General features: G+C 70.5%; 55 protein-coding genes and 1 tRNA gene (2 of these 56 cut by a window edge). 37 read left to right on the forward strand and 19 right to left on the reverse strand.

What is annotated here, in order from left to right; all coding sequences use genetic code 11:
* A protein-coding gene (aspS, locus tag ACVFI9_RS01645) for an aspartate--tRNA(Asn) ligase (RefSeq protein ID WP_474764308.1) crosses the window boundary here: on the reverse strand, window positions 1–801 show its 5' portion. 543 nt of this gene lie to the left of the window's left edge; only the first 801 of its 1,344 coding nucleotides appear in the window; its start codon is at window positions 799–801; its stop codon lies off the left edge, out of view.
* A 97-nt stretch (window positions 802–898) separates the two neighbouring features.
* Between aspS and ACVFI9_RS01650 the strand changes: the two genes are divergently transcribed.
* The 7 genes from ACVFI9_RS01650 to ACVFI9_RS01680 all read left to right on the forward strand — a co-directional run bounded on the left by ACVFI9_RS01650 (window position 899) and on the right by ACVFI9_RS01680 (window position 8,650).
* The gene (locus ACVFI9_RS01650; protein ID WP_474764309.1) at window positions 899–1,543 is read left to right on the forward strand and encodes a histidine phosphatase family protein; all 645 of its coding nucleotides are present in this window, start codon (window positions 899–901) and stop codon (window positions 1,541–1,543) included.
* Entirely contained in the window at window positions 1,543–2,130 is a 588-nt protein-coding gene (locus ACVFI9_RS01655) for a TlpA family protein disulfide reductase (RefSeq protein WP_474764310.1), read from the forward strand. The genes ACVFI9_RS01650 and ACVFI9_RS01655 overlap by 1 nt, the downstream gene beginning before the upstream one ends.
* Window positions 2,131–2,167: 37 nt before the next feature.
* On the forward strand, window positions 2,168–2,923 hold the full coding sequence (locus ACVFI9_RS01660; protein WP_474764311.1) for a cytochrome c biogenesis CcdA family protein: 756 nt from the start codon (window positions 2,168–2,170) through the stop codon (window positions 2,921–2,923).
* Between the two features lie 10 nt (window positions 2,924–2,933).
* Window positions 2,934–4,655 (forward strand): cytochrome c biogenesis protein ResB, encoded by a 1,722-nt coding sequence (gene resB, locus ACVFI9_RS01665; RefSeq protein WP_474766350.1) that lies wholly within the window; start codon window positions 2,934–2,936, stop codon window positions 4,653–4,655.
* A 51-nt stretch (window positions 4,656–4,706) separates the two neighbouring features.
* Window positions 4,707–5,699 (forward strand): c-type cytochrome biogenesis protein CcsB, encoded by a 993-nt coding sequence (ccsB, locus tag ACVFI9_RS01670; protein WP_474766352.1) that lies wholly within the window; start codon window positions 4,707–4,709, stop codon window positions 5,697–5,699.
* A gap of 42 nt (window positions 5,700–5,741) precedes the next feature.
* On the forward strand, window positions 5,742–8,303 hold the full coding sequence (locus tag ACVFI9_RS01675) for an ATP-binding protein (protein ID WP_474764312.1): 2,562 nt from the start codon (window positions 5,742–5,744) through the stop codon (window positions 8,301–8,303).
* Between the two features lie 116 nt (window positions 8,304–8,419).
* Entirely contained in the window at window positions 8,420–8,650 is a 231-nt protein-coding gene (locus ACVFI9_RS01680) for a hypothetical protein (RefSeq protein WP_474764313.1), read from the forward strand.
* A 47-nt stretch (window positions 8,651–8,697) separates the two neighbouring features.
* Here ACVFI9_RS01680 and ACVFI9_RS01685 read toward each other — a convergent pair whose 3' ends face one another.
* Complete coding sequence (locus ACVFI9_RS01685) at window positions 8,698–9,219, reverse strand: glycine cleavage system transcriptional repressor (protein ID WP_474764314.1); 522 nt, start codon at window positions 9,217–9,219, stop codon at window positions 8,698–8,700.
* Window positions 9,220–9,279: 60 nt separating this feature from the next.
* Entirely contained in the window at window positions 9,280–10,419 is a 1,140-nt protein-coding gene (locus ACVFI9_RS01690; protein ID WP_474764315.1) for an epoxide hydrolase family protein, read from the reverse strand.
* A 171-nt stretch (window positions 10,420–10,590) separates the two neighbouring features.
* Between ACVFI9_RS01690 and pulA the strand changes: the two genes are divergently transcribed.
* Window positions 10,591–16,632, forward strand: coding sequence for a pullulanase-type alpha-1,6-glucosidase (gene pulA / locus ACVFI9_RS01695; protein WP_474764316.1), 6,042 nt, complete (start codon window positions 10,591–10,593; stop codon window positions 16,630–16,632).
* Between the two features lie 32 nt (window positions 16,633–16,664).
* Here pulA and ACVFI9_RS01700 read toward each other — a convergent pair whose 3' ends face one another.
* The 4 genes from ACVFI9_RS01700 to ACVFI9_RS01715 form a co-directional block, all read right to left on the reverse strand.
* Window positions 16,665–19,658 carry an ATP-binding protein gene (locus ACVFI9_RS01700; protein ID WP_474764317.1) on the reverse strand — a complete coding sequence of 998 codons (2,994 nt, stop codon included), beginning with the start codon at window positions 19,656–19,658 and terminating at the stop codon, window positions 16,665–16,667.
* Between the two features lie 63 nt (window positions 19,659–19,721).
* Entirely contained in the window at window positions 19,722–19,970 is a 249-nt protein-coding gene (locus tag ACVFI9_RS01705; RefSeq protein WP_474764318.1) for a DUF4242 domain-containing protein, read from the reverse strand.
* A 131-nt stretch (window positions 19,971–20,101) separates the two neighbouring features.
* Window positions 20,102–20,515 (reverse strand): hypothetical protein, encoded by a 414-nt coding sequence (locus ACVFI9_RS01710; RefSeq protein WP_474764319.1) that lies wholly within the window; start codon window positions 20,513–20,515, stop codon window positions 20,102–20,104.
* A 139-nt stretch (window positions 20,516–20,654) separates the two neighbouring features.
* Entirely contained in the window at window positions 20,655–21,659 is a 1,005-nt protein-coding gene (locus tag ACVFI9_RS01715) for an o-succinylbenzoate synthase (RefSeq protein WP_474764320.1), read from the reverse strand.
* A gap of 183 nt (window positions 21,660–21,842) precedes the next feature.
* On the opposite strand from ACVFI9_RS01715, the gene ACVFI9_RS01720 reads away from it, so the two are divergent.
* The 3 genes from ACVFI9_RS01720 (at window position 21,843) to ACVFI9_RS01730 (ending at window position 24,381) form a co-directional block, all read left to right on the forward strand.
* The gene (locus ACVFI9_RS01720) at window positions 21,843–22,067 is read left to right on the forward strand and encodes a hypothetical protein (RefSeq protein ID WP_474764321.1); all 225 of its coding nucleotides are present in this window, start codon (window positions 21,843–21,845) and stop codon (window positions 22,065–22,067) included.
* A 57-nt stretch (window positions 22,068–22,124) separates the two neighbouring features.
* Entirely contained in the window at window positions 22,125–23,081 is a 957-nt protein-coding gene (locus ACVFI9_RS01725; RefSeq protein ID WP_474764322.1) for a 1,4-dihydroxy-2-naphthoyl-CoA synthase, read from the forward strand.
* Between the two features lie 244 nt (window positions 23,082–23,325).
* The gene (locus ACVFI9_RS01730; RefSeq protein ID WP_474764323.1) at window positions 23,326–24,381 is read left to right on the forward strand and encodes an AMP-binding protein; all 1,056 of its coding nucleotides are present in this window, start codon (window positions 23,326–23,328) and stop codon (window positions 24,379–24,381) included.
* Here ACVFI9_RS01730 and ACVFI9_RS01735 read toward each other — a convergent pair.
* From ACVFI9_RS01735 to ACVFI9_RS01745, 3 genes are all read right to left on the reverse strand, one after another.
* Window positions 24,378–24,815, reverse strand: a complete 438-nt coding sequence (locus ACVFI9_RS01735) for a type II toxin-antitoxin system VapC family toxin (protein WP_474764324.1) — start codon at window positions 24,813–24,815, stop codon at window positions 24,378–24,380. The genes ACVFI9_RS01730 and ACVFI9_RS01735 overlap by 4 nt on opposite strands.
* Window positions 24,812–25,084 carry a type II toxin-antitoxin system Phd/YefM family antitoxin gene (locus tag ACVFI9_RS01740; protein ID WP_474764325.1) on the reverse strand — a complete coding sequence of 91 codons (273 nt, stop codon included), beginning with the start codon at window positions 25,082–25,084 and terminating at the stop codon, window positions 24,812–24,814. The genes ACVFI9_RS01735 and ACVFI9_RS01740 overlap by 4 nt, the downstream gene beginning before the upstream one ends.
* 79 nt (window positions 25,085–25,163) lie before the next feature.
* Window positions 25,164–26,663 (reverse strand): MFS transporter, encoded by a 1,500-nt coding sequence (locus ACVFI9_RS01745; RefSeq protein ID WP_474764326.1) that lies wholly within the window; start codon window positions 26,661–26,663, stop codon window positions 25,164–25,166.
* A 96-nt stretch (window positions 26,664–26,759) separates the two neighbouring features.
* Between ACVFI9_RS01745 and ACVFI9_RS01750 the strand changes: the two genes are divergently transcribed.
* Together ACVFI9_RS01750 and ACVFI9_RS01755 are read left to right on the forward strand one after the other, a co-directional pair.
* Window positions 26,760–27,206 (forward strand): MarR family winged helix-turn-helix transcriptional regulator, encoded by a 447-nt coding sequence (locus ACVFI9_RS01750; RefSeq protein ID WP_474764327.1) that lies wholly within the window; start codon window positions 26,760–26,762, stop codon window positions 27,204–27,206.
* Window positions 27,207–27,273: 67 nt separating this feature from the next.
* Window positions 27,274–28,263, forward strand: coding sequence for a 1,4-dihydroxy-2-naphthoate polyprenyltransferase (locus tag ACVFI9_RS01755; protein WP_474764328.1), 990 nt, complete (start codon window positions 27,274–27,276; stop codon window positions 28,261–28,263).
* 13 nt (window positions 28,264–28,276) lie between these two features.
* Here the strand turns inward: ACVFI9_RS01755 and ACVFI9_RS01760 are convergent, their stop codons facing one another.
* Window positions 28,277–28,567, reverse strand: coding sequence for a DUF4229 domain-containing protein (locus ACVFI9_RS01760; RefSeq protein WP_474764329.1), 291 nt, complete (start codon window positions 28,565–28,567; stop codon window positions 28,277–28,279).
* A gap of 74 nt (window positions 28,568–28,641) precedes the next feature.
* On the opposite strand from ACVFI9_RS01760, the gene ACVFI9_RS01765 reads away from it, so the two are divergent.
* The 3 genes from ACVFI9_RS01765 (at window position 28,642) to ACVFI9_RS01775 (ending at window position 31,883) form a co-directional block, all read left to right on the forward strand.
* Window positions 28,642–29,079, forward strand: a complete 438-nt coding sequence (locus ACVFI9_RS01765; protein ID WP_474764330.1) for a PLD nuclease N-terminal domain-containing protein — start codon at window positions 28,642–28,644, stop codon at window positions 29,077–29,079.
* Window positions 29,072–30,907 (forward strand): 2-succinyl-5-enolpyruvyl-6-hydroxy-3-cyclohexene-1-carboxylic-acid synthase, encoded by a 1,836-nt coding sequence (gene menD, locus ACVFI9_RS01770; protein ID WP_474764331.1) that lies wholly within the window; start codon window positions 29,072–29,074, stop codon window positions 30,905–30,907. The genes ACVFI9_RS01765 and menD overlap by 8 nt, the downstream gene beginning before the upstream one ends.
* 112 nt (window positions 30,908–31,019) lie before the next feature.
* Complete coding sequence (locus tag ACVFI9_RS01775; protein WP_474764332.1) at window positions 31,020–31,883, forward strand: polyphosphate kinase 2 family protein; 864 nt, start codon at window positions 31,020–31,022, stop codon at window positions 31,881–31,883.
* Between the two features lie 11 nt (window positions 31,884–31,894).
* Here the strand turns inward: ACVFI9_RS01775 and ACVFI9_RS01780 are convergent, their stop codons facing one another.
* Both ACVFI9_RS01780 and ACVFI9_RS01785 read right to left on the reverse strand, forming a co-directional pair.
* Entirely contained in the window at window positions 31,895–33,250 is a 1,356-nt protein-coding gene (locus tag ACVFI9_RS01780) for an isochorismate synthase (RefSeq protein ID WP_474764333.1), read from the reverse strand.
* Between the two features lie 23 nt (window positions 33,251–33,273).
* Window positions 33,274–33,567, reverse strand: a complete 294-nt coding sequence (locus ACVFI9_RS01785; RefSeq protein ID WP_474764334.1) for a DUF427 domain-containing protein — start codon at window positions 33,565–33,567, stop codon at window positions 33,274–33,276.
* Window positions 33,568–33,718: 151 nt separating this feature from the next.
* Between ACVFI9_RS01785 and ACVFI9_RS01790 the strand changes: the two genes are divergently transcribed.
* From ACVFI9_RS01790 to ACVFI9_RS01800, 3 genes are read left to right on the forward strand one after another with little or no spacing between them, the layout of a single operon-like run.
* Window positions 33,719–34,444, forward strand: coding sequence for a class I SAM-dependent methyltransferase (locus ACVFI9_RS01790; protein WP_474764335.1), 726 nt, complete (start codon window positions 33,719–33,721; stop codon window positions 34,442–34,444).
* A 10-nt stretch (window positions 34,445–34,454) separates the two neighbouring features.
* Entirely contained in the window at window positions 34,455–35,579 is a 1,125-nt protein-coding gene (locus tag ACVFI9_RS01795) for a polyprenyl synthetase family protein (protein ID WP_474764336.1), read from the forward strand.
* Window positions 35,579–36,982: an FAD-dependent oxidoreductase gene (locus tag ACVFI9_RS01800; protein ID WP_474764337.1), complete on the forward strand. Its 1,404-nt coding sequence runs from the start codon at window positions 35,579–35,581 to the stop codon at window positions 36,980–36,982. Before ACVFI9_RS01795 ends, ACVFI9_RS01800 begins: the two co-directional genes overlap by 1 nt.
* Before the next feature lie 66 nt (window positions 36,983–37,048).
* On the opposite strand, the gene ACVFI9_RS01805 is transcribed toward ACVFI9_RS01800, so the two are convergent.
* Both ACVFI9_RS01805 and ACVFI9_RS01810 read right to left on the reverse strand, forming a co-directional pair.
* Window positions 37,049–37,735: a DUF998 domain-containing protein gene (locus tag ACVFI9_RS01805; protein ID WP_474764338.1), complete on the reverse strand. Its 687-nt coding sequence runs from the start codon at window positions 37,733–37,735 to the stop codon at window positions 37,049–37,051.
* Between the two features lie 36 nt (window positions 37,736–37,771).
* Complete coding sequence (locus ACVFI9_RS01810; protein WP_474764339.1) at window positions 37,772–38,065, reverse strand: DUF4287 domain-containing protein; 294 nt, start codon at window positions 38,063–38,065, stop codon at window positions 37,772–37,774.
* 197 nt (window positions 38,066–38,262) lie between these two features.
* Here ACVFI9_RS01810 and ACVFI9_RS01815 point away from each other — a divergent pair, with 197 nt between their 5' ends.
* From ACVFI9_RS01815 to ACVFI9_RS01880, 14 genes are all read left to right on the forward strand, one after another.
* Window positions 38,263–38,814 (forward strand): dihydrofolate reductase family protein, encoded by a 552-nt coding sequence (locus tag ACVFI9_RS01815; RefSeq protein ID WP_474764340.1) that lies wholly within the window; start codon window positions 38,263–38,265, stop codon window positions 38,812–38,814.
* 14 nt (window positions 38,815–38,828) lie between these two features.
* Entirely contained in the window at window positions 38,829–39,650 is an 822-nt protein-coding gene (locus ACVFI9_RS01820) for an alpha/beta fold hydrolase (RefSeq protein WP_474764341.1), read from the forward strand.
* Window positions 39,651–39,675: 25 nt separating this feature from the next.
* Window positions 39,676–40,356 (forward strand): DUF998 domain-containing protein, encoded by a 681-nt coding sequence (locus tag ACVFI9_RS01825; protein ID WP_474764342.1) that lies wholly within the window; start codon window positions 39,676–39,678, stop codon window positions 40,354–40,356.
* A gap of 45 nt (window positions 40,357–40,401) precedes the next feature.
* On the forward strand, window positions 40,402–41,052 hold the full coding sequence (locus ACVFI9_RS01830) for a prepilin peptidase (protein ID WP_474764343.1): 651 nt from the start codon (window positions 40,402–40,404) through the stop codon (window positions 41,050–41,052).
* Window positions 41,053–41,182: 130 nt separating this feature from the next.
* A complete protein-coding gene (locus ACVFI9_RS01835) occupies window positions 41,183–42,739 on the forward strand; it encodes a hypothetical protein (RefSeq protein ID WP_474764344.1) in 1,557 nt (518 codons plus the stop codon).
* A gap of 260 nt (window positions 42,740–42,999) precedes the next feature.
* Window positions 43,000–43,194 carry a Flp family type IVb pilin gene (locus ACVFI9_RS01840; protein ID WP_474764345.1) on the forward strand — a complete coding sequence of 65 codons (195 nt, stop codon included), beginning with the start codon at window positions 43,000–43,002 and terminating at the stop codon, window positions 43,192–43,194.
* A gap of 75 nt (window positions 43,195–43,269) precedes the next feature.
* Entirely contained in the window at window positions 43,270–43,668 is a 399-nt protein-coding gene (locus ACVFI9_RS01845; protein ID WP_474764346.1) for a TadE/TadG family type IV pilus assembly protein, read from the forward strand.
* Entirely contained in the window at window positions 43,656–44,690 is a 1,035-nt protein-coding gene (locus tag ACVFI9_RS01850; RefSeq protein ID WP_474764347.1) for a TadE/TadG family type IV pilus assembly protein, read from the forward strand. Before ACVFI9_RS01845 ends, ACVFI9_RS01850 begins: the two co-directional genes overlap by 13 nt.
* 72 nt (window positions 44,691–44,762) lie before the next feature.
* Window positions 44,763–45,518 carry a Flp pilus assembly protein CpaB gene (cpaB, locus tag ACVFI9_RS01855; protein WP_474764348.1) on the forward strand — a complete coding sequence of 252 codons (756 nt, stop codon included), beginning with the start codon at window positions 44,763–44,765 and terminating at the stop codon, window positions 45,516–45,518.
* Window positions 45,515–46,873 carry a CpaE/TadZ family protein gene (locus tag ACVFI9_RS01860; RefSeq protein WP_474764349.1) on the forward strand — a complete coding sequence of 453 codons (1,359 nt, stop codon included), beginning with the start codon at window positions 45,515–45,517 and terminating at the stop codon, window positions 46,871–46,873. The genes cpaB and ACVFI9_RS01860 overlap by 4 nt, the downstream gene beginning before the upstream one ends.
* Window positions 46,860–48,455 carry a CpaF family protein gene (locus tag ACVFI9_RS01865; protein ID WP_474764350.1) on the forward strand — a complete coding sequence of 532 codons (1,596 nt, stop codon included), beginning with the start codon at window positions 46,860–46,862 and terminating at the stop codon, window positions 48,453–48,455. Before ACVFI9_RS01860 ends, ACVFI9_RS01865 begins: the two co-directional genes overlap by 14 nt.
* Window positions 48,452–49,402, forward strand: a complete 951-nt coding sequence (locus ACVFI9_RS01870) for a type II secretion system F family protein (RefSeq protein WP_474764351.1) — start codon at window positions 48,452–48,454, stop codon at window positions 49,400–49,402. The genes ACVFI9_RS01865 and ACVFI9_RS01870 overlap by 4 nt, the downstream gene beginning before the upstream one ends.
* A gap of 9 nt (window positions 49,403–49,411) precedes the next feature.
* Window positions 49,412–50,281 carry a type II secretion system F family protein gene (locus ACVFI9_RS01875; RefSeq protein ID WP_474764352.1) on the forward strand — a complete coding sequence of 290 codons (870 nt, stop codon included), beginning with the start codon at window positions 49,412–49,414 and terminating at the stop codon, window positions 50,279–50,281.
* Between the two features lie 69 nt (window positions 50,282–50,350).
* Window positions 50,351–51,391 carry an alpha/beta hydrolase gene (locus tag ACVFI9_RS01880; protein ID WP_474764353.1) on the forward strand — a complete coding sequence of 347 codons (1,041 nt, stop codon included), beginning with the start codon at window positions 50,351–50,353 and terminating at the stop codon, window positions 51,389–51,391.
* A gap of 60 nt (window positions 51,392–51,451) precedes the next feature.
* Here ACVFI9_RS01880 and ACVFI9_RS01885 read toward each other — a convergent pair whose 3' ends face one another.
* The 4 genes from ACVFI9_RS01885 to ACVFI9_RS01900 all read right to left on the reverse strand — a co-directional run bounded on the left by ACVFI9_RS01885 (window position 51,452) and on the right by ACVFI9_RS01900 (window position 54,497).
* The gene (locus ACVFI9_RS01885; RefSeq protein ID WP_474764354.1) at window positions 51,452–51,841 is read right to left on the reverse strand and encodes a hypothetical protein; all 390 of its coding nucleotides are present in this window, start codon (window positions 51,839–51,841) and stop codon (window positions 51,452–51,454) included.
* 83 nt (window positions 51,842–51,924) lie between these two features.
* Entirely contained in the window at window positions 51,925–52,602 is a 678-nt protein-coding gene (locus ACVFI9_RS01890; protein ID WP_474766353.1) for an NUDIX domain-containing protein, read from the reverse strand.
* 53 nt (window positions 52,603–52,655) lie between these two features.
* On the reverse strand, window positions 52,656–53,144 hold the full coding sequence (locus ACVFI9_RS01895) for a YajQ family cyclic di-GMP-binding protein (RefSeq protein ID WP_448002653.1): 489 nt from the start codon (window positions 53,142–53,144) through the stop codon (window positions 52,656–52,658).
* 330 nt (window positions 53,145–53,474) lie between these two features.
* Window positions 53,475–54,497, reverse strand: coding sequence for a LacI family DNA-binding transcriptional regulator (locus ACVFI9_RS01900; protein WP_474764355.1), 1,023 nt, complete (start codon window positions 54,495–54,497; stop codon window positions 53,475–53,477).
* Between the two features lie 210 nt (window positions 54,498–54,707).
* Here ACVFI9_RS01900 and ACVFI9_RS01905 point away from each other — a divergent pair, with 210 nt between their 5' ends.
* The 4 genes from ACVFI9_RS01905 to ACVFI9_RS01920 all read left to right on the forward strand — a co-directional run.
* Window positions 54,708–54,875 (forward strand): hypothetical protein, encoded by a 168-nt coding sequence (locus ACVFI9_RS01905; protein ID WP_474764356.1) that lies wholly within the window; start codon window positions 54,708–54,710, stop codon window positions 54,873–54,875.
* Between the two features lie 2 nt (window positions 54,876–54,877).
* On the forward strand, window positions 54,878–55,693 hold the full coding sequence (locus ACVFI9_RS01910; RefSeq protein WP_474764357.1) for a PH domain-containing protein: 816 nt from the start codon (window positions 54,878–54,880) through the stop codon (window positions 55,691–55,693).
* A 152-nt stretch (window positions 55,694–55,845) separates the two neighbouring features.
* Window positions 55,846–55,927, forward strand: a tRNA-Tyr gene (locus ACVFI9_RS01915).
* A gap of 146 nt (window positions 55,928–56,073) precedes the next feature.
* Window positions 56,074–56,150 carry the 5' portion of an inositol monophosphatase family protein gene (locus ACVFI9_RS01920; protein WP_474764358.1) on the forward strand. It continues 763 nt past the right edge of the window, so only the first 77 of its 840 coding nucleotides appear in the window; it begins with the start codon at window positions 56,074–56,076; the stop codon falls past the right edge of the window.

Here is a 56,150-nt window from a genome sequence, read left to right on the forward strand (position 1 = left end):
CTCCTTGACCGCGGTGAACGCGGCGACGAGGAGCTCCTCGTGCATGCGCATGACGTCGTCGTGCGAGTCGATCCAGCTGATCTCGGCGTCGATCGAGGTGAACTCGGTCGCGTGCCGTGACGTGAAGGACGGGTCGGCGCGGAACGCCGGCCCGATCTCGAACACCTTGCCGAATCCGGCCGGTTGGGCCATCTGCTTGAAGAACTGCGGGCTCTGCGCGAGGTACGCCGTGGTGTCGAAGTACCCGACCTCGAAGAGCTCGGCGCGCGACTCGGAGGCGCTGGCCATGAGCTTCGGGGTGTGGATCTCGATGAAGTCGTTGTCGATCCAGTACTGGCGGAGCGCGTGCTCGAACGTCGTCTGGATGCGGAAGATGAGGTGCTGCTTCGGGTGGCGCAGGTCGAGGAAGCGCCAGTCCATGCGCTTGTCGAGGCTGGAGTCGGCTGCGATCGGGGTCTCGAGGGCCGCGGACACCACGTCGAGCGAGCCGATCTTCACCTCGAGGCCGCCGAGCTTCACGCGCTCGTCGTGCTTCAGCTCGCCCGTGACGGTCACGAACGTGCCATGCGAGAGGGCCGAGATCTGCTCGGTGAGGGCGAGCGCCTCGGCTGCGCCGACGCTCACGCCCTCTGGGTCGAGCTCGCGCACGGCCGGGTTCACGAGCTGCACGGCGGCGGTCTCGTCGCGCAGGATGACGAACTGCACCTTCTTCTGATCGCGCACGGTCTCGACCCACCCGGCGACGGTCACGGGGCCGTCGGGCAGTGCGGCGAGGTTCTTGATCAGGGTGCGTGAGGTCACGATCGACCATCCTACCCGCGGGGGTCCCGTCATCCGGTGGCCCGGACGACCGCACCCTCGGCGGATTCAAAGGGAACGCCTCTCTAGACTGGACACCGTGCCGGCCGAGCAGATCCATCTCGTGCGCCATGGCGAGGTCTTCAACCCGCAGGGCGTGCTCTACGGGCGCCTGCCGGGCTACGGTCTCTCCGACCTCGGCCGGCAGATGGCGCAGGCCGCGGCCGACGACCTGCTCGCCCGAAAGCGTCCCGTGGGGCTCCTCGTCTCCTCCCCGTTGCAGCGCACGCAGCAGTCGGCCGAGCCGATCGCCGAGGCCTTCGAACTCGAGGCCCGGCTCGACGAGCGCGTCATCGAACCCGAGAACCGCTTCGAGGGCCTGAAGATGCACGGGCGCGAGTCCGCGCTCCGCGACGTGCGCAACTGGACGTTCCTCGTGAACCCGTGGGAGCCGAGCTGGGGCGAGCCGTTCCGCTCGATCTCGCGCCGCATGCTGCACGCGATGCACGACGCGTGGGATGCCACCGAGTCCGGCGACGCCGTCATCGTCAGCCACCAGCTGCCGATCTGGATGGTGCACCGCCGGGTCGCCGGCAAGTCGCTCGCGCACGACCCGCGTCGGCGCCGGTGCGCCCTGTCGAGCATCACGTCGTTCGAGCTCCGCGGCGGCCGGTTCGCGGAGGTCGGATACCGCGACCCCGCCGCCGGCCTCGCCGCTCAGGCCACCGACGTGGGGGCGGTGTGATGCGCGTTCGCCTCGTCGCGCTCGTCGCGGCATCCGCGCTCCTGCTCACCGGATGCACGAGCGACCCGCTCGCCGAGCAGTACCGCGAGGGCAGCGGCAAGAACTACATCGCCGGCGACGGCACCATCTCCGAGTTCGCGGAGGCGCAGCGCGGTGAGTCCATCGAGTTCTCGGGCGAGACGGTGCAGGGCGGCACGTTCGACTCTGCCGACATCCGCGGTGACGTCACCGTCGTGAACTTCTGGTACGCGGGCTGCGCTCCGTGCCGGGTCGAGGCGCCCATCCTCGAGGAGGTGTCGCAGTCCTTCGCGGGCGACGCGGTGAGCTTCGTCGGCGTGAACGTGCGCGACCAGGCCGGCACCGCGGCCTCCTTCGAGGAGACCTACGGCGTCACCTACCCCTCGATCCTCGACGTCGAGTCGGGCACTGCGCAGCTCGCCTTCGCGGGCGACGTTCCTCCCGCCGCCGTGCCGACGACGATCGTGCTCGACCAGGAGGGCCGCGTCGCGGCACGCGTGCTCGGCCAGCTCACCGAGGCCTCGATCCTCGAGTCGATCATCGACACGCTCCTCGCCGAGCAGGCGTAGGCGCGGGGCGCGAGCGAAGGGCGGAGACGGCGACGGCATGGGCGGCATCGGCGACATCGTGCTCAACGGGCAACTGCTCGCGGCCGTGCCCATCGCGCTCGCGGCGGGTCTCGTCTCGTTCCTCTCCCCGTGCGTGCTGCCCCTCGTGCCGGGCTACCTCGGCTACCTCGGCGGGTTCACGGATGCCTCCGCCATCGCCGCGGAGGAACGACGCAACCGTCGCAGGCTGGTGCTCGGCGTGCTCCTGTTCATCGCGGGGTTCACGGTCGTGTTCGTCACCTTCAACCTGCTCGCGGGTGTCGCGGGCGCGTGGTTCAACGCGTACGGCGAGGTCATCACCCGGATCCTGGGCGTCGTGCTCATCGTCATGGGCCTCGTGTTCATCGGCCAGTTCACGTTCCTGCAGCGCACGGTGAAGCCGTCGTGGCGGCCGGCGACCGGGCTCGCGGGCGCGCCGCTGCTCGGCGTCGTGTTCGGCCTCGGATGGACCCCGTGCATCGGCCCGACGCTCGCCGTCGTCCTCACCCTCAGCGCCGACTCCGCCTCGGCGGGCCGTGCGGTGCTGCTCGGCCTCGCCTATTGCATCGGACTCGGCATCCCGTTCCTGCTGGTCGCCCTCGGGTTCGGCTGGGTGACGGGCTCGATGGCCTTCTTCCGCCGCCACATCCGCACCATCAACATCATCGGCGGCGCGCTCCTCATCGCGATCGGCCTGCTCATGGTGTCGGGCCTCTGGAACATCTGGATGTACGAACTGCAGGCGGTGATCCAAGGCTTTGTCCCCGCGATCTGACCCCGACGCGCTGTCGCGCCCCGACGACCACATCGACGCCGCCCGGCGGCCCTCCGATGCGGCACCGGCGACCCAGCCGAAGCTCGGTCTCGTCGGCTGGCTCCGGTTCGCCTGGCGGCAGCTCACGAGCATGCGCACCGCGCTCCTCCTGCTGCTGCTGCTCGCCATCGCCGCCGTTCCGGGCTCCCTCGTTCCGCAGCGCTCGAGCGACCCGAACGGCGTCTCGCAGTACTTCGCCGACAACCCCGACCTCGCGCCGGTGCTGGACTCGTTCCAGATGTTCGACGTCTACACGTCGGTGTGGTTCTCGTCGGTGTACCTGCTGCTCTTCGTCTCGCTCATCGGCTGCGTCATCCCGCGCACGAAGCACCACTTCGAGGCGCTGCGGGCGCGGCCGCCGCGCACCCCGGCGCGGTTGTCGCGACTGGCCGGGTACACCGAGCGGCCGCTGGCGGTCCCTGAGCCTGTCGAAGGGGCGACCGCTTCGATCTCGGTCCCTGAGCCTGTCGAAGGAACGAACGCAGCGGCGGATGCCGCGATCGACGCCGCGGCGGCACAGCTCAAGCAGGCCGGGTACCGGATCGAGCGCTACGAGCTGCGCGGCGAGGCATCCGTCTCGGCCGAGCGCGGCTACCTGCGCGAAACCGGCAACCTCGTGTTCCACACGGCACTCCTCGGCGTGCTCGTCGCGGTCGGCATCGGCGGCGGCTTCGGGTTCTCGGGCCAACGGGTCGTGGTCGAGGGCCAGTCGTTCGTGAACACGCTCGCCGCCTACGATTCGTTCAACCCGGGCCGTTTCTTCGACGACGCGAACCTCGATCCGTACCGGCTCTCGCTCGAGGAGCTCGATGCGGTGTACGAGACGCAGAACCAGGACGCCATCGGCCAGCCGATCGATTTCACGGCGCGCGTGTCCGTGCAGGCGCAGGGCGGCGAGGCGGAGTCGGGAGTGGTCAAGGTCAACGAGCCGCTGCGCGTGCACGGCACCGACGTGTACCTGCTCGGCAACGGGTACGCGCCCACCATCACGGTGCGCAACCCCGACGGCGACGTCGTGTTCACCGACTCGGTGCCGTTCCTGCCGCAGGACGCCAACCTCACGTCGATCGGCGTCGTGAAGGTGCCCGACGGCCTCGACGACCAGCTCGGCATGGTCGGCTTCCTCTATCCGACCCAGACGACACTGCCCTCCGGCGCCTACACGTCGAGCTACCCCGACCTCGTGTACCCGGTGCTGACGCTCAACGTCTACCAGGGGGACCTCGGCATCGACGAGGGCACTCCCACCTCGGTGTACACGCTCGACCCGTCGAGCATGGAGCAGCTCACCGGCGGCTCCACCGGGGTCGACTCGATCGAGCTCATGCCCGGCGACACGGTCGACCTGCCGAACGCGCTCGGCTCCATCACGTTCGAGAATGCGGACCCGGATGCCGCGGCCGACGACTACTCGCAGAGCGTTTCGCGCTTCGCCAGCTTCGACATCCACAACGACCCGTCGCAGGGCTGGGTGCTCGTGTTCGCGATCCTGATCCTCGCGGGGCTCCTCGTCTCGCTCTTCGTGCCGCGTCGCCGGATGTGGGTGAAGGCCGCACGCCGGCCCGACGGGTCGGTCGTGCTCGAGTACGCCGGCCTGGCGCGCGGCGAGGACCCGGGTCTCGAGGACGCCGTCGCGGCGTTCGCCGACAAGCACGCGGGAACCGCCGATGATCGCACGAATCCTTCGACGTAAGGTAGAACAGTGACGCTCGACCAGATCTCCATCACCCTCGTGTACTCGGCCATGGCCGTGTACGCGATCGCGTTCATCGCGTACGCGATCGACCTGGCGCGACGGTCGGCTGCGGCGACCGCGTCGGTCGCCCGGAGCGTCGAAACGGCACCGGTCGCTGAGCCGGTCGAAGCGGCCGTGAGGGGCGGGCTCACTTCGACGAGCTCAGCGAACGCCGGGCCGGGTGCCGCGGGCGGACCGGCTTCGACGGGCTCGGCGAACGGTGCCGTCGCCTACGGCCGTTCGCCGTCGCTGCGGGTCGCCGTCGCGATGTCGGTCGTCGCGTGGCTCTTGCACCTCGCCGCCGACGTCACGCGCGGCATCGCCGCCGAGCGCGTGCCGTGGGCCAACATGTACGAGTTCGCGCTCACCGGCACCCTCGTCATCACGACGGTGTACCTGCTCGTGCTCGTCGTCTCGAAACACGACCTGCGCTTCCTCGGCACCTTCGTGACGGGCCTCGTGCTCGTGCTCCTCGGTGTCGCCACCGTGAACTTCTACGTGAGCGTGGTGCCGCTGCCTCCGGCGCTGCAGTCGGCGTGGCTCGTCATCCACGTGTTCGTCGCCACCGCCTCGGTCGGCTTCTTCGCGCTCGGGTTCGCGCTGTCGGTCGTGCAGCTCCTGCAGTCGCGACGCGAGACGCTCGTGGCGTCGGCCGAGGCCGTGAAGCAGTCGTTCCTCGCGACGCTGCCCGACTCGGCGACGCTCGAGAACCTCGCGTACCGGGTCACGATCATCGGATTCATCCTCTGGACGTTCACGCTCATGGCCGGCGCGATCTGGGCCGAGGCCGCGTGGGGCCGGTACTGGGGCTGGGACACCAAGGAGGTGTGGACCTTCATCATCTGGGTGGTCTACGCCGGGTACATCCACGCGCGGGCGACCCGCGGGTGGCGCGGGTCGCGGTCGGCGTGGCTCGCGATCATCGGCTTCTCGACGGTGCTCTTCAACTTCACCGTGGTCAACCTGTTCTTCAAGGGACTGCACGCCTACTCCGGGCTCTGATCACTCGTTGCGCTCGCGCGCGCGACCGACCACCATCGCACTATGAGGCTGCTCGAGCGGGAGCCGGAGCTCGCCGCACTCGGCGAAGCGGCGAAGGCCGCGGCGGCGGGCCACGGATCCGTGGTGCTGGTGCACGGCGAGGCGGGCATCGGCAAGTCGAGCCTCGTGAGCGCGCTGCGCGACCAGCCGCCGCCGGGATGCCGCGTGCTGGTGGGCGCATGCGACGCATTGTCGACCCCGCGCACGCTCGGACCGTTGCGCGACCTCATCCCCGTGGTCGGGGTCCGTCTCCGTGCCGCGCTCCGAGGCGGTGACCGGGAGGAGGTCTTCGACGCCCTCCACGAGGAGCTGACCTCCGTGCCCGGCACCGTGCTCGTCGTCGAGGACGTGCACTGGTCCGACGAGGCGACGCTCGACGCGCTGCGGTTCCTCGCGCGGCGCATCGACGGCATTCCGGGGGTGCTCGTCCTGACGTATCGCGACGACGAACTCGACCGCGGACATCCGCTCGCGGGAGTGCTCGGCGACCTCCGCGGCCACGTGCGACATCTTGCGTTGAGTCGGCTGTCGACGGACGCGGTCGGCACGCTCACGGCGCCGCTCGGGCTGGACCCCGGGCGCGTGTACGACCTGACGGGCGGCAACCCGTACTTCGTGAGCGAACTCGTGGCGACCGCGGATGCGGCACGCGTGCCGCCGACCGTGGTCGACGCGGTCTCCGCACGGCTGCGACGCCTCGACCCCGTGACCCAGGGACTCGTCGAACAGCTCGCTGTCATTCCCTCGGTCGTCGGCCCGGCCGAGCTGGCCCGCCTCGTGCCCGGCGGACCGGGTGCGCTCAGCGCGGCGGAGGAGGCGGGACTGGTCATCGTGCGCCCCGACGCCGTGCAGTTCCGGCATGAGTTGACGCGGCGTGCCGTGGTCGACGCCCTGCCCGCCTCGCGCCGCATCGAGCTCAACGCGAGCGTGCTGACGGTGCTGGTCGAGCTGGGCGCCGACCCGGGCCGCATCGCGTCGCATGCCGCCGAGGCCGGTGACGTCGACGCGATCGTGCGGTGGGCGCCGCGTGCCGCTCGCGACGCGGCAGGGAGCGGGGCGCACCGGCAGGCGGCGGCGCACTACCTCGCCGCGCTCGCTCAAGCGGACCGATACGACGATGCCGAGCGCGCCGACCTGCTTCAGGCCGCGGCGATCGAGGTGTACACGATCGGGAACGGGCCCGAGGCGGTCGAGTCGCAGCTCGCGGCTGTACGCCTGCGGCGGGAGCAGGGCGATCCCGCCGCACTCGGCGAGAGTCTGCGGTGGCTCTCGAGATTCCAGTGGCTGTCGGGCCACCGTGCGGAGGCCGAGCAGGCCGCCGCCGAGGCATCCGCCGTGCTCGCGACCTCGCAGGACCGGGGACTCCTGGCGCTGGCCGTGAGCAATGAGGCGCAACTCGCCATGCTCGCGCACGACCTGCCCCGCACGATCGAGCTCGCCACGCGCGCGGTCTCGCTCGCCCGCGAGGCCGGCGAGCGCCGTGCACTCTCGCATGCGCTCACGAACCTGGGCACCGCGCACCTGTTCCAGAACCGCGATGTGGGAATCGGCGAACTCCTCGAGGCGGCCGACATCGCGGCCGCCGGCAACTTCACCGACGACGCCGCCCGCGCGCACGTGAACCTGGTCTGGTCCCTGCTCGACCAGTACCGACTCGAGCTCGCGGAGGAGTACCTCGCTCCCGCCCTCGAATTCTCCGAACGCACGGAGGTCGTGGGCCTGTGGATCTACCAGCAGGTCGAGCGCGCGCGACTGCACCTCGCGCGGGCGCAGTGGGAGGCCGCCCTCGCCGCCATCAGGTTCCCGGGCGACGCACTGCCGCACTCGCAGGTGGCCGCCCTGGTGGTCAGCGGGCTGGTCGGGATCCGTCGAGGAGACGCGGGTGCCGAGGCGATGCTCGAGGACGCACGCCGGATCGCGGATCGACTCGGCGACCTGCAGCGCACCGGGCCCGTCGCCGCAGGCCTGACCGAGGTCGCGCTGCTCCGCGGCGACCTCGCCGAGGCCCGCGCGATCGCCCGTCCGGTGTACGACGAGGCGGTTCGGCGTCGGGCGTCGAGCCTGCAGGCCGAGCTCGCGTCGCTGCTCCGGCGCGCGGGGGAGCCGGTCGAGGCGCCCGTCGGCGATCACCCGTTCGCGGTGCAGGCCCGCGGCGACTGGGAGCGTGCGGCCGAGCTGTGGCGGTCGATCGGATGCCCCTACCACGAGGCATCCGCCCTGGCCGAGAGTCCGCACGAGGCGGACCTGCTGGCCGCGCTCGCCATCCTCGATCGCATCGGCGCGGCGCCGCTCGCCCGCCGCGTGCGGGGCGAGCTGCGCGATCGCGGAACGCGGAGCATCCCACGCGGGCCCTCCATGCCGACCCGCAGCAACCCTGCCGGACTCACGGGCAGACAGGTCGACGTACTGCGGCTCCTGGCCGAGGGACGCACCAACGCCGAGATCGCCGAGCGGCTGGTGCTCTCGGTGCGCACGGTGGACACCCACGTCGCCGCGATCCTCGCGAAGTTGGGGGTGTCGTCACGGCATGAGGCCGCCCGACGTGCGGGCGACGTGCTCGCGTGATCTCAGTAGTCCGACGATGAGATCTGCGTAGTACCGCGGATGTCCGGCGACGGTGGTTCGCCGTAGAACAGATTCAGGCCCCGAAACGGGTCAGGAAACGAACCCCAGGAGTCATCATGGCCACCCCGCTCTTCGCCACCGGCTCGGTGCCGGTCGCACCGCACCGCGACGCCACGCTGGTCGAGCGCCTCTCTCGCCGCGTGGGACTCGCGCTCCTCGAGTGGAGCCGCGCCGCCGAGCTCCGGCGCAGCCGTGAGCACCTCGCCGAACTGCACGAGCGCAGGCGCGAGGCCGAGCGTCTCCGCACCGAGCGTCAGCGCGACATGATGCTCGCGCGCCTCATCTGACGTCGGCCTCCGACTTCGGCTGCCGGACGCCTGCCACCGGCATCGGCTCAGGCCTCGCCGACGGTGAGGTCGACGAACAGCTCGCCGGCGGTGCGATCGAGGTCGTCGCGAACGTCGTGCGGATCGACCCCCGGCGGCACGCGCACCACCAGGTGCGCCTCGAACAGCCGTCCGCCGGCCATCGGGGCATCCCGCCGTTCGGTCGACATCGTCTCGATGCTGAGCCCATGACGGGCGAGGGCCGCCGAGATGTCGCGCACGATGCCCGGGTGATCGCTACCGATGAGGTCGATGCGCAGGTGCGACCATGTCTCGCTCGGCGTGGACGGCTCGTCGGATCCGGGGTGCGTCGTCACCTCCATGAGGCCCTCGAGGGCGTCGAGCGCGGCGCGGAGCTCGTCGGCTCGCTCGTTCGGCACGGTGACCACGACGATCCCGGCGAACTGTCCGGCGAGCTCGGCCATCTGGCTCTGCTCCCAGTTGCCGTCGTGGGCGGTGATCGTCTGGGCGAGTGTCTCGACGAATCCGGCGCGGTCGTCGCCGATGACGGTGAGCACGAGTCTGGACATGGGGGCATCAAATCACGGCGCGTGGGCCGCGGTCGAGCCATCCGGCGTCCGCGACGACGTTCAGCGCGTGAGCACGGCGAAGAACTCGCCCACATCGCTCGCGTAGAGCTCGGGTTGCTCGAGCGCCGCGAAGTGCCCGCCGCGCGGCATGTCGGTGTAGCGCGCCAGGCGGTAGTTCGGCTCGACCCACCGCCTCGTGGCGGGATTGATCTCGGCGGGGAAGGCGGCTGCGGCGGTCGGCACCTCGGGCACGGGGTGCACGCGCCCCTCGGGGTCGAGCCGAGACTCGTAGTAGATCATGGCGGATGACGCGACCGAGCGCGGGACCCAGTAGAACATGAGGTTCGTCAGCAGGTCGTCGGGCGTGAAGGCGTCGAGGCCGCCGTCGCTCCATCCGTGGAACTTCTCGAGGATCCAGCCCGCGAGCCCGGCGGGCGAGTCGGTCTGCGCGATCGCGAGCGACTGCGGCTTGGTCGACTGGAGCTGGGCGTACGCCCGGCCCGTGGCATCCGTCTGAGCCCATCGGGCGAGGAGGTCGCGCTCGTGCTCGTCGGCGTCGTCGGCCCACGCGGGCGTGCGGTGCACGCTGACCAGGGGCAGGTTGGTGTGGTAGCCGATCACGGAATCGGCATGCAGTTGCGAGAGTCGCGACCCGATGATCGCACCCCAGTCGCCGCCGGCGACGCCGTACCGCACGTGACCGAGCTCGGCGGTCATGAGCGTGTGCATGGCCTCGGCGATGCGGGTGACGCCCCACCCGGGCTCCGCGGGCTTGCCGCCGAAGCCGAAGCCGGGAAGCGACGGCATGACGAGGTCGAACGCGGCCTCGCCGCGGCCCGGGTTCGTCAGCGGCTCGATGACGTGCCGGAACTCGACGATCGACCCGGGCCACCCGTGCATGAGCAGCAGCGGGATCGCGTCGGCCCTGCCCGCCGAGGCCCGGAACACGTGCAGGTCGACGCCGTCGACGGGCACCGCGATGGGGTCGAGGCTGTTCAGCCACGCCTCATGCGGGCGCCAGTCGTAGTCATCGGCCCAGCTCCGGCAGAGCTCGCGCAGTGCGGTGAGGTCGGTGCCGGCCTCCCAAGGCGCGGCGGGGAGTGGTTCGGGCCAGCGGGTGCGATGCAGGCGATCGCGCAGGTCGACGAGCTCCTCCTCGTCGACGTGAATGGGTGCTGGGCGATGCGCGCTGGCGGCCATGCTCGATTATCGCCGGTGAGAGCGTTTTCAGAACTGGAGCCCTTGGAGCTGCCGCTGCGCGACGCTCCAAGGAAGGAACTCTGTAAGCGCTTGCATTAACGCGAGCCGCGCTGCTACCGTCGCGAGCAACGTCGGTGGCACGGGGTCGTGCCGGAATTCGGGGAGTCAAGGATGACGCAACGCGCTCGTGTCCGAAACTGGGTCGCCCTGCTGTTGTCGGGGGTGTTGGCGGCGTCCGCCGCGGTCGTCGGCACGGTGATGCCGGCGGCCGCCGAGGAGCCGCGAACGTTCGCGCTCGTGGGCGACCTGCAGTCGGAACTCGGATGCCCCGGCGACTGGCAGCCCGACTGCGCCGCGACCGAGCTCATCGCCACGGCGACGCCCGGCGTGTTCGCGGCGGAGTTCACGATCCCGGCGGGCTCCTGGCAGTACAAGGTCGCCGTCAACGACACGTGGGACGAGTCCTACGGACTGAACGGCGGCGGCGACAACATCCCGCTCACCGTCGCGGGCGACACGCCCGTGCGCATCGTGTTCGACGACGCCCAGCACCGCGTCGGCCTCGAGGCGACCGCCCTGCGCGGCGCGTACGACGATGCATCCGACGCGGCCCTCGTGGCCGATCCCGTGCGCCAGCTCGGCAGCGACGAGGTGTTCTACTTCGTCATGACCGACCGGTTCGAGAACGGCGACCCCACGAACGACGAGGGCGGCCTCACGGGCGACCGTCTCGCGACGGGGTACGACCCCACCGACAAGGGCTTCTACAACGGCGGCGACCTCGCGGGCCTGCGCTCGCAGCTCGACTACATCGACGGTCTCGGCACCACGGCGATCTGGCTCACGCCGAGCTTCAAGAACCGCGCCGTGCAGGGCACGGGGGCGAACGCGAGCGCCGGCTACCACGGCTACTGGATCACCGACTTCACGCAGATCGACCCGCACCTCGGCACGAACGCCGAGCTCGAGGCGCTCATCGCCGATGCCCACTCCCGCGGCATCAAGGTCTACTTCGACATCATCACGAACCACACCGCCGACGTGATCGACTACACCGAGGGCCAGTACGACTACGTCGACGTCGGCACGGAGCCGTACCGCGACGCTGACGGCAACGTCTTCGACCCGGCCGACTACGCGGGCGCCGGCGCGCCGGCGTTCCCGCCGCTCGACGCGGCGACGAGCTTCCCGTACACGCCCACCGTGGCGGCGGAGGACGCCGATCTCAAGGCGCCCGAGTGGCTCAACGACCCGACGCTCTACCACAACCGCGGCAACACCACGTGGTCGGGTGAGTCGGTCACGCTGGGCGACTTCGACGGGCTCGACGACCTCATGACGGAGCATCCGACGGTCGTGAACGGCTTCGTCGCCGTCTACCGGGACTGGATCGACCTCGGCATCGACGGCTTCCGCATCGACACCGCGAAGCACGTGAACCCCGAGTTCTGGGAGCAGTGGTCGACGCAGGTGCTCGACTATGCGCACTCGCCCGCCGTCAACAAGCCCGACTTCTTCATGTTCGGCGAGGTGTACGACGCCGACCCCGCGAAGCTCAGCCCGTACGTGCGCAACACCGACATGAATTCGGTGCTCGACTTCACGTTCCAGTCGCAGGCGGTGAGCTTCGCGGCAGGGAACTCGGCGAAGAACCTGCAGTCGCTCTTCGCGGGCGACGACTACTATACGACCCCCGACTCGTCGGCCACGGCGCTGCCGACCTTCCTCGGCAATCACGACATGGGTCGCGTGGGCTACATGCTGCAGTCGACGGATGCCCCGCTCGCGCGTGACGAGCTCGCGCACGAGCTGCTCTTCCTCACCCGCGGCCAGCCCGTGGTCTACTACGGCGACGAGCAGGGCTTCGCGGGCCTCGGCGGAGACAAGAGTGCACGGCAGACGCTGTTCGCGAGCCAGGTCGCCGAGTACCAGAACCAGCCGCTCGTCACGGGCGAGACCGCCGGCAGCGTCGACCGCTTCGGCACCGACGCGCCGCTCTACCAGCACATCGCCACGCTCGCCGACCTCCGCGCGGCGCATCCGGCGCTCGCGACCGGTGCCCAGATCGAGCGCTATGTCGACAACGGCGCCGGCGTCTACGCATTCTCTCGCGTCGACCGCACCGAGCGAGTCGAATACCTCGTGGCGGCGAACAACGCGAACGAGCCGCGCACCGTGCAGGTGCCGACGCTCACGGGCGACGGCGCGTTCGAGGTGATCTACGGCGACGGCCAGGCCGTGACCGCGGATGCCTCGGGCGTGGTGTCGATCACGGTGCCGCCGCTCGGCACGGTCGTGTGGACGGCCGACCGGCCGGTGACCGCCCCCGACGCGGCATCCGCCATCTCGGTCGCCGTGCCCGTCGCGGGCGCCGGCGTGACCGGAGTGACGCCGGTCGCCGCCGACGTGGCCGACGCCGCCTGGCAGGAGACGAGCTTCGCGTGGCGGGTCGCGGGCGCGGGCGACAACGCGTGGCACGCACTCGGCACGGCTGAAGACACGAGCCCCCGCGTCTTCCACGACACGGCGGGGCTCGCGAACGGCACGCTCATCGAGTACCGCGCGGTTTCGACGGATGCCGCGGGCCAGCGCGCCGCCGCGTCGACCTACGCGTCGGTCGGCAACGCGGTGAACCTCGTCGAGGAGGAGGAACCGGAGCAGCCGATCGACCTCGTCACGGTGCCGGGCAGCCACAACGCCGCGATGGGGTGCCCAGGCGACTGGACGCCCGGCTGCGAGGCCGCGAAGCTGACCCTGCGCGCCGACGGCATCTACGCGGGCGCGTTCGACCTGCCCGCCGGCGACTACGAGTACAAGGTCGCCATCAACGGCAACTGGGACCTCAACTACGGGGCGAACGGCGAGCAGAACGGCCCGAACATCACCTACTCGCACCCGGGCGGGCCGATCACGTTCTTCTGGAACCCGAACACGAAGGTCGCCTCCTCCACCGCCGAAGGGCCGGTCGTGACCCTGCCGGGCAGCTTCCAGTCGGAGATCGGATGCCCCGGCGACTGGCAGCCCGACTGCCTCGCGTCGCTCATGCAGGACGGCGACAAGGACGGCGTGTACACGTTCGCCACGTCGTCGATTCCCGGCGGCAACTACGAGGTCAAGGTCGCCCACGGCCTCAGCTGGGACGAGAATTACGGCGTCGGCGGCGCGCCCGGCGGCGCGAACTACGCCTTCACCGCGACCGACGGCAAGCTCGTCGAGTTCCGCTACACGCTCGCGACGCACGTGCTCGAGATCGTCGTGACCGACCCGCCGCTCGCGGGCACGGGGCAGTTGCGCGCGCACTGGGTGAGCGAGGACACGATCGCGTGGCCGGCCGAACTGCTCGGCGGAGCATCCGCCGACTCGGCGGCCTGGGCGCTCGAGCACTCGGCGTCGGCCGCGCTCGCGGTGGCTGACGGCGCGGTGAGCGGCGGCGACGGCGCCGTCGAGCTCGCGTTCGACCCGGCCGGTCTCACCGACGCGCAGCTCGCGGAGTTCCCGCACCTCGAGGGCTTCCTCGCGCTGCATCCGGTGGGGATCGACCGCGCGGCGGTACAGCAGCTCCTCACCGAGCAGCTCGCGGTGTCGCAGACGACGGATGCGACCCTCACGGCCTTCACGGGCGTGCAGGTGCCTGGCGTGCTCGACGACCTCTACGCCGACGCCGTGGCATCCGTGCCCCTCGGTGCGACCGTGACCGGCATGGAGGCGACGCTGCGGCTCTGGGCGCCGACCGCGCAGCAGGTGACGCTCGAGGTGTGGCCGGCGGGCGGCGTGGGAGACCCGAACCTCATCGCCGCCTCCTTCGATGCCGCCGACGGCACGTGGAGCGTCGTCGGGCCGTCGGTCGGCGACGAGTACCGCTGGCGCGTGGAGGTGTTCGCGCCGACGACGGGCGCCATCGAGACGAACTCGGTGACCGACCCGTACTCCGTCGCACTCACGACGAATTCGGCGCGCACGGTCATCGTCGACCTCGATGACGAGTCGATCGCCCCCGAGCAGTGGGCCGAGACGCCCGCACCCGTCGTGGAGCGCCCGGTCGACCGGGCCATCTACGAACTCCACGTGCGCGACTTCTCGATCACCGACGAGAGCGTGCCGGAGGCCGAGCGCGGCACCTACCGTGCCTTCACGCGTGACTCCGCGGGCACCGCGCAACTGCGCGAGCTCGCCGAGGCGGGCATCAACACGGTGCACCTGCTGCCCACGTTCGACATCGCCACGATCGAGGAGGACCGGGCCGCGCAGGCGACCCCGGCGTGCGACCTCGCGTCGTTCGGCCCCGCGTCACCCGAGCAGCAGGCCTGCATCGACGCGGTGCGCGACCTCGACGGCTTCAACTGGGGCTACGACCCGTTCCACTTCCAGGCGCCGGAGGGCTCCTACGCGGTGGACCCGAACGGCGGCGCGCGCGTCGGCGAGTTCCGTGAGATGGTCGGAGCGCTGCACGGCATGGGCCTGCAGGTCGTGCTCGACGAGGTGTACAACCACACCGCGGCATCCGGTCAGGGCGAGAAGTCGGTGCTCGACCGCATCGTGCCCGGCTACTACCAGCGGCTCAACGCCCTCGGCGCCGTCGAGACCTCGACATGCTGCCAGAACATCGCGACCGAACACGAGGTCGCCGAGAAGCTCATGGTCGACTCCGTGGTGCTCTGGACGACCGAGTACAAGGTGGACGGGTTCCGCTTCGACCTCATGGGGCACCACTCGAAGGAGAACATGCTCGCGGTGCGGGCGGCGCTCGACGAGCTCACGCTCGAGGCCGACGGCGTCGACGGGTCGGCCGTCTACCTCTACGGCGAGGGCTGGAACTTCGGCGAGGTCGCGAACAACGCGCGGTTCGAGCAGGCCACGCAGGGCCAGCTCGGCGGCACGGGCATCGGGACGTTCAACGACCGGCTCCGCGACGGCGTGCACGGCGGAAGCCCCGTCGTCGGCGAGTCGATCTTCGACCAGGGCTTCGGCACCGGTCTCGCGGGCGACCCGAACGGCCACCCCGTGCGCGACGGCACGCGCGACCTCGGCCAGCAGACCGATCTCGTGAGGGTGGGCCTCGCGGGCAACCTGCGCGACGTCGAGCTCGTCGGTTCCGATGGCGTGCTGAAGACCGGCGCCGACGTCGACTACAACGGGTCGCCGGCCGGCTACGCCGACCAGCCCGACGAGGTCATCACGTACGTCGACGCGCACGACAACGAGACGCTGTACGACCTCGGCGTGCTGAAGCTGCCCGTCGGCACGTCGATGGCCGACCGCGTGCGCATGAACACGCTGTCGCTCGCGACCGTCACGTTCGCGCAGACGCCGTCGTTCTGGCATGCCGGCACGGAGCTGCTGCGCTCGAAGTCGCTCGATCGCAACAGCTACAACTCGGGCGACTGGTTCAACCGCATCGACTGGACCGGCCAGGAGTCGACGTTCGGATCGGGCCTTCCGCCCGCCGCCGACAACGAGGACAACTGGGCGACCATGGCCCCGCTCCTCGCCGACCCCGCCCTCAAGCCGACCGCAGCCGACATCGCCGCCGCCGAGGCATCCGCCCTCGACCTGCTGCGCGTGCGCGACGAGGTCGACCTGCTGCGGCTGGGATCGGCGTCGCTGATCAATGAGAAGGTGTCGTTCCCGAACAGCGGGGCGGATGCCACGGACGGGCTCATCGTGATGCTCATCGACGACCTCATCGGCGAGGACGTCGACCCGTCGCTCGAAGGTGCGCTCGTCGTGTTCAACGCGTCGCCCGCGGTGATCGAAGAGCAGATCGCCGGGCTCGCCGGCCGGTCGTTCGAGCTGGCCGACGCGCTCGCCGAGGGCGCCGACCCGGTGGTGAAGGCCACGGAGTGGGATGCCGCGACCGGGTCGCTCACCCTGCCGGCGCGTACCGCCGCGGTGCTCGTCGACGAGCAGGAGCCGCCCGCGACGGCGACCTCGGTCGTCGCCGTGCCGAACAAGGTGTTCGCGAAGGCCGGGTCGTCGGTGAAGGTGACCGGTCAGGTCTCTGCCGCAGACGGCGCGGCGCCCGTGGGCACGGTCACCCTGTTCGATGGCGACGTTGCGATCGCGACGGCGCTCGTGGGCACCGAGACCGACGGCGGGTTCGAGGTGAAGCTGCCGAAGCTCGGCGCCGGGGTGCACGTGCTGACGGTGACCTTCGACGGAGCTGAGGGGTACGCGGACTCGCAGTCGGTGCCCATCGTGATCGTGCTCTGGTAGCACGCAGCGCCGCGGGTTGGGGTGTGCCCTCCTCAACCCGCGGCGGGGGTGCGCAGCGCGAGGCCGTCGCGGTGCGCGATCGCGGTGAGCTCCGAGCGGCGGCCCGCGCCGAGTTTCGCCAGCAGGTTCGACACGTGCCGCTCGACGGTGCGGTGGCTGATGAAGAGTTGCCCGCCGATGGCCCGGTCGGTGAGACCCTCGGCGACGAGCGCGAGCACGTCCTGCTCGCGCCGGGTGAGGTGGTACGGGTCGTCGGTCGTATCGGGCCGGCCCTCGCGCGAATCGTCGTGCAGCGCGATGCGGGCGCGCTTCGCCAGATCTTCGGCGAGACGCCGAACGTGGACGGCGCCGATGCGGCCGGCCGTGGTCCAGGCTGCGCGCAACTCCTGCGCCGCCGACGCGCGGTCGCCGCCCGTGGCGAGGAGCGCGCTCGCCGCACGCAGCCGCGCCTGCGCCTCGCGGAACGGGTCCTGCAACTCGAGCCACTGCTCGGCCACGGCGAGCCACCCCTCGGCATCCGGGCGGCCCGAGGCATCCGTCAGCTCGCACCGCGCGACCGCGTCGTCGGCGATCACGACGGGATTCACCGAGCGCGATCGTGCGAGTGCCGCGCCGGCGCGGTCGACCCATGTTCGCACCTCGTCGGCTCCGAGCCGCGGGTCGCGTGGACCCACGGCAGCGGCGGCGGCCGCGGCAGCCGAGGCCGCTGCGGTGAACAGCGGCACCGAGAACACGGCGTGCTCCTCGTCGCCGAGCTTCGCCGCACCCTCGTCGGCTGTGGCGGATGCCTCGTCGAACGCGCCCTGGGCCGCGAGCACTTCGACCAGCGTCGCGTAGAGCGGCCCGAGCAGTTGGGTGTCGATCAGCCGGGCCCCCGCGTGCCGCGCCGCGTCGAGTCGAGAGCGAGCACCGCCGAGGTCGCCCAGTCGGAACAGCAGCCTGCCCCGGATGAGGTCGACGCGCACCGCGTCGACGCCCGCGGGCGCCAGGGCGTCGGCTTCGTCGAGGAACTGCGTCGCCTCGGTGTTGCGCCCGAGGTGCAGCAGCGCCTCGGCCGCATCGCATCGGCACCAGACGCCCTTGCGCTCCCGCAGGCCGAGACTCTCCACGAGGTCGATCCCGTCGATCGACACGTCCGCCGCCTCGGTCATGCGCCCGGCGTCGTACAGCGCCGAGTGCAGGTTGACGATGGCGCGCGCGATGTCGTCGACGTCCTCGAACTCCTCTTCGGCGATGCGCTGCGCCGTCCGGATCTCGGCGATGCCCTCCTCGAGCTCGCCGAGGTACGACAGGTCGACGCCGAGGTTGTTGCGCGCGTGGCCTTCGACCGATCGGGCTCCCACCCGCTGGGCGAGCCGAATCGCCTCCCGGGCGATCGGCAGCGACTCGCCGAACCGGCCGCCGAGCATGAGGATCTGCGAGTATCCGCTGAGGGCGGCGGCCCGCCACGAGGTCGGCGGCTCGGCCGGCACGAGCTCGACGGCCCGCTCATAGGCCGCGAGCGCGTCCTCGCCCTCGGCGGCCATCCAGAGGTAGCGCCCGAGCCGCTCATGCAGGTATCCGTGGTGGTGCTGCTCGGCGGGATCGACGGCGTCGATCGCGCGGCGCGCCAGCTCCGCGGCCCGCTGCGGGCATGCGGCCAGGTGGGCGACTTCCGCGGCCGACCAGAGCACCCGGTAGCAGGGAGCGTCGAGGTGGATGTCCTCGTCGGGCAGGGTGTCGAGCAGGACGACCGCTCGTTCGTAGTGGGAGAGCGATTCGGTGAACGCCAGTGCACGGGCTGCTGCTCGAGCGGCGACCACTGCCGAGGTGAGCGCGCGTGGCCCGTCGCCGGCCGCGTCCCAGTGGCGCGCGATGCGACCGGCGATCGACGCAGGGTCGGCGGCGAGCTCGGGCGAATCCGTCAGCGCCTCGGCGACGCGCCGATGGAGCCGGGCCGACTCGCCGGGAAGCAGCCCACCGGCGATGGCCTCCTGCAGCAGCGCATGCCGGAAGACGTAGGAGCCGCCGTCGCCCGACTCGGTCAGCAGCACGTGGTGCTCGACCGCAGGACGCAGCGCGGCGTCGAGCGCGGACGGGGGCACGTCGGAGACGCGCTCGAGCAGGCGGTGCGGAACCCGGCGGCCGATGACGGATGCTGCGCGCAACGCCTGCCGGGTCGCAGGCGCGAGCTCCTCGAGCCGCGCGAGCAGCAGGTCCCGGATGGTGGCGGGAAGCTCGCCGCTCGATCCCAGCACCAGCAGTTCCTCGGCGAAGAACGGGTTGCCCTCGGCTCGTCCGTAGATGTCGTCGAGCAGTGCGGTGTGCGGCGGGACGCCGAGGATGTCGCTGAGTTGCAGCGCCTGCTCGTCACGAGTGAGTCGCCCGACCACGACGTGCTGGCCGGATCGCCGACCCGACTCGGCGATGAACCGCGTCACGGCGGCATCGTGGGGCGGCTCGTCGGTGCGCACCGTGAAGGCCAGCAGGGTGTCGCCGCGCAGGTGACTGCCGAGGAGCGTGACGAGTTCGAGGGTGGACCGGTCGGACCAGTGCAGGTCCTCGACGATCACGACCACGGGTGCTTCGGCGCTGAGACCGTCGATCACCGCGCTCACCGCACGGAACAGCAGGTTCGCACTCGCTCGCGTCGGTTCGGAAACCGGAACGGAGTCCGCCAGCGCCGGGATCCACCTCGCCAACTCGGGCGCCGAGTGACCGGCGAGCCGGATGACCTCGGCCGCGCCACGACGCCGCACGAGATCCGTGAGCAGTTCCACGAGCGGGGCGTACGGCAGGATCTGCTCGCCGTAGGCCACGCATCGCCCGACGAGGACGTTCGCGCCCCGGGCCGCAGCCCGGGACGCGAACTCCTGCGCCGTGCGTGTCTTGCCGACGCCCGCTTCGCCCTCGATGAAGACGGTCTGCACCGAATGGTCGGCGGTCGCGTCGCCGAGCAGCGCCTCGAGTCGCGCGAGTTCGCGCTCGCGTCCGACCAGGCGTCGACTGGTCGCGCGATTCGTCGTGACCTCGTCGGTCATCGCCATGATGGGATTATCGCGCGATTCGAGGAATGCTCGGGCGGAATTCGGGACGAAGCATCCGGAGCCTCATCCCTCCTGCACGGGCACGAGTCGGTCGGCGACCAGCCCGTGCGCCTCGCGGTGCACCCGCGTGGCGGCCTCGGCGTCGGGGGCGTCGACGAGGCAGAACACCTTGCCGGAGCCCTCGTCGAACCAGTACTGCCGGTAGTCGACGCCGTAGCGGCCCTGGACCTCGAGGTCCCTGGCGTGCGCGCCGGCCACCGCCTCGGCCGTGAGGCCCTCGACCCGGTCGTGGACATCCATGAAGAGTGCCATTTCATCCTCCTGTGGTGGTTGCTGGTACAACCAGCGTGGAGGCCGGGCCGTGGGGGCTGGTACGGGGAACCACGCAATTCCGGATGCCACGACCACGCACGTTCCCTCGATGCGCGCGGTGCCGCCGTCGGTCAGAACTCCAGGCCGCAGGCCGTGTAGCTGCCGATGATCTCCTCGCCGTACGCCGCGAAGATCTCGTCGATGCCCTGGCCGTCGGCGGCCTTCTCGTCGTGCGGGTTGTTCGAGGCGATCGTGCCGTCCTGCCCGACGGCGCCCTTCACCATGATGGTGAACGTGGCGGGTGCGCCGCTGTCGACGTACGCGTCGAACACGCAGTCGGCCAGCTCCGGCGGCAGCTCCGCGGTGAGCGCCTCCGCGACGTCGAGCGTGTACCACGCCTGCGAGTGCGAAGCGCTGGCGTTGCCTTGCTCGGAGCGGTTCGGGTTGTAGCACTCGTGCGCGTAGGCGGCGACACCCGTGCCGAGCACGCCGAAGGCGGCCAGCGCGATGCCTGCGGTGATGTTGGTCAGTGTCCGTGAGAACATGCGTGTCCCTCTCGATCGGTTCTTCGGCCGATTCCGGCCGACCTCACAACCGTGCCGTGGCGACGCGGACGGGACATCGGTGCTGACCCGCGTCGTCGGTCAGCGCCAGCCCTGCGTCGGCTCGGGACATCAGCCCCGATCAGCTCGGGACAAGTCGCCCGTGGCACCGCTCCAGCCGGGCGAGCCACCACGCCGTGCGTTCGGCGTCGGCGGCGTACCGGTCGAGGAGTGCGGGGTCGGGGTCGACCCGGCGAACGTCGATCGTGCCGTCGCGGGGCACGAGCGGGTCGCGCGTGACATCCGCCGCGAGTAGCGAGGCCGTGCCGAGCCCGCAGTCGTAGTCGAGTTCGGGCACGGATGCCGCGAGCTGCGCGCCCATCGCGAGCCCGACGCTCGTGTCGAGTGCGCTCGAGACCACCACGGGCAGGCCCGCGCGCGCGACGATGTCGAGGGCGCGCCGGATGCCGCCGAGCGGCTGCGCCTTGATGACGAGGAGGTCCGCGGCGCCGGCCTCGGCCACCGCGAGCGGGTCGTCGGCACGGCGCACGCTCTCGTCGGCCGCGATCGGGATGCCCATGTACTTCGTGCGGCGACGGATCTCGGCGAGTTCGTCGACGGTCGGGCACGGCTGCTCGACGTACTCGAGGTCGAACGGCGCGAGGGCGTGGATCGCGTGCTCGGCCTCGTCGACGTTCCAGCCGCCGTTCGCGTCGAGGCGCACGCGTCCCTCGGGCCCGAGCGCCTCGCGCACCGCACGCACCCGGGCGACCTCCTGTTCGAGGGTCTCGTCGCCGCCGGCGACCTTCACCTTCGCGGTGCGGCAGCCCGGGAATCGCGCGAGCACGGCGGGCACGCTGTCGGGGTCGACGGCGGGCACGGTGGCGTTCACCGCGATGCGGTCGCGCACGGCGGGCGGCGGCGCGTTCCAGCCGTAGTCGATCGCGGCGGCGAGCCAGGCGGATGCCTCGGCGTCGTCGTACTCGGCGAACGGCGAGAACTCGGTCCAGCCCTGGGGCCCTTCGAGGAGCAGCGCCTCCCGCACGTCGATGCCGCGGAACCGCGTGACGAGCGGAAGCGCGACCACCCTGGCCGTGGCGAGCAGGTCGGACAGGGGCGGCACGGATGCGGCGTCGTCGTCGGTCACCCTCCCATCGTGTCATCGTGGGAGCCCTCCCGCGGAGTCCGTGGCATCCGCTCGTCGTGTGTCTCGGGAAGAACACATGAAGATCCGGATCAGGCGCCCCCTCAGCCCGCCCTGGCGCGGATTCTCATGCATCTCCAACCAGCGGGTCGGGGTCTGTTAGCGTTGACGGACTTGGGGGTGCACATGTCCGACGGATTCGACTCGCTCGGCGTCGAAGCCACCGAGGTGCGCGACTCCGCCGGGCGGAACGTGCTGATCGCCGTCATCGGGCTCGTGCTCGTCGTGGGCGCACTGATCCCGCTCACCTACGGGGCGATCTGGGTGGGCTCGATCGCGTACGCCGCGGTCGTGTGGTTCCTCACCGGCGGGGCGGGCCTGCCGCCCGACGGGTCGTCCGTCCCCGCCTGAGCGTGCGTCGTCCTGGTCCGGCGGGGTGCTTCCGCCGCCGGGAATAGGCTGGTGGGCATGGCACGCGAGGTTTCCGAACTGTTCGACGCGAGCGAGTGGACGGACGTCGCGGCATCCGTCACCGGTTCCGGTGGGTTCAGCGACATCACGTACCACCACTCCACCGACGGGCGCATCGCCCGCATCGCGTTCGACCGGCCGGAGGTGCGCAACGCGTTCCGCCCGCACACGGTCGACGAGCTCTACCGTGCGCTCGAGGACGCGCGCACGAACCCGCGCATCGGCGTCGTGCTGCTCACGGGCAACGGGCCGAGCGCGAAGGACGGCGGCTGGGCGTTCTGCTCCGGCGGCGACCAGCGCATCCGCGGCCGTGACGGCTACAAGTACTCCGACGCCGAGACGGCGATCGTCGACGGCGACGGCGCCGGCGGCACGGCCGACCCGCACGGGCACGCGGCCGTCGGGCGCCTGCACATCCTCGAGGTGCAGCGACTCATCCGCTTCATGCCCAAGGTCGTCATCGCGGTCGTGCCGGGCTGGGCGGCGGGCGGCGGCCACTCGCTGCACGTCGTCTGCGACCTCACCATCGCCAGCCGCGAGCACGGCAGGTTCAAGCAGACGGATGCCGACGTCGGCAGCTTCGACGCGGGCTACGGGTCGGCGTACTTCGCGCGCCAGGTGGGCCAGAAGTTCGCCCGCGAGGTGTTCTTCCTCGCCGAGGAGTACTCGGCCGACCGCGCCTACGAGATGGGGGCCGTGAACCGCGTCGTGCCGCACGCCGACCTCGAACGAGAGGCGCTCGCGATGGCGCGCACCATCCTCACGAAGTCCCCGACGGCGGTGCGCATGCTGAAGTTCGCGTTCAACGCGGTCGACGACGGCATGGTCGGCCAGCAGGTGTTCGCCGGCGAGGCGACGCGCCTGGCGTACGGCACCGACGAGGCCGTCGAGGGGCGCGACGCGTTCCTCGAGAAGCGCGAGCCCGACTGGGGCCCGTACCCGTGGCACTACTGATCGGCTGCGGTTCGGGATGAAACCACTCGAGCAGGTTTCGGCGTCGGATGTCGCGGCGGTGACGCGTGCGCTCCGCGTCGCGCTCGACGGCGGCCCGGCCGTCTGGCCGGTCCCGTCGTCCTCGTCCTCGTCCTCGTCCTCGTCGTCCTCGTCGTCGTCGTCTCCACCTCGTCGAGTGTTAACGTTCGCGCCGAATGATGACGCTCCCGCGGCCCTCCCGGGCCCGAACGTGAACTCTCGGCGAATGGGGGGTCAGGTCGACGACGACATCGCACTCGTCGTCGAGACGAGCGGGTCGACGGATGCCCCGAAGCGCGTGCTGCTCTCGGCCGGCGCGCTGCGCGCGAGCGCGGAGGCGACCGAGGCCGCGCTCGAGGGGCCCGGGCAGTGGCTGCTCGCGCTGCCGGTGCACTACATCGCGGGAGCCCAGGTGCTCGTGCGATCCATCGTGGCCGGCACCGAGCCCGTGGTGCTCGACGGCGAGCACTTCGACCCGATCGCGTTCGCCGAGGCATCCGCTCGGCTCGATCCGGGGCGCCGCCACTACACGTCCCTCGTGCCGGTGCAACTCAGCCGTCTCGTCGACGCGGCGAAGTCCGACGGGAGGGTCGCCGAGGCGCTGCGCTCGTTCGACCGGATCCTGCTCGGCGGACAGGCGGCCCCGCCGTCGCTCATCGTCGCCGCCGACGTGCTCGGTGCGCACGTAACTCGCACATATGGTTCCAGCGAGACGTCGGGCGGATGCGTCTATGACGGGCGCCCGCTCGACGGCGTCGTCGTGCGCTTCGTCGACCCGTCGACAGGATCAGGGCGGGGCGGCGCCGTGGAGCTGTCGGGCCCGATGCTCGCCGAGGGCTACCTCGACGATCCGGCTCGCACGGCGGCCGCCTTCGCGACCGACGACGACGGCACGCGCTGGTATCGCACGGGCGACCTCGGCCGGCTCGAGCACGACGGCACGCTGCGCATCCTCGGGCGCGCCGACGACGTGATCATCTCGGGCGGCGTGAAGGTCGCCCTCGGCGAGGTGGAGCGGGCCATCCGAGCCCTGCCCGGCTTCGCCGACGCCGTCGTGGTGCGCGCGGCCGATCGGGAGTGGGGGGAGCGGCCGGCGGTCGTCGCGGTCCGAACGGATCTCGCCGCGGCATCCGATGCCCTCGACACCCTCGCCGGGGCGACCGACGCTGCCGGGCTGCCGCCCGCCGCCCGCCCCGTTCGCGTCGAGCTCCTCGACCGGATGCCGATGCTCGCCTCGGGTAAGCCCGACCGCCGCGCGCTCGAGGCGATGCTCTCGGACTAGGCGGGCGCGGCGCCCTTCAGGTCGATGGTCGCGAGGCCGAGCTCACGCCAGGCCGTGATCAGGTCGCGGTCGCCGGAGACGCCGACGAAGTCGTCGCTCGCCGCCTCGACACCGGTCGCGCAGTGCACCGCGTCGTATCCTCGGAGTCCGAAGCGCCGACTGAGGGCGGCGGCATGGAGCACCGTGTCCTCACGCGGTTGGACGACGACGACCGAGCCCCAGATCCTCTCGAGCGCGACCATTGAAGCCCGGTATTGGGCTGCGTCCAGGCGGCCCATCCGTTCGGCGCGCGCCAGTGCGGCCGCAGCTTCGACGTAGGCGAGCAGGCTTGCGACCACCTGGTCGGCCGAGTGCCACGCGCGCCGAGCCGGCGCAGAAGTGGGCTCCTCGATGATCAACGGAACGATCGCCGACGTGTCGAGGTACGCGATCACCGCCGTTGCTCGGTGATGAGGTCGGAGACGGTGCCCGCTGCCGCGATCGGGTCGGGAAGCATTGCCTTCGGACGCAACGGCGGTCGGGCGAAGCCCTCCGCGATCATCCGCTCGATCGGCGACTCGGCATCGATGGGAACGATGCGCGCGATCGGCTTGCCGTGATCGGTCACGACGACCGTCTCTCCCTCGCGAACCCGTGCAAGCTGGCGACTGAGCGTGTCGCGCAGCTCGCGTATCCCGACGTTCGAGGTTGTGGCCACATCCATGGGTTCATTGTAGCCACAACCGCCGGACCGCCGCGCTCCGAACACCAGGTGCGCGTCGGTCGGGCCGAGGAGCCGGCAGTCACCCCATGTGCGCGGCCACCGAGGCATCCGAGGTATCCGAGGCATCCGATTCCGCATCGAGCTCGGCCAGGCGCTTCGCCTCGTCGAGGTGCGCCTGCACCTGACGCCGGCTCGGCAGCAGCAGGCTCGCGAGTGCCGCGATGCCGAAGCCCGCGACCGACACCCAGACGGAGGCCTGCAGCGCTTCGAGCACGTGCGCCCGGCTCCAGTCGTCGCCGACCACCGTGAAGAAGACGGTCGTCGAGATGGCCACGCCCGTCGCCGCACCGAGCTGCTGGAAGGTGCTGAAGGCGCCGGATGCCGCGCCCGCATCCGCGATCGGCACCGTCGCGAGCGCGACGTCGATGAGCGGGATGATGAGCAGCGCGAGCCCGAACCCGGCGAGGAGCATGGGCCAGACCGCCGCCCAGCCGGTGAACCCGGCCCCGGTGTCGGCGACGGTCGCGAACACCCAGAGCACGCCCGCCGCCATGAGCGCGGCGCCGACCGTCACGAGGTACTTCCCGACGCGCGGGACGAGCGGGATGACCGCGCCCGTGCCCACGAGCGCGCCGAGGCTGAACGCGAGCAGGTTGAGTCCCGCCGCGAGCGCGTCGAACCCGAGCGCCGCCTGCAGGTAGATGATGAACGGCAGCGTGAACGCGTTGAGCGCGCCCTGGAAGGCGGCCTGCGTGACGAGACCGGCCGAGAACCCGCGGTCGGCGAACAGCGGCATCGGCAGGAGTGCCGAGCCGTCGTGGCGCATGCGCCGGCGCTCGTAGAGCACGAACGCGACGAGCAGCCCAGCGCCGGCGGCCACGGGCAGCCACAGCCAGGCCGGCCAGCCGAGCGTCTGGCCCTCGACGAGCGGCACCATGAACGCGAGCACGACGGCGCTGAGCAGCACGACGCCGACGAGGTCGAGTCGCATCGGGCGCGGCGAGCGGGTCTCGGGAACGACCCGGGCCGCGAGCGCGATGATCACGATGCCGACGGGCACGTTGATGAGGAAGACCGCGCGCCAGCCCAGGCCCCAGAGGTCGGCGTCGACGAGCCATCCGCCGAGCACCGGGCCGGCGACCGCGGCGAGACCCGCGACACCGCCGATGAGGCCGTACATCGGAGCGCGCTCTCGTGGCGAGTACAGCGCCTGCACCGAGGCGAGCAGCTGCGGCACCATGAGCGCCGCGAAGAGGCCCTGCGCGATGCGCGTGACGACGAGCACGTCGCCCGACCACGCGAAGGAGGCGGCCGCGGACGCGAGGGTGAACCCGCCGATGCCGACCAGGAACATCCGGCGGCGGCCGAACAGGTCGCCGAGCCGGCCGCCGGTGATGAGCGCTACGGCGAAGGCGAGCAGGTAGCCGCTCACGATCCACTCGAGCTGGGCCTCGGATGCCTCGAGGTCCGCGCCGATCGACGGGAGCGCGACCTGCACGATCGTGACGTCGAGCAGGTCCATGAAGGAAGCGAAGAGGAGGACGCCGATGGCGATGCCTCGGCGCGGTGTGGTGGCCATGCCGGCCGTCCTTTCGTATGCTGGGTTCACTCCGAGGTGGAGTATTTGCGATGTGGGATAATCCCACAGTGGGAACACTATGGAGTGGCAGCGCTGATGTCAAGCAAGGCCGAGGTCACCGGGCGCATCGTCGGGCTCCTCCAGCTCGTGATCGCATCGTCGGTCATGACCAACGAGCGCATCGCTCGTGTGATGGGACTCAACGTCGTCGACCTTCAGGCCCTCGGATACATCGCCCGTCACGGCGCCCCGATGTCGGCGGGGGAGGTCAGCAGGCAGACCGAGCTCCCGACCAGCACGACCACCCGGGTGCTCGACCGGCTCGAGAAGCACGGCTACATCGAGCGCATGACCGACCCCGACGACCGCAGGCGGGTCGTCGTGCGTGTTCGTCCCGAAGCGGCGGTGGGCGTCGGCGAGGGCGGCGAGGATGACCCGTACGCCACCATCCTCGAGGGCATGCAGCGCGTGCACGCGCAGTTCACGGTCGATGAACTCGAGGTGGTCGCCAGATACCTCGACGCGGTGAAGGATGTGCGCTGAGACCTCCGCCGGCGCTGCTGTGAACACTCGCCCCCGCGGTGATGGGCGGCGCAACTAGCATGTCGGTGTGGCACGCCCGAAACCGCAGCGCATGAATCCCGCCGACGTCCGCGCCAACGCGCACCGACGCTCCGGCAACCCCGCCAAGCGCACGACCGCTCCCACGGCCGCGCGCGGCCCGGCGACGGTCGCCGACTGGGTCGCCGGCGCGCGCATCCGCACGCTGCCGCTCGCGATCTCGCCCGTCGCGCTCGGCACCGGAGCGGGGGTGGTTGCCATCCCCGACGGCCCGTGGCATCCGGCCCGCGCACTGCTGGCCCTCGTCGTCGCCCTCGCGCTGCAGATCGCGGTGAACTACGCCAACGACTACTCCGACGGCGTGCGCGGCACCGACGAGCACCGGGTCGGCCCGGCACGGCTCACCGGGTCGGGCGCGGCCAAGCCCCGCCACGTGCTCGCCGTGGCGCTGAGCTTCTTCGCGCTCGCCGCCATCGCGGGCCTCGCGCTCGTCATCGTGACGGGGCAGTGGTGGATGCTCGCCCTCGGCGCCGTCGCGATCGTGGCCGCCTGGTTCTACACCGGCGGCAAGCGGCCCTACGGGTACTACGGGCTCGGCGAGCTCTTCGTGTTCGTGTTCTTCGGACTGGTGGCGACGGCCGGAAGCGCGTACGTGCAGGCCCTCGCCGTGAACACCGAGGCGTGGCTCGGCGGCGTCGCCGTGGGACTCATCGCGTGCGCCGTGCTGATGGCCAACAACCTCCGCGACGTCGAGCAGGACCGTGCGGCCGGCAAGCGCACGCTCGCGGTGCTCGTCGGGCCGCTGGCCGGGCGCATCCTGTTCACCGTCTTCATGCTCGTGCCGTTCGCGATCGCCGGGTTCTTCGCCCTGCTCTACCCCGCAGCCGTGCTGGTGCAGTTCGCGGTGTTCCTCGCCGTGCCGGCGTGCGTCATCGTGCTCTGGGGGAGGACCCCTCGCGAGCTGCTGCTCGCGCTGCAGCTGGCGAGCATCACGTCGCTCGTCTACGGCGTCGGCATGGGGCTCGTCTTCGCGCTCTGAGCCGAAGCTGGGGCTACGCGGCGGGGTCGCGACGCTCGGTCGGGGATGCGTCGACGACGGAGTCCTCGACCTCGTCGTCGACGTGCACGACCGGCGTCTCGCGGTGGCGCGCCGCGTACAGGTCCGTCGCGATCGACTCGCGCTGACGCCGCAGGAAGATCAGCGACGCACTGAACCCGAAGAGGGCCGCGACGGCGGCGGACACCCACGGATCCACTCCGGCGATGAGCAGCACGGCGAGCGGCGCGGCGAACAGCACCACGCGCAGCACGGTGTACCAGATCCAGACGGGCACGGACTTCACCCTCACAGTGTAGGTCGGCTTCCCCTGAGTACTCTCACAGCCGGGAGCCGGGCCGACGCGCCTAGACTGGGTGGATGGTCCGGTGGCTCTTCGTGCTCGGCATCGCAGCCGTGGTCTTCACGATCTACGCCATCGCCGACTGCGCCTTCTTCGACCGCATGCGCATCCGCGGTCTCAGTCGCGGCTGGTGGATCGTCGTCATCCTCTTGGTGCCGATCATCGGCGGCGTGCTCTGGTTCGTCATCGGGCGTGGCCGCATCGATCGGATCGGATCCCGGTCGGGCCGCACGCTCGCTCCCGACGACGACGCGGAGTTCCTGCGCCAGCTCCGCGAGGACGCTGCGCAGAACGAGCGCATCCGCCGCATGGAGCAGGAGCTCGCCGAACTCGACGCCGACGACGAGCCGCGATTCGGTGACGCCGCAGGCACGACCAAGGGCGAGGAGCGCAAGCGACCCGACGCGCCCGAGGCACCCGGCGAGACGGGACCCGCCGGACGCCCGAATGGCTGATCCGGAGCACCCGACGGCGCCAGGCGCCCGACGGAGCCCCGCGAGCGACGCCGCCATGGCGCTCCTGCGCGCGTTCGTCGAGGCCGGTGTGCGCGATGTCGTGGTGGCACCGGGCTCCCGTTCACAGGCGCTCGCGCTCGCGGCCGCCGAGCTCGAGCGCGTGGGAGCCATCCGGCTGCATGTGCGCATCGACGAGCGCAGCGCCGCGTTCTTCGGGCTCGGCACCGCGGTGGAGTCGGGTCGTCCTGCGATCGTGGTGACCACCTCGGGCACCGCCGTCGCCAACCTGCACCCCGCCGTGCTCGAGGCGCACCACTCGGGCGTGCCGCTCATCCTGTGCACGGCCGACCGGCCTGCGGAGCTCCGCGGCATCCGCTCGAACCAGACCACGATGCAGCCCGGCATCTTCGCCGGAGCACTGCGCATGGAACGCGACGTCGGTGCACCCGAGGGAGTACCCGGTGAGACGGATGCCGCGGCCGCCCTCGCCCGTGACGCGGTCGCCGCGGCACTCGGCCGCGACGCCGCCGGCGAGTTCGTGCCGCATCCGGGACCCGGACCCGTGCACCTCAACCTCCAGTACCGCGAGCCGCTCTCGGCCGTCATCACGCTGGAGCGCGTGCCGGCGGCGCGGGCGGATCTCGACACGCATCCGGCTTCGCCCGGCGCTCCTCTATCCGCGGAGGCAGTCGGGCCCGCCGGGGCGCTCATCGAGCCGGGACCGCGCACGATCGTCGTCGCGGGCGCCGGCGCCGGACCGGCCGCCGAGGAGTTCGCGCGCGAGGGCGGCTGGCCGCTCATCGCCGAGGTCACGAGCGGTGCGCACTTCGGACCGAACCTCGTGGTCGCCTATCGCGAGTTGCTGCGGGAGCCCGGCTTCGGCGAGCTCGTCGAACGTGTGGTGGTGTTCGGGCATCCGACGCTCTCGCGTGAGGTCCCGGCGCTCGTGCAGCGCGACGACATCGAGACCATCGTCGTGGCTCCGTCGGGCATCGAGTGGTTCAACCCCGGGAGGAGCGTCCGGCAGTTCGAGCGCGCCGTGCGCACCGCACCGCAGCAGGGGCCGTCGGCCGAGGAGCGGGCCTGGGTGGGGCGATGGGTGCACGCGAGCCGCGCCCTCGTCGCCGAGGGACTCCCGCAGGCGGCATCCGTGCAGAGCGGCATCGACGAGACGGGGCACGTCTCCGACTTCGCGGCGCAGCGCGAGTACATGCGCGCGCAGCTCGAGGCGGTGCGCGCTCCCGTGACCCGGCGCATGCTCGTCGACGCGGTGTGGGCGGCGACGTGGCCGCACGACCGGCTGGTGTTCGGGGCATCCCGGCTCATCCGCGACGCCGACCGCGCGGTACCCGGGCGACGCATCCGCGCCCACGCCAACCGCGGGCTCGCGGGCATCGACGGCACGATCGCCACGGCGCTCGGTCTCGCGATGGCGAGCCAGCGCCAGGCGCCCGGAGCTGCGCCTGGAGCCGGAGCCGGAGCCGATCCGGCCGGCGTCGGCGTGACGCGCGCCCTCGTCGGCGACCTCACGCTGCTGCACGACGTGGGGTCGCTCCTCCTCGGCGACGGTGAGCCGCGTCCGAGGATCCAGGTCATCGTGGGCAACGATGGCGGCGGCACGATCTTCGACGCGCTCGAGGTGGCAGCGTCGGCATCGTCCGAGGCGTTCGATCGCGTGCAGTTCACTCCGCAGCACGTCGAGCTCGCGGCGCTCGCCCAGGCGTATGGCTGGGGCTACGCGCGGGCTGCGACGCGCGGCGAACTCGATGAGGCGCTCGGCACGGCCGTGACGGGCCCGGCGATCGTCGAGGTGCCGCTCGCCCGCTGATACTCGGATCGCGCCCGGCCTCGCGCAAGCCATTGACGCCGGGCGGGGGCGGTCCGTCAGGATATGGGGACGGCGATCGCCGCCGAGACCGGCGCGACGCCACGACGAGGGGATGACCGTGGGTCTCGAGACATACTGGGCGACCGATCCGTCTGACGTGCTGCGGGTGCGGCAGGGATTCATGCTCGCCGACGTGGACACGCGAGGGACCCCCGGGTTCGAGGGCGACAAGGCCGCGGCCACCGACTCGCTCGCCGAGGGCGCGGTGATCCTCGCCGAACTGCAGGAGAAGCTCTTCGCCGGAAACCAGATGGGCGACGACCCGCGCCGGCTCCTGCTCGTGCTGCAGGCGATGGACACCGCAGGAAAGGGCGGCATCGTGAAGCACGTGATGAGCGCCGTCGACCCGCAGGGCGTGCAGTTCGCGGCCTTCAAGAAGCCCACCGAGGAGGAGCTCGCGCACGACTTCCTCTGGCGCATTCGCAAGCATGTGCCCGACGGCGGCATGATCGGGGTCTTCGACCGTTCCCACTACGAGGACGTCCTCGTCGCGAAGGTGCGCGAGCTCGCCCCGCCCGAGGAGATCGAGCGTCGCTACGACGCGATCAACGAGTTCGAGGCCGAGCTCGCGGCATCCGGCACCGTCATCATCAAGGTGATGCTGCACATCTCGATGGACGAGCAGAAGGAGCGGTTGCGCGACCGGCTCGAGCGCCCCGACAAGCACTGGAAGTTCAATCCCGGCGACATCGACGAGCGCATGCACGCCCCGATGTACCAGGAGGCCTACCAGACCGTGTTCGAACGCACGACGACGCCGCACGCGCCCTGGTACGTGGTGCCGGCCGACCGCAAATGGTACGCGCGCCTCGCGGTGCAGCACCTGCTCATCGAGGCGCTCGAGGCGATGCGCCTCGACTGGCCGCTGGCCGACTTCGACGTCGACGCCGAGAAGGCGCGGCTCGAGGCGAGCTGAGCGGAGCCGCGCTACTCGATCACCGGCGACGGCGGTGCCGCGCCGAAGGCCTCGAGGATCGGCCGGAACTTGATGTCGGATTCGGCGAGCTCGTCGGCCGGCACCGAGTCGTGCACGATGCCGCATCCGGCATATGCCGCCACCGTGCCGTCGGCGTCGACCTGCGCGCAGCGCAGCGCGATGGCCCATTCGCCGTCGCCGGCGCCGTCGATCCAGCCGACCGGACCCGCGTAGCGCCCGCGGTCGAAGCCCTCGAGCTCGGCGAGCGTGCGCAGCGCCACCCGGCGGGGCGTGCCGGCGACCGCGGCGGTGGGATGTACCGCCTTCACGAGATCGAGCGAGCTCGACCCGTCGCCGAGCGTGCCCTTGAGGTCGGTGGCGAGGTGCCAGAGGTTCGGCAGTTGCAGCGTGAACGGCTGGGGGCTCGCATCGAGGCGCGCCGTGTGCGGCGCGAGTCGCTTCACGGCACTCGAAACGGCGAGCGCGTGCTCGGCCAGGTCCTTCGGCGAGGCCGCCAGGGTGGCCGCATGCTCTCGGTCGGATGCCTCGTCGGCGCCGCGGGAGGTCGTGCCGGCGAGGACGCGCGCCGAGACGGTGCCGTGGTCGACGCGCACGAGCGTCTCGGGACTCGCGCCGATGAGGCCGTCGACGGCGAACACCCACGTGTCGGGGTACTCCTCGGCGAGGCGGTTGATGACGGCGCGCAGGCCGTCCTCCTCGTGCAGCTCGCCGATGAGCTGCCGGGCGAGCACGACCTTCGCGAGCTCGCCGGCGTCGATACGCCGCACGGCCTCGGCGACGGCCGCCTCGTACGCCTCGGGAGGCACGGCACCCGGCGTGAACGTGACGCGCGGCACGCGACGCTTGGGCGTCGGCGGGGGAATCTCAAGGGCGACGGATGCCGCGGCATCCGCAGCCCCGTCGCCGCCCACGCCGTCGTCGCTGTCGCCCTCGCCCCCGGTTTCGCCCGTCGCGAGCGAGATTCGCGTCACCCAGGCACGCCCCTCGCGGCGGCCGAGCACGAGCTCGGGCACCACGAGGACGCTGGTCGCGGCGGACTCGTCGGCGAACGCGAAGGCGCCGAACGCCACGAGCCCCGTGCCCGGCAGGCCGACGCGGTCGTCGACGTCGGCGTCGGCGGCGAGCGACGTCCACGCCGCGGCGGCGTCTTCGATGCGGCTCGGGCCGCTCGTCTCGATGCGCACGGTCTCGCCGAGGCCCACGATGCCCTCGCCGCGGCGCATCCAGAGCAGCGGATGCCGCGGGTCGGCGCGTGGGATGAGCGGGGCGAGTTCGTCGACCGGTTCGGTGCGCACGACGAGCCGGGTGACGGCGGTGTGCGACGCCGAGGCATCCGTGTGGTTCACCGAACCAGCCTACGGCCGCGCGATCAGGCGGCGAGTTCCTCGCGCACCTCGACGCCGTGCCAGAAGGCCACGTAATCGGCGATCTCGGAGGCGGCCTGCTTGGGCGTCGGGTAGTACCAGGCGGCGTTCGGGTTGCGCTTGCCGTCGACGTCGACGTGGAAGTAGCTCGCCGTGCCCTTCCAGGGGCACACGGTGTGGTTCTGGCTCGACACGAAGTAGCGCTCGTCGATGGACTCGCGCGGGAAGTAGTGGTTGCCCTCGACGACGATGGTCTCGTCGGACTCCGCGATGACCGCACCGTTCCAGATGGCCTGCATGGTTCCTCCTCCGCGGGCGAAGCGCCCGTCTCGATACGTAACTGTGAAGGCAAACGCGCCCCTGCCCGGATGCATTCCGATGCATGGAACGTCACAGGGCCCTCGCAGGTTCGCCCGGTTCCGCCACGGTCGACGACCGTAGACTCGGAGGATGACGCGCGCAGACCTCGGCAAGGATCCGAGCCAGGTGTCGGCCATGTTCGACCGGGTCGCCGCCCGCTACGACCGCACGAACACGGTGCTCTCCGTCGGCAACGCGCCGCTCTGGCGGGTCGCCACCACCCGGGCGGTCGCGCCGAACCCGGGGGAGCGGATCCTCGACGTCGCGGCGGGCACGGGCACGTCGAGCGCCAGCCTGGCGCGGTCCGGGGCATCCGTCGTCGCCGCCGACTTCTCGCCCGGCATGATCGAGGTCGGCCGCCGTCGCCAGGCGGGCGTCTCCAACCTCGTCTTCGTCGAGGCGGATGCCACGAACCTGCCGTTCGGCGACGACGAATTCGATGCCGTCACCATCTCGTTCGGCCTGCGCAACGTCAACGAGCCGAAGAAGGCGCTCGCCGAGTTCTTCCGCGTGACGAAGCCCGGCGGACGACTCGTGGTGTGCGAGTTCTCGCACCCGCCGGTCGGGTTCGTGCGCGCCGGGTACCACGCGTACCAGCGCTACGTCATGCCGCCGCTCGTCAAGCTCTCGAGCTCGAACGACACCGCGTACGACTACCTCAACGAGTCGATCGGGGCGTGGCCCGACCAGCGCACCCTCGCCGCGTGGCTGCGCGAGGCCGGGTGGGTCGACGTCGAGTGGCGCAATCTCACGATGGGGGTCGTCGCCCTGCATCGCGGACGCAAGCCCGAAGAACGTCGAGACGGGCACCGGTAGGCTTGACCGCGTGAAACCGAGCCACCCGGTCGCCCGTCGCGGCTCCGCGCTCGCCGCCAACCTCGGCCTGAGCGAACGCGTCTTCGCGTCATCCGCCGACCGCGCCATGGCGAAGGCGATCGACGCCGGCATCGAGCGCGTCGAAGAGGGCCTCATGCGCGAGGTCAGCTTCGCCGATTCGATCGCGGATGTCTCGACCCGTTACCTGCTCGAGGCGGGCGGAAAGCGCGTGCGGCCGATGCTGACGCTGCTCACGGCCCAGCTCGGTGCCGGTGTCACCGACGACGTCGTCACGGCGGCCGAGGCGATCGAGATCACGCACCTCGGCTCGCTGTACCACGACGACGTGATGGACGACTCCGAGCGGCGCCGCGGCGTGCCGAGCGCGCAGACCGTGTGGGGCAACTCGGTCGCGATCCTCACGGGCGACCTGCTGTTCGCGCGCGCGAGCCAGCTCATGGCGAGCCTCGGCGAGCGGGCGATCCGGCTGCAGGCGAACACGTTCGAGCGGCTCGTGCTCGGGCAGCTGCACGAGACGGTCGGCCCCTCCGAGGGCGAGGATCCGATCGCCCACTACATCCAGGTCCTCGCCGACAAGACCGGATCGCTCATCGCGTCGGCCGCCCAGTCGGGCGTCGTGTTCTCGGGCGCCGACCCGGGCTTCGAGGCGCCGATCGTCGAGTTCGGCGAGAAGATCGGCGTGGCGTTCCAGCTCATCGACGACGTCATCGACCTGTCGCCGCAGCCCGAGGAGACCGGGAAGGTTCCGGGCACCGACCTGCGCGCCGGCGTCGTCACGCTGCCGATCCTGCGACTCGCCGAGCTCGCCAAGACGGATGCCGCGTCCGCCGACCTGCTCGCGCGCATCCGCCGCGACGTCATCGTGGTCGCGAACCCGGCCGACGCCGGCGACCCGCACGACACGAACACGTTGGCGTCGCGGATCGTGCCGTCGCGCGCGACGGTGGACGCGATCGTGGCCGAATTGCGGGAACACGAAGCCACGCGCGCTACGCTCGCCGAGGCCCACCGGTGGGCCCGCGACGCGGTCGCGGCGCTCGCCCCACTGCCCGAGGGAAGCGTGAAGAAGGCGCTCACACGGTTCGCCGAGACGATCGTGGAGCGACAGAGCTGATGGAGACCAGGAACGTGACGAGGAACAGACTGCGGCTCGCGATCGTCGGCGCCGGCCCGGCCGGCATCTACGCCGCCGACATCCTGCTGAAGGCCGAACGCAACTTCGACGTCTCGATCGACCTGTTCGACCAGCTCCCCGCGCCGTACGGCCTCGTACGTTACGGCGTGGCCCCCGACCACCCGCGCATCAAGGGCATCATCACGGCGCTCCGCGAGGTGCTCGACCGTGGCGACATCCGGATCTTCGGCAATGTGCGGTTCGGCACCGACATCACGCTCGCCGACCTGAAGAAGCACTACAACGCGGTGATCTTCGCCACGGGCGCGGTGCGCGACGCATCCCTCAACCTGCCCGGCGTCGGGCTCGAGGGGTCCTACGGGGCTGCCGACTTCGTGAGCTGGTACGACGGGCACCCCGACTACCCGCGCGACTGGCCGCTCGACGCGAAGGAGGTCGCGGTCATCGGCAACGGCAACGTGGCGCTCGACGTGTCGCGCATCCTCGCGAAGCACGCGGACGACCTGCTGCCCACCGAGATCCCGCAGAACGTCTACGAGGTGCTGAAGGACTCGCCCGTCACCGACGTGCACGTCTTCGGAAGGCGCGGCCCGACCTCCGTCAAGTTCACGCCGCTCGAGCTGCGCGAGCTCGGCGAGCTGCGCGACGTCGACATGATCGTCTACGACGAGGACTTCGACTACGACGACGCGGCGCGTGCCGCCGTCTCGGGCAACAAGCAGGTCTTCGTCATCGACAAGGTGCTGCAGCAGTGGCGGCAGCGGGAGGTCGGCCAGGCCTCGCGGCGCCTGCACCTGCACTTCTTCGCGAAGCCGCTCGAGATCCTCGACGACGGCAACGGTCACGTCGGCGGCATCCGGTGGGAGCGCACGGCGCCCGACGGTGAGGGCGGCGTCGTCGGCACGGGCGAGATCCGGGAGCTTCCGGTGCAGGCCGTGTACCGCGCCGTCGGCTACTTCGGTTCGCCCCTGCCCGGCATCCCCTTCGACAAGAAGTTCGGAGTCATCCCGAACCACGAGGGCCAGGTGCTCATGCGCGACAAGGAGACCGGCGAAGCTCGGCAGATGTACGGCGTCTACGCGACCGGCTGGATCAAGCGCGGCCCCGTCGGCCTCATCGGGCACACGAAGTCCGACGCGATGGAGACCATCAAGCACGTCATCAACGACCTCGGCAACTGGTGGCGGCCCGAAGCGCCATCGGAGGAGTCGGTCATCGAGCTGCTCGAGTCGCGTGGCATCGCGTGGACCGACCTCGACGGTTGGCACCGGCTCGACGAGCACGAGCAGGCCCTCGGCTCGGCCGAGGGTCGCGCGCGCATCAAGGTCGTGCCGCGTGACGAGATGGTGACGATCTCGCGCGGAGACGAGCTCGCGGGCTGACGCCCGCCGGTTGAGGAGCTCGCGGGTTGAGGGGCGAGCGCAGCGAGCGCCTCGAAACCGGCCTGCCTACGCGGCATCGCCGAGCGGATGCGGCGACCACGCGTACACGTGCGCCGAGGCGACGGCGAGCCACGTCCATGCTGCGACCACGGCCACCCAGATGAGGGCGATGCCGACCGGACCCGCCGAGAGTGCCGCGCCGGCGAAGAACCCGACGATGACGAGGATGCCGAGCACGATGCCGAGTGCGCTCCGTCGGGGCGCACCGATGCGCCGGCTCCAGCCGGCGTAGGCGAAGGCCGCGGCCGCGACGGCCGCGAATCCGACCGCACCGAAGACCATGTGGAGGATGCCGCTGAGGCTCACGACGCCGTAGACAACGCCCGCGGGGAAGCCCGCCATGGCGTCGGGCGGGAAGATCGCACTGAACACGAGGGCGACGCCGTAGCCGGCGGTGAGCACGCCGATCGCGAGACCGCGGCCATTGCGGATGGCGCGGATCATGCCGATGGCCGCGGCGAGCGTCATCGCCGCTGCGAGGAGCAGATTGGCGCGCTGGAGCCAGCCCCATTCGCCGAGCATGAGCTGCGACAGCGCATGGATGCTGAGATCGAACCCGGGACGGGTGAGCGCGAGCACGAGCCCGACCACGAGGTAGAACGGGCCCGCGACGACGCCCCAGCCAAGCAGGCTTCGGGTGACGGCGGCGCGGCGGTCGAACGTGGGCGCGGCGGTGGCGATGTCGGTGGTCATGATGGTGCCTTTCGTCTGGATCCGGGACGTGCCGGCTCAGGTCAGCGGATTGGTTGCGGCCCCGTCGAGCCAGAGGATGTCCGACGGGTCGGCGTGCGTGCCTCCGCTGCCGACGTGCTTGGCGTCGATCACGACGCCCTTCTTGATGACGTGCACGAGCGCCATCGCATGGCCGCGGCCGAGGCTGTAGTCGGCGGCGAGCCACTCGACGATCGTCGTGGCCTTGACGGATGACGCGTCGAATCCGCGCTCATGCGCGAGTTCGAGGAACTGCCGGGGGGTGAGCCCGGTCTTCGCCTCGATGTTGTCGAGGTAGGCCTGGAAGGACATTGCGTACTCCTGTCTGGTCGTGACGTTTCAGAGCCCGGGGCCGCTCGGTGCATCCGGAGGCTCCCATGAATGCGTCGACCGGCATCCCGTGATCTCGACACGGGTCGCGAATTCTTTCTGAAGACCATGTCGAAACCGGTGGCCGGCGCGCGACGTGTGAGTGCGGGATATCCCGCACCGAAACCGGAAGGCACACCATGCGCACCATCACTGCCAGTTACTTCATGTCCCTCGACGGCGTCATTGACGCGCCGCAGGACTGGCACTTCCCGTACTTCACCCCCGAGGCCATGGCGATCGTCGAAACCGCCAATGCCGGTGTCGATGCGCTCCTCATGGGTCGGAAGACGTACGAGGAGTGGCAGGCGTTCTGGCCCCACCAGTCGGGCTCGCCGATGGCGGGCTTCATCAACTCGACTCCCAAGTTCGTGGCGAGCACGACGCTCACCGAACTCGATTGGGCGCCGTCGACGCTGCTCTCGGGCGACGTCGTGGCCGCAGTCGCCGAGCTCAAGGCTCAGGCCGGCGGCCGCATCGCGATCAACGGGAGCGGCACCCTCACCAGCCACCTGCTGCGTGCGGGGCTCGTCGACGAGCTCCAGCTGCTCATCCATCCGCTCGTGGTCGGCACGGGCAAGCACCTGTTCGAAGGCGGTGAGGGGCCGGTCGGGCTCGAGCTCGTGACCCGGCAGGTGTTCCCCAACGGCACCGCCTACCAGACGTACGCGCCCGCCGGCCGGGCCGCGTGAAGGGAGAAAGAACCATGGCCAAGCACACCGTGACGTCGTCCGACTCGACCCGTCTCGCGGTCGACATCGTGGGCTCGGGGCATCCGCTCGTCCTCGTCGGCGGCGCCTTCAGCTACCGGCGCTGGCCGGGCTTCGTCGAGCTGGCGAGCCTGCTCGCCGACTCGTTCACCGTGTACGGCTACGACCGCCGAGGTCGCGGCGACAGCGACCCCGGACCGTCAACCAGCGTCGACCTCGAGATCGACGACCTGGCCGCCGTGGTGGCAGCCGCGGGCGGCGACGCCCACATCTTCGGCATGTCGTCTGGCGGTGTGCTCGCGCTGCGCGCCATCGCCGCCGGGGTTGCCGCCCGCAGCGCCGTGGTCTACCAACCACCTTTCATGGTTACCGCGGGCGGCCACCTGCCGCCGGCCGATTTCGGCCCCCGTCTCGCGTCGCTCGTCGAGGACGGACGGCGCAGCGCCGCCGTGCGGTACTTCATGACCCGCGGCATGGGGGCGCCGGGGTTCGTCGTCCGCATGATGCGCTTCGCGCCCTTCTGGAAGGACCTCGAGGCAGTCGCGCACACCCTGCCGGCCGACCACGCGATCATGGGCGACACGCTCGGCGGGCGTCCGCTCGGGCGCCAGCCCTGGTCGAAGGTCGCGGCGCCGACGCTCGTGCTCGATGGATCGCGGAGCGCGCCGTCGGTCGCCGCTGCGGCCGATGAACTCGCCAACCGACTGCCGTCGGCCGTGCGACGCACCCTGCCGGGGCAGAGCCACAACGTGTCGATGCGCGCGCTCGCCGACGCCATCGTGCCGTTCGCGCTCCGCACCGAATCCACCGTCCGCTGACGTTCTCTCGCTACAGGAGTGCATCATGTCCACCACCATTGCTCCCGCCGCCGCCGCCGCTGTTGCCGCCCTGCCGACCATCCGCGACTCGCGCCGGCTGTTCGCCGGGGTCGTGTCGCCGCTGCTGTTCCTCGTCGTCAGCGTGCTGCAGATGCCGTTCAACCCCGGCCTCGACCTCACGAGGCACGCATTCAGCTACCTCAGCATCGGCGACACCGGGCCCGTGCAGCAGGTGAACTTCGTCGTGATGGGGATCCTCAACATCGTCGCGGCGACGGCGCTGCCGGCGTTCATCGCCGGTCGGCTCGGGGTCGCTGCCGCCTGCCTGCTCGCGCTTGACGGCATCGGGCAGGTGCTTGCCGGCATGTTCACACTCGACCCGTCCAACGGGTTCCCGATCGGGGCGCCGGCCGGCCTGCCCGAGACGGTCAGCGTGCACGGCAACCTCCACGGCCTCGGCTTCATGCTCTCGATGGTGTCCTGGGTGGCACTGCTCGTGGTGCTGGCCATCCGGCACGCGAAGGCGGGGGAGCGCGGCTGGTGCGTTGCGAGTCTCGTCGCTGCGGCGGCGCTGCTCGTGACCGCGGCCTGCCTCGGCACGCCGTTCGGCACGGTGCTGCTGTACGTCGTGTTGAGCGGGAGCTGGGTGATCACCGGCGCGACGATGCAGCACCTGCGGCGGGCGGCCGGCGCCGCCGCGGCCTGAGGAGCCAGCGCGGCGGGTGGCTCGAAACCCGCTACGCTGCCCCTCATGCCCGTGCCCCTCGTCCTCTTCGCGCTGGGTTCGGCGCTCCTCGGCGGCATCCTCGGCTGGTGGCCCGTCGCCGCGGGGACGATGCGTTCGATGAAGGGCGACCGGATGCCCCTACGCTCCGTGCGCATCGCGGGAGCCGCGCTCACCGCGCTCACGTTCGGCGTGCTCACGCTGCGGTTCGGGCTCACGTGGATCCTGCCGGCGCTGCTCGCGTTCGCGGCATCCGCCACCGTGCTCACCCTCGTCGACCTCGCCGAGAAGCGGCTCCCGAACGCGGTCGTGTTCCCGACGCTCGGGGTGGTCGGGGTCCTGCTGGTGCCGGCGACGTGGGCTTCGGGGGCCTGGTGGCCGCTGCTCTGGGCGGCGGCCGGTGCTGTCGGGATGTTCGCGCTGTACTTCCTGCTGGCCCTCGTCTCGCCGTCGGCCATGGGCATGGGCGACGTGAAGCTCGCACTTGTGATCGGGCTCGTGCTCGGCTGGTTCGGGCTGAGCGCGTGGCTCGTCGGGCTGCTCGCGGCGTTCGTGGTGGGCGGGGTGCTGGCCATCATCGCGCTCGTGCTTCGTCGTGTGACGCTGCGCGGGTCGATCCCGTTCGGGCCGTCGATGCTCATGGGGGCGTTGATCGCGGTGCTGTTCGTCGGGGGTTGAGATCGCCGGCCCCGAACGGGGGCTGTTGCCGAGCCGTGTCGGCAGGTTGGATAACGAGGTTCGGGTCACCCTCGATGATGTTCGAGTAGCCGGTATCCGCCCCGAACGTCGACCCGGAGGACCACCCTGCATGGCCCGAGCACTGAAGGCGCCCGACCGTATCGTCACCGTTCGGCAGGTCATGTCGACCGAGCGGTTCCGATGGTGGCTGGGCTTCGCGGTGCTCGTCCTGATGGCTGCTTCGCGCGCCGCAAGCCCCACCGAACGCGACCCGTTCTGGTCAGCACGCGCCGGCCTCGAGACACTCGTCGGGGCCCCGTTGGCTCGGCCCGACACGTGGAGCTGGTCGGCCGAGGGACTTTGGTATCCGAATTCGCCGGCCTGGAACGTCCTGCTCGGGGTGGCCTGGCACGGGCTCGGCTACTGGGGCTTCTTCTGGGTGGCGTTCCTGACGGTGACGGGTGTCATCGGCCTCTCGATGGTCGTCGCACGGCAGGCTGGCGCGCGCGCGCTTCCCACCTTCGTCACCTTCGTGCCGCTCCTCCTCGCATCATCCGCCGCGCTGTCCGCTCGTGCGACCGTGGCGGTGCACCTCCTGCTCCTCGGTGCGGTGCTGTTCGCGTGGTGGCTCGGTAGCATCGCCCATCGACTCCGAGGCGGACTGCTGACGTTCACCGTCGCCGGCGTGGGGTTCGGGATCTCCTTCGTCGGCAACTGGGTGCACTTGTCGTTCATGCTGCTCGCGGGTGCGGTTGCGCTGATGTGGGCGGTCGCATGGTGGGCGAGTCCGGGTCTGCGGCGACCGAGGCTCATCCTCATGGTGGCCGTCGGCACGATCGCCCTCTTCCTCGGCTGCGCGCTGTCACCGTACGGCATCGGCCTCACGTTCGAGCGCTCTCGTGCTGTCGGCGAGGTTTGCAGAAATCTCATCGCAGAGTGGATGTCGCTCCCGACGATGGTGCTTCGCGAGGGCGGCTTCATCTGGCTTCCGATCGCGGTCTTCACAGTCGCGTGCTGTGTCGCAACCGTGGCCTGGCTGGTCTGCGTGATCCGCACACAGGGGCGATTCGACCCGCGAGTCCGGCTCGTCGCTCCCCTCCTGGTGCTGGCGGTGCCGGCCATCGTCGTGGGCATGGGCACGCTCCGGTTCCTCGCCTTGGGCGCATTCATGCTCATGCCTGCGGTCGCGGCCGCAGCGACCGCGGGCATCGACCGCCTGCGCAGGTCCTGCAGTGCCCGCACGGGTGTACTGAGCTCGCCACGCCTGGCGAGGTACACCTCAGGCCGGTTCTGGACCGATGTACTCCTCGTCGTGGCGATTGGAATGGTGATCATGACGACGGTCTTCCTCCCACAGGGGGCGCGTCCTCCAGAGTCGCGGATCGCGCAACTCCTCCCACCCGACTGCCGGCTCTGGTCGGATCCGAGTGTCGCGGGCCCAGTGTTGCTCGAGCGGCACGACGTGCCGGTGTGGATCGACGGCCGTGCGGACTTCTATGGGCGGGCACACCTCATCGAGTTCCTCGCGATCCGCGCGGGCGATGTACCCCTTCCGGCACAGGCGGAGTGCGTCATCCTGAAGCAGCGGCACGAGGAATCCGGCCTCGCGGACCAGCTCGATCGGAGTGCCAAGTGGTCTCGGGTCGCGGTCGTCGAGGGCTTCAGGCTGTGGGTTCGGGATGCTTAGTGAGGCGACCGTGCGGCCCTGTTGCGCGGAATCTCCCGACCGGCGTGCCGTCTTCGGGGGGCACGTTTATTCCGTTGACGGCAAACTTCATGGCGCATCCCGCATGTGGGCGCGATTCGAGCGCGAGGAGTCCATCGTTAATCGGACGTTATCCCCCGAATGGGGTCTACGTCCCCCAGAGTGCGGACCTCTACGGTCGTAAGCACCGCACGCACCCCGTCGTGCGAGATCAGCTATCCTGCGATCACGAAGGAACCATCATGCTCAAGGCATACGCGCGCGCCCAGGCCCGCATCAATTCGCTCCGCACTGAGGAGGACGGCAACGCGGCCGAGTACGGCCTCATCATCGCCGGCGTCGCCATCGCCATCATCGTCGGTCTCATCGCCCTCGCCGGCGGCCTCAATGGCCTGTTCAGCGACGTGGCGGACGAGCTTCAGCCGCCCGCGGCCTGATAGGCAAACCAAGATCCACTACGTCGTGGCCGCGGGATTTGTCCCGCGGCCACGACGTGATCGCACCATGAAGGGGTGACCGTGCGACGATTCGCTCGGCCTGAGCGCGGCGCGGCGGCGGTGGAGTTCGCCCTCGTGCTGGTGCCGCTCATCGTGCTGCTGCTCGGGATCATCGAGTTCGGCTACATCTTCAACCAGCAGCTGACGGTGACCAACGCGGCCCGCGAAGGAGCGCGAGTTCTGGCGATCACGCGCGATGCGGGAGACGCGGTGACCGCGGCGAAGAACGCCGCCACGTCCCTGCAGAGCGTGCCGATCGTCACGACTCCGCAGGTCTGTCCCGCGACGGGCGGGGGCGACGCGGAAGTCCGAGTGACAATCCTCTTGACCACCATCACTGGCCTCGAGAACTGGGTTCCTGGGCTCGGCTCCATCGCGCTCGAAGGAAAGGGAGTCACGCCATGCGGCGGTTGATGCGGCGCTTCCGTGGTGAACGAGGTGCGACGGCCACGGTCGTGGCATTCGCGCTCATCCCACTGCTCGGCGCAGGCGCCATCGCCGTCGACGTCGGCGCGCTGTACGCCGAGCGCGCGCAGCTCCAGAACGGCGTCGACGCGGCAGCACTCGCGATCGCTGCTGCCTGCGCCAAGGAGGAGGACGCCTGCGCGACGCCGTCCGCCCGACAGGCGGCCGCTCAGACGTACGTCGACGCGAACGCCGCGATTCTGCGTGACCCGCTGGCGAACAATCCCGTGATCGCGGGGAATGTCGTGACCGTCACCGCCACGACCAGTGTCGACCACGTGCTGGCGACCGTGCTGACCGGCACGGACGCGAGCGATGTCACCGCCTCGGGCTCCGCCGAATGGGGCACGCCCATCAAGGGAAACGTGATCCCCGTTGGCTTCGGCGACTGCGAGTTCGACGGCATCGAGCCGGCAGGCCCCGGCGAGCCGCCGGTGAAGGTCTCCATCGAACTCGGTGCCCAGGCACGCGCCGGGTGCGACGTGACGAGCAACCCGGGTGGCTTCGGTTGGCTGAACGCCACCGGTTGTTCCGTCCAGTTCGACCTGTCAGGTGGCGAGTTGTGGCACCTCGGCGAGAGCGGTATGGGTGGTGGCGGGTCCGGCTGCAGTCCTGTCGACGATACGTTCGAGCCGCTCCTCGACACGGTGATTCTCATTCCGATCTTCGACTCCTTCAAGTACGTGAGGTCCACGTGTGCGGATCCGGCGATCACCATGCCGACGAAGGAGTGCTACCGCATCGCGCGGTTCGCTGCCTTTCACTTGACGGGCGGGCGGTTGGGTTCGCTCCAAGACATCGACCCCACGGCCCCGCCCTGCTCGAACGGTTGCCTCCAGGGTTACCTGACGAAGTACGTCTCCGTCGACGAGGCCTTCGAACTCGGCATTGGCACCGGCGGCCCGTCGACTGGTCTCAGCGTCGTGCGCATGTTGCTCACCCCGGCCGAACGCGCGGACCTTATCGGCTAGCCGACCGGTTCGACCGGAGCCCCTCCGAGCCGAACGCTCTCCGCACCCAGCCCCTACAGAAAGCCCCAAGCTGTGAAGACCCGAATCATCGGCGCGATTCTCGCCGTCATCCTGGCCGCCGTCGGAGGATACGCCGTGTACAACTACGTCAGCGCCGCTGACGCACGGGCCGCCGAAGGCGCCGAGCTGGTCGAAGCCTATGTCGTCACGCAGCCCGTACCGCAGGGTGCCACCCTGGACGTGGTGCAGGCGGCGATCGAGGTGGACGAGCTGACGCGCAAGGCGATCCCGGAGGATGCCGTCACCGACCTCGCCGACCTAGAAGGGCTCGTGACGTCGGCCAGCCTGCTTCCCGGAGACATCCTCCGTGAAGGGCGCTTCATCGATCCCGCCGAGGCCGCCTCGGGCTCGGTCGCCGTGCCGGCCGGCATGCAGCTCGTGTCCTTCACCCTCCCGGCCGACCGCGTGGTCGGCGGCGAGGTCGCTCCCGGCGACAAGATCGGCCTCGTCGGCACGATCGATCCCGACGAGCCGGGTTCCGAAGAGGACGTCATCAACCCGATCACGCGGTTCGCGTTCCACGGCGTGCTCGTGACGCGAGTGCAGGGCGTGGCCCGCGTCGACCCCGAGACCGGCGAGGAGACCGACCAGAGTTCCGACGCCAACGTGATGGTCACCATCGCCCTCTCCGCGCACGACGTGGAGCGCTGGGTGTGGTTCACCGAGGGCGAGTCCGCCGACTACGCGCAGATGTGGCTCACCCTCGAGAACGAGGCGACCGACAACAGCGGCACGTCTCCCGTCGACGGAAACAGCGCCTTCCAGTGACGCGTTACCTCCTCGTCAGCAGAAGCGCGGAGTACGAGACCCGGCTCCGCCGACTCTTCCGCGCGCGCCTGCAGACGCTGCCGGGTGAGTACCTCACCTTCGGCGTCGACGAGGCGGTCGACCGCGTCCGGGAGACCCCGGCCATCGCCCTGCTCGGTCCCTTGCTGACACTCGCCGAGACCAAGGCGCTGTCGGCCGGGCTCGGCGAGCAGTACCCCGGCATCGGCGTGGTCGTGGTCCGCGAACAGCGTGCCGACCTCGAGGACTGGGTCGAGGAGGTCGGCATGCACGCGGTGCTGAGCCCCGAGGCGACGGATGCCGCGACCCAGTCGTTGCTCGTGCGCCTCGACGACTGGCTGGTCACCTCGGGCCGAGCCGAGGCCCCCGATGCGACCGCCGACGCGATGACTCCCGATGAAGACGAGTCCACCATCTCGCTCGTCGACCTGCTGACGGATACTCGAACCGCGCCCGAACCGGAACGCACCGTCGAAGCATCCGACCCACCCGTGGCCGAAGCGGAAGAACCCGTCTCCGAGCCCACGGCGCCCGAGTGGACGCTCCCCGAACTCGAGGGCGGGCGCAGCGAGGTCATCGCCGTCGCTGCACCGAAGGGCGGCCAGGGCAAGACGACGATGGCCGTCAACCTGGCGACCGGTCTCGCGGAGGTCGCGCCGAACTCCGTAGTGCTCATCGACGCCGACCTCCAGTTCGGCGACATCGCGAACGTGCTCAACCTCCAACCGACAAAGGGGCTCGCCGAGGCGGTCGATGCGGCCGACGACGAGGTGTTGATCAAAACGCAGCTGATCCGGCACGACGACGACTTCTTCGTGATCCCCGCCCCCCGATCGCCCGAACTCGCGGATGCGATCGACGTGGCGCGATTCGGCGCGCTCATCGACCGGCTGGCGACGATGTTCCGCTATGTGGTCATCGATACCACGCCGGGCTTGGGGGAGCACACCCTCACCGCACTCGAGCACGCGACCGACGGCGTCTTCGTGACGTCGCTCACCGTCGCCAGCCTGCGCGCGCTCCGGACAGAGTTCGAGTTGTTGGTGCGGCTCGAGCTCCTGCCGCTGAACCGACACATCGTCTTGAACGCCGTCGAAAAGAACACCGGCCTCGTCGTGGCCGACGCCGAGCCGATCATCGGCGCCGCGCCCGACGTCATCGTGCCGAGGTCGCCGGGCGTCCTGCTCGCCGCGAACGCCGGTGTGCCGCTCATCCATCACGACACTCGCGATCCCGCCGCCAAGGCGGTCCGTTCGCTGGTGTTGCGCATCGACCCGGCCGCGGTCCCGACTCGTCGCCGCATCCACAGGAGGAACCGATCCCATGAGCCTCAGTGATCGTCTGCAGCGGGCGCGCCACGGCGTCGACCCGGCGGCGCAGGGTGAGCCCACGTACGAGGTCGCGCCGCCGCAGCCCGCACGCGCCTGGCCGCACGCGGAGCCCGAGACCGGTGCGGATCCCGTGCCTCCCGGGCCCGAGGCGTCCGACCCCATCGGCTCACTCTTCGGAGTGGCCGAGGCCGCAGTTGCCGAGTCGATGCCGACGGGCGGCGAGGGCGAACACACAAGCACCTGGCAGGCGCTCGCCGGCTCGGGCGTGGTGCACGTGCCCTCGATCGTGGACCCCTTCGCCGAGCTCAAGGAGCGCGCGGCACAGGAGCTCTTCGGACGCATCGGCACGCGCCTGAACGACCCGAACCTTTCCGAGGACAAGCTGCACGCCATCGCGCGCGAGGAGCTCAGCCGCATCATCGAGGCCGAGCAGGTCGCCCTGACGCCCGCCGAGCGCAACCGGCTCATCACCGAGATCGGCGCCGACGTGCTGGGGTACGGTCCACTCGAGGTGCTGCTGGACGACCCCACGGTCAGCGAGATCATGGTGAACCGCTTCGACCAGATCTACGTCGAGCGCAACGGACGGCTCCACGAATCCCCGACCCGGTTCTCGGGCGAGCCGCAGCTGCGCCGGGTGATCGACCGCATCGTGTCGCGCGTGGGTCGCCGGATCGACGAGTCCTCGCCGCTCGTCGACGCCCGGCTCGAAGACGGCTCGCGTGTGAACGCCATCATCCCGCCGCTCGCGGTCGACGGCTCGTCGCTCACGATCCGCAAGTTCGCGCGCACCCCGTACACTGCCGCCGATCTCGTCGGGATCGGGACGATGAGCTCCGAGATCGCGACGGTCCTGGATGCCGCGGTGCGAGCGAAGCTCAACATCCTGGTGTCTGGCGGTACCGGTACCGGAAAGACCACGCTGCTCAACGTGCTGTCGGGCTTCATCCCCGGTGACGAGCGGATCATCACCATCGAGGACGCGGTCGAGCTCCAGCTGCAGCAGGAACACGTGGTGCGGCTCGAATCGCGCCCCGCCAACATCGAGGGCCGCGGCGAGATCACGATCCGCGACCTCGTGCGCAACTCGCTGCGCATGCGTCCCGACCGCATCGTGGTCGGTGAGGTGCGTGGCGGCGAGAGCCTCGACATGCTCCAGGCCATGAACACCGGACACGAAGGCTCCATCTCGACCATCCACGCCAACTCGCCGCGCGACGCGCTCTCGCGTCTCGAGACTCTCGTGCTCATGGCGGGCATGGACCTGCCGCTGCGCGCCATCCGCGAGCAGGTGTCGTCGGCCATCGACCTCATCGTGCAGATCCAGCGCCTTCGCGACGGAACGCGACGGGTGGTGAGCCTGACGGAGGTCCACGGCATGGAGGGTGACATCGTCACGATGCAGGACATCTTCACGTTCGACTTCGCCTCGGGCATGGACGAGAACGGCCGCTACGTCGGCAACGCCGAGCCGACGGGTGTGCGTCCGCGCTTCGTGGAGCGCTTTGCGGATCTCGGCGTCTCGGTGCCAACCGAGGTCTTCCGGTACCGGCCCCGTGCGGGTTCGTTGCTCGGAGAGATCCGATGACGATCTTCGCGGTCGGCGCGCTTTGCGTCCTCCTCGCCCTCCTGGCACTCGTGTTCCTCGTGATCGCGCCACCGCCGAAGCGCGTCGCGATCGAACGCCGTCTGGCGCCGGGCACTGAGCACGTCTCGGCGCTGCGGCGGGTGACTCTGCGGGCGACGGAGGCGATCGAGCAGGCGACCGCGACGAAGGACCGCCGCACGTTCGGCAGCGAGCGGCTCGAGCTCGCCGGCATCCGCACCGAGCCCGGCGGGTTCCTCATCGTCGTGTTCGCCGTCGCGGCGGTGCTCGGCCTCATCGGCGTCGTCATCGGGTTCGGCTCGTTCTGGGCCGTCGTCCTCGGCATCCTCTTCGCCGCCGCGGCACCGCTCCTCGTCTCGGCCTTCCTGAACGTGCGCACCGACCGGCGCAGGGCGCGCTTCGCCGACCAGCTCGACGACACCCTGCAGCTCGTCGCGGGTAACCTTCGCGCCGGTCACGGCCTCCTGCAGGCCATCGACTCGGTCGCCCAGCACGCCGACGCCCCGACGTCCGAGGAGTTCGCGCGGGTTGTCAACCAGACTCGCATCGGCCGCGACCTGGGGGAAGCGCTGGCCGACACCGCGGAGCGGATGCGCTCCGACGATTTCTCGTGGGCGGCGCAGGCCATCCAGATCAACCGTGAGACCGGCGGCAACCTCAGCGAGACGCTGCAGCGCACGGCGGCGACGATCCGCGAGCGCAACCAGATCCGCCGGCAGGTGAAGGCGCTGAGTGCGGAGGGACGCCTGTCCGCCACCGTGCTGCTCCTGCTCCCCGTCGCGGTGGTGGCGGGCGTCCTCGTGCTTCAGCCCACTTATCTCGCGCCGTTCGTCGAATCGCCACTCGGCTGGTTCGCGATCATCATCGCGATCGTACTCATGGCCGTCGGCACCTTCTGGATGTCCGCAGTCGTCCGAGTGAAGTTCTAGGAGTCCCGGGTGACCATCTACGTGTATCTCGGCATCGCGGCCGTCGCCCTCGGGGTCGGCGTGCTGATCTTCTTGGCCGTCAGCGCCATCCCGTCCCGAGCAGATGTCGCGGCCGTCGTCGCGCCGACGAATGAGTCCGAGCGCGTCCGCGTCGAGCGGCGCACGTTCGCCGAATCGCTGAACGCCGTGATGCCGAGGGGCTACACCGGGTGGATCCAGCGGAAGATCATCCACGCAGGCAAGACCAACCAATGGACCGTCGGGGGATACCTCATGATCCGGTTGGTCGTCGCGGCGGCGGGCGTGCTGGTCATCATCGCCACCTTGGCGCTGGCGAACGGCCCCCTGCCCACCACGCTCGGGGTCGTGTTCGGGTTGCTCGTCGTCATCGCTCCCGAGGTGATCCTCTCGAGTCGAGCCGACGACCGGCAGCAGGCCATCCTCCTCGCCTTGCCCGACACGCTCGACCAGATGACGATCGCGGTCGAGGCGGGCCTCGGGTTCGAGGCGGCCATGGCGAAGGCGGCGCGCAACACCACCGGCCCGCTCTCCGAGGAGCTGGTGCGCACCCTCCAGGACATGTCGATCGGCCGCTCCCGGTTCGACGCGTACGCGGCGCTCCTCACCCGCACGGACTGCGACGACCTCAAGCGCTTCATCCGTGCCGTGCAGCAGGCCGACCGGTACGGCATCGCGATCGCCGACGTCCTGCGCGTGCAGTCCTCCGAGATGCGAGTGAAGCGTCGGCAGCGCGCAGAGGAAAAGGCGATGAAGGTGCCGATCAAGGTCGTGTTCCCGCTCGTGTTCGCCATCCTGCCGGTGCTGTTCATCGTGCTGCTCTTCCCTGCCGTCACCAGGATCATCTCGGCGTTCTCCTGACTCGCACGTGCCGCGAGGACGCACCGGTCCGGCTTCCCTAGGCTGGGCTCACGAGCAGGGGAGGGTGCCGTGGCCGAGGAGCATGTCGTCGACGGGTGGCGCCCCGACGTGCTCGGCGAGCGCTTCGAACAGCTCACCCTCCCGCTGGGCAGCGACGACGAGGGCGAGGTCGTCGCCACGCTCGTGCGGTACCGGCCCAAGCCCCAGCCATGGTTCACGTGGCCATGGAAGGTGCGGCCCGCGGGCGAGGCATCCGGAACCGACGTCCTCTACGTGCACGGCTGGAGCGACTACTTCTTCAACCATGAGGTCGCCGAGTTCTGGTCAGCGGCGGGCGCGCGGTTCTTCGCGCTCGACCTGCGGAAGTACGGTCGCAGCCTCCGTCCGGAACAGACGCCCGGTTACATCACGAACCTCGCCGACTACGACGCCGACATCGAGGCGGCACTCGAGGCGATGGGTCACGGGAGGACGAATGCCGCGGCGACATCCGCTCGGCCGCTCATCCTGCTCGGCCACTCGACCGGCGGCCTCACGCTCAGCCTCTGGGCCGCCCGCAACCCCGGGCGTGCCGCCGCGCTGGTGCTGAACAGCCCGTGGCTGGAGTTCCAGGGCAGCCGGATCGGCCGCGAGGCGCTCGCGCCGGTCGTCGGCTGGGGCGCGCGAGTGAACCCGATGGGGCCGATGCCCAACATCGACCTCGGGTTCTACGCCCGCACCATCTCGAGCGAGCAGGACGGCGAGTGGGAGTACTCGCGCGACTGGCGACCGGATCGGAGCTTCCGTGTGTATCCGGCCTGGCTCACGGCGGTGCTCGCCGGCCACGCGACGGTGGCCGCCGGCATCGACGTGGGCGCACCCGTGCTCACGCTGCTCTCGTCGCGTTCGACGATTCAACCGCGCTGGGACGAAGCGATGTTCACGTCGGACATCGTGCTCGTCGTCGACGACATTGCCGAACGGGCGCTAAGGCTGGGGCCCGAGGTCGCGGTCGCGCGCATCGACGGCGCCCTGCACGACGTGTTCCTCTCACGCCAACCCGCGCGGGCCGCGGCCTACGCCGCGATCACGCACTGGTTGCGCGGTTACGCCCCAAGGTCCGTCCGGTGACGGTCGCCGATCCGTGACATGCATTCACCGGTGAGCCGCCCCGACGCCGTCACTGCGCGATCACGCGGGCGACCTTGGGTCGACTTGTCGCGGGAATGGTCGGGCGATGATCACGGTCGCGACCGCACCGATGATCGCGATCGGCAGGAACAGCAGCGCGATGATCGGCCCGTTGTCCGCGAACTGGAGCTGGATGATCCCGGCGATCCCGGGCGACGCCACGAGGAACGGCGGCCACCAGGTCGAGCCCGTCCACCACCCGAGCGCTGCGAGCACGAGGAAGCCGATCATGCTGCCCCAGACCCAGGGCCTCGCGGCCACGAGGGACTCCCGGGATGGAACATCCAACTCGAAGTACATCATCTCCGTGACCGCGTTCCAGGCGATCACGACGTCGACGAGCACGGCGAGGAGCCAGAGCGTCAGCACGGCCAGGCCCAGCGCACCCAAGCTCTCGGCGGAGGGGCCGCGGACGCGCTGTGCGGATGTCCGAGACACTGTCGATCGCCCCCAAGGTCGGACTCGCCTCAGCGTTACAGATGCCGGCCCGCGAACGGCCCCCGCAACGCCGCCCACTGCAGCAGCATGATCGTCTTCGCGTCCACGATGTCGACGCCGATGCGGTCGAGCGCCTCGTCGAACGGCACCTCGAGCACCTCGATGTCCTCGCCCTCGTCGGCGAGGCCCGTGCGCGAGCCGTGCTCGATCGTACCCCGCAGGTAGGGCGCGGCGAAGAAGTGCAGCTTCTCGGTGACCGAGCCGGGACTCATGTACACGTCGAAGACGTGCTCGACTTCGCCGACGGTGTGGCCAGTCTCCTCCTCGGCCTCGCGGCGGATGGCGGTCTCGGGGTCGTCCTCGTCGAGGAGCCCCGCGGCGGTCTCGATGAACATGCCGTCGGGGTGGTCGTTCACGTACACCGGGAAGCGGAACTGGCGCGTGAGCAGCACCGTGCGCGCGTCGACGTCGTAGAGCAGGATCGTGGCGCCGTTGCCCCGGTCGTACGTCTCACGCTCCTCGGTCGTCCACCGGCCGTCGGCGTGCTGGTAGTCGAACGTCGTCGCTCGCGTCACGTACCAGTTCGACGTGAGCACGCGCACGTCGCGCACGCGCACGCGCGGGTTGCGGTCGAGGTCGCGTCCGACGAGGTCGAGGCCGGTGCGGCCGCGGCGGTCGGGCACGTCGACGCCGGGATGCGCCGGCTGCGGCATCCGCTCGCTCGTCTGCTGGATGTCGGGTAAGCCCGTCACGCCCGTCACGTCGCTCAGCGGAAGTTCACGAACTGGAGTGCGACGTCGAGGTCCTTGCCCTTGAGCAACGCCATCGTGGCCTGCAGGTCGTCGCGGCTCTTCGAGGAGACGCGCAACTCGTCGCCCTGGATCTGGCTCTTCACGCTCTTCGGCGCCTCGTCGCGGATGATCTTCGAGATCTTCTTCGCGTTCTCGCTGTCGATGCCGTTCTTGAGGCCCACCTCGAGGCGGAACTCCTTGCCCGACGCGTACGGCTCACCCTCGTCGAGCGAGCGCAGCGTGATGCCGCGCTTGATGAACTTCGACTCGAGCACCTCGAGCACGGCCTTCACCCGCTCCTCGGTGTTCGCCTTGAGGAGCACCTTCTCGCCCGACCACTCGACCGACGCGCCCACGTTCTTGAAGTCGTAGCGCTGGTCGACCTCCTTGCGGGCCTGGTTGACGGCGTTGTCGGCCTCCATCTTGTCGACCTTGCTCACGATGTCGAAGGTTGCATCTGCCATGCGCGCCAGTCTATCGAGGGCCCGGATGTCGCGGGCCGGCGGGTTGCACTGGTGCTCCGGATGCCCCGTGGCGCGGGTTTCGAGGCGGCGCTACACGCCTCCTCAACCCGCGAGGGCGGGCCACGGGATCGAACGGTCGCGTTTGCAGGATGCCACCGTGCATCCGCGACTTCTCGATTCGCTGGGTGGCGCGTGGATGGCGGGCGCGGCCGGCCGCGGGGCGGGCCCTGGGATCGAACGGTCTCGTTTGCAGGGTGCGACCGTGCATCCGCGACTTCTCGATTTGGTGCGTGCGACGGCTGTGCGCGTCCTGCGGCCGCTGCGAACGCCTCAGCCCGCGTCGGCGGGACGCGCCGTCGACGAGCGCACGATGAGCTCGTAGGGCAGCGGGGTCGCGGCGGGCGCGGGGGCATCCGCCTGGGGTTCCAGCTGTTCCATCAGGATCTCGACGGCTTTCTCACCCTGCAGTCGCGGGAACTGGGCGACCGTCGAGAGCCCGAAGAAGTCGGCGAGGTCGTGGTCGTCGATGCCGATGATCGACACGTCGCGCGGCACGACGAGGCCGAGGTCGCGCGCGGCGAGGATCGATCCGATGGCCATCTCGTCGGATGCCGCGAAGATCGCGGTCGGCCGGTCGCGCGGCACCCCGAGCAGCTGCTTGGCCGCGTGGTATCCACCCTTGATGGTGAAGTCGGCAGGCGCGAAGAGCCGCGGATCCACCTCGATGCCGGCGTCGCGCAGCGAGGCCTCGTAGCCGAGGCGGCGGTTCGTCGGCAGGTGGAAGTCGAGGTCGAACTCGAGCTGGCCGCCGATGTGCGCGATGCGGGAGTGGCCGAGGCCGATGAGGTGCTCGGTCGCGAGGCGGGCGACCGCCACGTCGTCGATCGTCAGCGTGCGTACCCCGGGGATCGGCCCGCCGACGCCGACGAGCGGCTTGCCGAGGTCGTGCAGGCGGGTGACCTCGCGCTCGGTGAGCTCGAGCGAGACGGCGATGACCGCATCGACCCGCTGTCGGAGCAGGAAGTGCTCGAAGACGCTCACACGTTCGTTGCCGTCGCCCGAGAGGTTGTAGAGCGTGAGATCGTACCCCTTGCGGAGCAGCGCCTGCTGGGCGCCCTCGAGCACCGAGGAGAAGAACCAGCGATTGAGGAACGGGATGACGACGCCGACGTTGCGGGTACGACCCGACGCGAGGCTGGACGCATTCGACGACACCACGTAGCCGAGCTGGGCGGCCGCATCGACGACCTTCGCCTTCGACGCGGGCGACACATGCCCGCGGCCGCTGAGTGCGCGCGAGACCGTCGCGGTGGAAACCCCCGCGAGTCTCGCCACCTCTTCGATGCCGGCCATGCGCTCCCAATCGGCCGCACCGCACCGCGGAGATGCGGGCGTCGGCGTTCGATCGATCCTACCGTTCGGGGGTTCAGGGGAGCGGATGCGGCATCCGTCGAATCGGCGCGTTGACACCCATTCGAGGCATCTGTGCGGTAGAAAGGTTGCTCAGGGTTGGCCCACGGGGGCAGGCTGCCCCGCCATCGCCGTCTCGAAAGGAACGTTCGCGTGAAGTGGGTCAAGCGAATCGCAATCGGCCTCGTGGTGGTGTTCGCGCTGTTCTACATGATCACCCGGCCTGAAGATGCGGCGAATGCCGTGCAGGGAGCGGTCGGCGCCGTGTTCAACGCGGCCGAATCAGTGGGACGCTTCTTCACGTCGCTCGCGACGTCGTAGCCATGGCGCGCCTGTTCGATCCTCGGGTCGAGCGGTTCCTCATCTCGGATGAGGGCGAGGTCGTCATCGACGAGGTGACGAAGCACTGGGCGGCCATCGTCAAGCCGATCCTCGAGATCCTGGCCGTGGTGCCGCTGCTGGCGCTCCTCTTCTGGTTGCCCGAGGCGCTCTACTGGATCCCGCTGCTGGGTGCGCCGGTCCTCATCCTGCACGCACTGTGGCGCATCCTCGGCGTTCGCATGGATCGCTTCGTGATCACGAACATGCGGGTCTTCCGCGTGCACGGCATCCTGTCGCAGCACATCGCCACCATGCCGATCTCGCGCATCCTCGACGTCTCGGTGCTGAAGCCGTTCGTCGGGCGCATCTTCGGCTTCGGCCACTTCGTGTTCGAGTCCGCCGCGCAGGACCAGGGCCTGAAGGAGATCCGATACGTCGGCGACCCGAACGGGCGTGGCCTGACCATCCAGCGGGTGATCCAGCGATCGGGCGTGCGCGGCACGACCGTGCGCGAGCCCACGCGACCGACGTTCATGCCGAGCGCCCAGCAGAAGGTGGTCGCCTCGGTGACGCTGCCGCCGCCCGCCGAGGCGGCGGGTTCCCCCGCGCCGGGCGCCGCGATGCATCCGCCGCCCGCCGACCAGGACAACCTCGACACCCGGCCGATCCAGGTGTCGCCGTCGCCCGCTGGGCGGACCGAGACGTGGCCGGGCGCGGAATCCGACGGCATCCCGCCTGCGTCGTTCCACGCGAACCGGGTGTGGCCGTGGGGTCGCCGCGACGTCCCGCAGCCGCCCGAGGACCCCGACGGCACATAGCCCGTGCGGCGGCTCGAGACATCCGCTCGGCGTTCGTTGACGGCTCTCGGATGCCCCGAGCCGACCATCCCCGCCGCGATTTCTCGACACGCCGCAACGCGGGTATCCTTGTCAGGCCCCCGGTTGTGTGAAGAACGCGGTCGGGTGCGACTGGCGAGTTACCCAAGCGGCCAAAGGGATCTGACTGTAAATCAGCTGTCTACGACTTCGGGGGTTCGAATCCCTCACTCGCCACGTTTCGGCCCCGGTCTCGACCGGGGCCGTCGTCGTTTCGGCCGGCTCCGGTGACGGTCGCGGCGGGGTCTCGTGACGCTCTCGGCACGGCCTGGTCGACGGTCTCGGCGGGGCCTGGTCGGCAGGGCGGCGGTAGCGTGTGGGGCATGACCCAGCACGAGACATCCGAGGCATTCGTGGCACCCGCCGACCTGCTCCACCTCGCCCGCGATATCGCCGTACG

The organism is Agromyces sp. NSFZ (assembly GCF_056156205.1).

Bases quoted from the DNA above. Each gene is read 5' to 3' on its own strand.
- ACVFI9_RS01660 (WP_474764311.1), top strand. From the start codon at position 2,168: ATGGGCGGCATCGGCGACATCGTGCTCAACGGGCAACTGCTCGCGGCC.
- ACVFI9_RS01820 (WP_474764341.1), top strand. From the start codon at position 38,829: ATGGCCAAGCACACCGTGACGTCGTCCGACTCGACCCGTCTCGCGGTC.
- ACVFI9_RS01840 (WP_474764345.1), top strand. From the start codon at position 43,000: ATGCTCAAGGCATACGCGCGCGCCCAGGCCCGCATCAATTCGCTCCGC.
- ACVFI9_RS01740 (WP_474764325.1), bottom strand. From the start codon at position 25,084: ATGGATGTGGCCACAACCTCGAACGTCGGGATACGCGAGCTGCGCGAC.
- ACVFI9_RS01675 (WP_474764312.1), top strand. From the start codon at position 5,742: ATGAGGCTGCTCGAGCGGGAGCCGGAGCTCGCCGCACTCGGCGAAGCG.
- ACVFI9_RS01900 (WP_474764355.1), bottom strand. From the start codon at position 54,497: ATGGCCGGCATCGAAGAGGTGGCGAGACTCGCGGGGGTTTCCACCGCG.
- ACVFI9_RS01865 (WP_474764350.1), top strand. From the start codon at position 46,860: ATGAGCCTCAGTGATCGTCTGCAGCGGGCGCGCCACGGCGTCGACCCG.
- ACVFI9_RS01700 (WP_474764317.1), bottom strand. From the start codon at position 19,658: ATGGCGATGACCGACGAGGTCACGACGAATCGCGCGACCAGTCGACGC.
- ACVFI9_RS01765 (WP_474764330.1), top strand. From the start codon at position 28,642: ATGGTCCGGTGGCTCTTCGTGCTCGGCATCGCAGCCGTGGTCTTCACG.
- ACVFI9_RS01705 (WP_474764318.1), bottom strand. From the start codon at position 19,970: ATGGCACTCTTCATGGATGTCCACGACCGGGTCGAGGGCCTCACGGCC.
- ccsB (WP_474766352.1), top strand. From the start codon at position 4,707: ATGGCCGTGTACGCGATCGCGTTCATCGCGTACGCGATCGACCTGGCG.
- pulA (WP_474764316.1), top strand. From the start codon at position 10,591: ATGACGCAACGCGCTCGTGTCCGAAACTGGGTCGCCCTGCTGTTGTCG.
- ACVFI9_RS01710 (WP_474764319.1), bottom strand. From the start codon at position 20,515: ATGTTCTCACGGACACTGACCAACATCACCGCAGGCATCGCGCTGGCC.
- ACVFI9_RS01800 (WP_474764337.1), top strand. From the start codon at position 35,579: ATGGAGACCAGGAACGTGACGAGGAACAGACTGCGGCTCGCGATCGTC.
- ACVFI9_RS01895 (WP_448002653.1), bottom strand. From the start codon at position 53,144: ATGGCAGATGCAACCTTCGACATCGTGAGCAAGGTCGACAAGATGGAG.
- ACVFI9_RS01725 (WP_474764322.1), top strand. From the start codon at position 22,125: ATGGCACGCGAGGTTTCCGAACTGTTCGACGCGAGCGAGTGGACGGAC.
- ACVFI9_RS01785 (WP_474764334.1), bottom strand. From the start codon at position 33,567: ATGCAGGCCATCTGGAACGGTGCGGTCATCGCGGAGTCCGACGAGACC.
- ACVFI9_RS01825 (WP_474764342.1), top strand. From the start codon at position 39,676: ATGTCCACCACCATTGCTCCCGCCGCCGCCGCCGCTGTTGCCGCCCTG.
- ACVFI9_RS01815 (WP_474764340.1), top strand. From the start codon at position 38,263: ATGCGCACCATCACTGCCAGTTACTTCATGTCCCTCGACGGCGTCATT.
- ACVFI9_RS01870 (WP_474764351.1), top strand. From the start codon at position 48,452: ATGACGATCTTCGCGGTCGGCGCGCTTTGCGTCCTCCTCGCCCTCCTG.
- ACVFI9_RS01730 (WP_474764323.1), top strand. From the start codon at position 23,326: ATGGGGGGTCAGGTCGACGACGACATCGCACTCGTCGTCGAGACGAGC.
- ACVFI9_RS01655 (WP_474764310.1), top strand. From the start codon at position 1,543: ATGCGCGTTCGCCTCGTCGCGCTCGTCGCGGCATCCGCGCTCCTGCTC.
- ACVFI9_RS01685 (WP_474764314.1), bottom strand. From the start codon at position 9,219: ATGTCCAGACTCGTGCTCACCGTCATCGGCGACGACCGCGCCGGATTC.
- ACVFI9_RS01680 (WP_474764313.1), top strand. From the start codon at position 8,420: ATGGCCACCCCGCTCTTCGCCACCGGCTCGGTGCCGGTCGCACCGCAC.
- ACVFI9_RS01720 (WP_474764321.1), top strand. From the start codon at position 21,843: ATGTCCGACGGATTCGACTCGCTCGGCGTCGAAGCCACCGAGGTGCGC.
- ACVFI9_RS01745 (WP_474764326.1), bottom strand. From the start codon at position 26,663: ATGGCCACCACACCGCGCCGAGGCATCGCCATCGGCGTCCTCCTCTTC.
- ACVFI9_RS01910 (WP_474764357.1), top strand. From the start codon at position 54,878: ATGGCGCGCCTGTTCGATCCTCGGGTCGAGCGGTTCCTCATCTCGGAT.
- ACVFI9_RS01750 (WP_474764327.1), top strand. From the start codon at position 26,760: ATGTCAAGCAAGGCCGAGGTCACCGGGCGCATCGTCGGGCTCCTCCAG.
- ACVFI9_RS01805 (WP_474764338.1), bottom strand. From the start codon at position 37,735: ATGACCACCGACATCGCCACCGCCGCGCCCACGTTCGACCGCCGCGCC.
- ACVFI9_RS01790 (WP_474764335.1), top strand. From the start codon at position 33,719: ATGACGCGCGCAGACCTCGGCAAGGATCCGAGCCAGGTGTCGGCCATG.
- ACVFI9_RS01830 (WP_474764343.1), top strand. From the start codon at position 40,402: ATGCCCGTGCCCCTCGTCCTCTTCGCGCTGGGTTCGGCGCTCCTCGGC.
- ACVFI9_RS01810 (WP_474764339.1), bottom strand. From the start codon at position 38,065: ATGTCCTTCCAGGCCTACCTCGACAACATCGAGGCGAAGACCGGGCTC.
- menD (WP_474764331.1), top strand. From the start codon at position 29,072: ATGGCTGATCCGGAGCACCCGACGGCGCCAGGCGCCCGACGGAGCCCC.
- ACVFI9_RS01775 (WP_474764332.1), top strand. From the start codon at position 31,020: ATGACCGTGGGTCTCGAGACATACTGGGCGACCGATCCGTCTGACGTG.
- ACVFI9_RS01690 (WP_474764315.1), bottom strand. From the start codon at position 10,419: ATGGCCGCCAGCGCGCATCGCCCAGCACCCATTCACGTCGACGAGGAG.
- ACVFI9_RS01835 (WP_474764344.1), top strand. From the start codon at position 41,183: ATGGCCCGAGCACTGAAGGCGCCCGACCGTATCGTCACCGTTCGGCAG.
- ACVFI9_RS01850 (WP_474764347.1), top strand. From the start codon at position 43,656: ATGCGGCGGTTGATGCGGCGCTTCCGTGGTGAACGAGGTGCGACGGCC.
- ACVFI9_RS01890 (WP_474766353.1), bottom strand. From the start codon at position 52,602: ATGCCGCAGCCGGCGCATCCCGGCGTCGACGTGCCCGACCGCCGCGGC.